This window comes from Rathayibacter sp. AY1H3 (assembly GCF_002932015.1).
In genome coordinates, this window is the sequence record NZ_PSUU01000035.1 from 1 (window position 1) to 42,180 (window position 42,180).

Consider the following 42,180-nt stretch of genomic DNA (forward strand, 5'->3'; position numbering starts at 1 on the left):
CCGCACCGCGAGCTGCGGCTCCTCCTCCAGCTCCGCGACGTGACCTGCCGCTTCCCCGGCTGCACCCGATCCGCCGCGGGCGCCGAGGCCGACCACGTCGTCGAGTGGCGAAACGGCGGCGGCACCGACCCCGCCAACCTCGCCAGCCTCTGCGTCGCCCATCACCACGTGCGGCACGGCGACCGCTGGACCTACGTCCTCCACCCCGACGGCACCGCCGACTGGACCACCCCCACTGGCCGCCGCATCACCACGCGCCCGCCGGGCCTCGAGGCACGGCTCCGTCCAGACCCACCCGCGACCCCGAGGTTCGAGGACCGGCCGCCGCCGTTCTGACACGCTGCCGTTCTGACACGCTGCCGTGCTGCCGTGCTGCCGTGCTGCGGTGCTGCGGTGCTGCGGTGCTGCCGTGCTGCCGTGCTGCGGTGCTGCCGTGCTGCCGTGCTGCCGTGCTTTCGTGCTCCCGTGCTGCCGTGCACCCCTGAGGGAATCGGCTGTCGGGCGGGTTCGGCCCATGGCGCGGGTTCGCACTGGTGATCGGGCCGTGCTGTCGCTCGGAGGCGAGTGCTCAGCGACCTCCCGCCGCGCCACTGACGCTCGGATCTGCGCCTTCGCTCGGGTTCACGCGGCCGCACCGTCGCACCACCGCCGCACCACTGCCGCTGAGGCGCGGACCGTCACCGGGGCCGCACCGTCGCCTGACGCCGTGCCGACACCAGGGCCGTGCCGCCGCCTTGCGCCATGCCGCCGTTCAGCCACCACGATGCAGCTCCTCGGCAGCTCAGCTCCTCGGCAGCTCAGCGCGCGCCTAACCGCCGTCACATGCCGTCGCGACGGCCCGCCGTTCGGTCAGGGCGTCTCGCGACTGCGCTGGCGCCCCGCACGGCCCCACGGCTGATCCGGCGGGGTGCGCAGTCCGGGCGCGCAGTCCGGGCACGCCCGCGCGGTCAGTCGGCGACGCGGAGGAGCACCTCGCCCGTCGTCCCGCCCCGCGGCCGCCCCGCAGCCGCGACGCTACGCCGCCAGGAAGCGGTCCGCCGTCCGCAGCGAGAGCGCCATCGTCGCGAGCGCCGGGTTCGCGATCAGCGCGCTCGGGAACACCGAGTTGTCGCACACCCAGAGGTTCGGCACGTCGAAGCTGCGGCCGTCCGCGTCGATCACGGCGTCGCCCGCGTCGGTGCCCATCCGCACGGTGCCGAGCGTGTGCGCCGTGCGCGCCATCACCCGCGTGCTCGTCGCGCCGGCCGCCTCCACGATCGCGGTCATCGTCCGGATCGCGTGCCGGTCGATCGCCTCCTCGTTGGCGCCCGCCGAGAACGTGATGCGCGCCTTCGGCACCCCGTGCTCGTCCAGCTCGTCGGTCAGCTCCAGGCGGTTGCCGTCGGCGGGCAGGCACTCCGCGTTGATCCCGACGCCCGCCGCGAAGCGGTAGCCGTCGAGCGCGTCCATCAGATTCCTGCCCCAGAGTCCCGCGCCGCGGGCGAGCGTCGTCGCGTAGGTCAGCGGCATCACTCCGAGACTCTGGATCAGGTAGCCGCCCGCGAAGTCCGCGTCGGCCGGGCGGACGGTGTCCTCGGTGATCACCGAGGAGGGGTAGCCGCGGTAGCCGCGCATCTCGTTCTCGAAGGTGCCCCAGACCTGGGTCGCCCCGTGCGCCAGGAAGTTGCGGCCCACCTGGCCGCTGCTGTTCGCGATGCCGGTGTGCAGGAGGAGCCGGGGCGTCTCGACGCCGCCCGCGCAGAGGAACAGGGCGGAGCAGCGCTGCCGGTGCTCCACTCCGCCGCTCGTGTAGACCACGGCGCACACGCGGCCCGCGGCGTCCAGCTCGATCCCGTGCACGAACGAGTCGGCCCGGATCTCGGCGCCGGCGCGCACCGCCTCCGGCAGGTAGGTCACGTCCATGCTCGTCTTCGCGCCGGTCCGGCAGCCCTGATGGCACTGGCCGCAGTTGACGCAGGAGGGGCGGCCGTCGGCCCGCGGGCCGCTGAGCACGGCGGCGGGCGCGTCGGTCGCGCGCATCCCGATCGCCGCGCAGCCGCGCAGCATCATGTCGGCCGAGGCGTTCCGCGCGAGCGGGCCCTGCAGGTAGCGGCGCGACGGGTCCCACGGGTACTCGGCCGGGCCCGCCACTCCGATCGTCGCCTCCACCTTCTCGATGTACGCGGTGAGCTCGGCGTGCTCGATCGGCCAGTCGCGGCCGACGCCGGAGTCGCTCCGGAGCCGCAGGTCGCGCGGGTCGGGGCGGGGCGTGAACGCGCCCCAGTGCAGCGTCGAGCCGCCGACCCCGCGGCCGCTGTTGTTCTGCCCGAAGGCGGTGGGGGTCTCGCCTCCGCTGAGGCGCTCCTCCATCCAGTTGATCTCGACGGCCGCCGTCTCGTCGGCGGTGTGGCCGAGCGGATCTAAGTGCGGCCCGGCCTCGAGGGCGACGACCCGCAGCCCTCGAGCGGCGAGCACCGAGAGCAGGGGCGCTCCGCCGGCCCCGGTGCCGATCACGACGGCGTCGACCGTCTCGTCGAGCGGGAAGCGGCGCATGCCGGTCGTGTTCATCGGTGACTCCTCGTCGTCGGTTCCCAGGTCTCGCGGTCGTCGGCGCCGAGCAGGCGGAAGCCCGTCACGAGCGGCAGCGTGTCGCCGCCGCTGGCGTAGCCGTCGTAGCCGATCCGCGCCATCGACGCGGGGTGCGCCAGCCACTGCTTCACGAGGTCGACGCGGCAGTCCTCGAACCAGGCGGTCAGCTGCTCGGCACCGAGCCCGCCGGCCGAGCCGTCGCCGGGCTCCGCGGAGCCGTCGGCGATCGCGGTGAGGCGCGCGTCCTGCTCGGCGGGGCCGAGGCCGGCGAAGCCCCGGAGGGCGTCGAGCGCCAGACCGTAGGCGATCGGGTCGGCCGGCAGGTCGGCGTTGCGCCAGCCGTCGCCCTCGCCGTTCGCGAGCTGCGTGTCCACCCGTGCGGCCAGGTCGATCCGGCCGCCCTCCTGCGGGACGACCCGGTCGGCGATCGCGCGCAGCTCCGCGAGCTGGGCGACGGTCAGGGCGCGCGGCGCGTACTCCGGGTCGTCGGCGAGCGCGCGCACGGCCAGCAGCCCGCGCACCCGCGTGGAGGTGCGGGCGGAGGCGATGGCTGCGCCGACGTCGGCCGGGACCGACGGCGCCGTGCCGGCCTCCTCCTCCCAGAACCGGCGGATCGCCGCCGCCACCTCGACCGGGCGCTCGAACGGCAGCAGGTGGCCCGCCCCGGCGAGCGTGAGCAGCCGGGCACGGGAGTAGAGGGAGCCGTTGAGGCGGCGCTGCGCGTCGGCGCCGAGGTCGCCGTCCTCACCGCCCGCGATCAGGAGCGCGGGCACGGCTCCGAGGGCGGCCTCTCCGGTGCGGTCCTCGCGGCTGCCGTGCTCGAGCCAGTCGCGCCAGCCCTCGGGGGAGTAGCGGCGCAGCTCGGCCAGCACCTCCGCGTCGGCGTCGGCGGGCAGCGGCGAGCCGACGTTCTGGTCGACGAACTCGCGCGCCTGCGCCTCGTCGAGGTGCCCGTCGTCGACCCAGCCGAGCATGGTCGAGCGGCGCTCCTCCTCCATCGGCTCGGGCGAGAGCGGCGACCCGGCGAGGAGCACGACGCCCGCGAGCCCGAACAGGCCCGAGCGGCCGGTGACCGTGCGGGAGGCCACGAGCGAGGCGATCTTCCCGCCCATGCTGTGCCCGAGGAGCAGCCAGCGGGAGGCGCCGTGCTCGCGGATCCGGCGGATCGTGGCAGCGGTCATCTCCTCGAGCGAGGTCCCGGATCCACCGGGCAGGTCGAGCGCGACGAGGTCCGCGACGTCGGCGAGCTCGCGGCCGAGCGCGTCGAAGGCGCGGCCGTCGAGCCCGAGTCCGGGCAGGGCGAAGAGGGTGGGGCGGGGGCTGGTGGACACGGGCGTCCTGTCGGATCGGCCGCGCCACGGCGGTGGGGAGCGGGAGGAGAGCGGCGGCGGGGGGGCCGGCCCTCCTCATCCGACCACACGGCGTGCGCGCGCCCGGACCCTTGCGCCGACGGGGCTCTCGTGCTGTGCTCTGTGCCACCGTCCGCGGCACGATGCCGGGCGGTCGTGCCGCCCCTCCGTGCCCCCCTCCGTGCCGGGCCTCAGAGCGGGGCGGCGAACACCACCAGGTTGTCCCGGTAGCGGCCGATCGCCGCGTCGTACTCGCCTCCGCAGGTCACGAGGATCAGCTCCTCCTCGAGGGTCGCGCCGAAGACGCGGGCGGTGGGGAACGCGGCCTTGGCGTGGGACTCGACCGCCGTCACCCGGTAGCGGTGGTCGGAGCCGTCCACTCCGCTCACCGCGATCTCATCGCCCGGGGCGAGCTCGCCGAGGCGGAAGAAGACCGCGGGACCGGACCGCGAGTCGACGTGCGCCGCGATCACGGTGCGGCCGCTTCCACCCGGGCGCCCGCCTCCCGAGAACCAGCCGACGTCGTCGTAGTCCACCGGCACCTCCATCGCCCCGTCCGACTGGATGCCCAGCGCGATCAGCGGCTCGTCCAGGCCCATCGCGGGCACGCTCAGCCGGGCGGGCTCGACGCCGACGGTGCGCGCGGGCGCCGCAGCGGCGGGGTCGGGCACGGGGACCGGGGGAGGAGTGACCGGGGGAGCAGAAGCGAGGGCCGGAGGCGCGGGCGCGCTCGCGGGCGTCTCCGCTCCTCCGCTCCCGTCCGCGGCGGCGCACCCCGCGAGGAGCAGCACGGCGCACAGTGCCGCCGCGCCGCTCCTCGACCGGGTGCCCACGATCAGGAGGCGGTGCGCCGGCGGGCGACGACCACTCCGGCCGCGCCGAGGGCGGCGACGGCTCCGAGGCCGGCCATCGCGGCGAGACCGGACGGGCCCGTGGCGTCGCTCCCGGCGGCGGTCGCGCCGCCACCGGTCTGGAGGCCGCCGACCGGCACCTGCGAGAGCTGGCCGCGGACGACGCCAGCCGCATACGAGGCCGTGTGGGAGTCGCCCGCGAAGGCGGCGGGATCGGCCTCGAGGGCCTTCAGCGTGAATCCGGCGCCGGTGTCGGCCCCGTTCGCCTGGATGCCCGTGGTGAAGGGGCCCTGCAGGCAGCCGCTGCTGGTGCGGGGGCCGTCTCCGACCGGGGCCGGGTTCGGGAACGCGATGCGCGGCGGGCCCGCCTTGCCCAGCGCCGCCTGGTGGATGTGCGTCGCGGTCTTCGCGGGGCTCTGGTAGTCGCCGGTCACGCCGGTGAGGGTGATGTCGTAGCAGATGACGTCGAGGTCGCTGTTGACCCGGAAGGTCATCTCGCCCGTGGCGCCGGGCTGGCCGGGGGTCGCGGCGGAATCGGCGTTCACGACCTGGTCGGGCGTCGCCATCACCGTGAAGGCGCTGGTGAACGAGGACGGCTCGGCGACCTCGGTCTCGGCCTGGGCCGGCGCGGCGGCGAAGAAGGAGGCGGCGGCGACGGCGGTGATGCCGCCGAGGGAGAGCAGGCGGCGGCCGGCGCGGTTCCGCGCGGGGGACGTCTTCGTCATGGTGGAGCCTTTCGATCGCGAGCGCCGAGCGGGCCCGATGCAGGGAGTACGGCCGGAAGCGGCGCTGCGTTCACTCCATCTGAGAGGATCTTCACGGAGACGGTCCTCGCCTCCGATGAACGCCGCCGCCGCCGCGGCCGTACCCCCTTCCGACGGACCACCGGTCCCGACGAGGAGGCGGTGTGGCGCGGACGGCGACGGCACGACGAGACGAAGGGCCCGCGATGCCGCGCGAGCACTCGGAGGTCCCGGCTCCCGTGGTGCGCCTCGAGCCCCGGACGGCGGAGTTCGACCCGGCCGCCGCCTTCGACGAGCACGGGTCCGCCCTGCTCGGCTTCGCGCTCAACGCCCTGCGCGACCGCGGCCTCGCTGAGGACTGCGTGCAGGAGACGTTCCTGCGCGCCTGGCGCTCGCGGGCGAGCTACTCCGCCGAGCGCGCCAGCACCCGCACCTGGCTCTTCGCCATCGCCCGCAACGTCGTCATCGACGTGCACCGCTCGCGCCGGCGCCTGCCGCGCCTGGTCGAGGCCGAGATTCTGGAGGAGGTGCCCGCGGAGGACCGCGACCCCCTCGAGCCGCTCGCGATCGCCGAGGCGCTCGCGCGGCTCTCCGCCGAGCACCGGCAGGTCGTCGTCGCCGTCCACCTGAACGGCGAGACCTACGCCGAGCTGTCGGCCGCCACGAGCGTGCCGGTCGCCACCCTGCGCAGCCGCGCCTTCTACGCTCTCCGAGCGCTCCGCGGTCACCTCGCGAGCGCCGGACCCACCGACGAGGAGAGATCGTGATCGACCGAGACCAGCCCGACGGAGACGAGCCCGGCGGCCGCCGCGAGGAGCTCCTCGCCGCGGCCCTCGCCGGCGACCTCTCCGCCGAGGAGACGCGGGAGTTCGAGAGCCTGCGCGCCGCCGACCCCTCGATCGACCCCGAGCTCGCGTCGTTCGGCGCGGTGGTCGACCGGGTCGGCGCGCTGGGCCGCTGGGAGGAGGCGGAGCCGTCGCCGGAGCTGCGGTCGCGCGTCGCGGCGCTCGCCGGGGAGCGGCCCGAGCGCGGGGAGAGTCTGCGTGCCTCGCGCCGCCGTGCCGTCCTGGCCGTCGCCGCGGCGGCCGCGCTCCTCGTCGTGGGCGGCGTCGCCGGAGCGGCCCTGCGGTCCGCCGAGGAGCGCCCCGTCGCGGGACCGCCCGGGACGCTCGGCGCCGTCGAGGCGATCGCCTTCGACGAGCGGACGGAGGGCGTGACGCTCGACGGCTCGCTGGTCGCGCACACCTGGGGCACCGAGACGATCCTCCGCGGGACAGGCTTCGCGCTCGGCGAGAGCTACGACCTCGTGCTGGTCACCGGCTCCGGCGAGCGGCTCCCGTCCGGCTCCTTCCTCGGCAGCTCCGCGGAGCTCGACTGCGAGATGAACGCGGCCGTCCTGCGCGAGTCCGTCGCCGCCGTCGAGATCACCGACGCCGGCGGCGCGCTCGTCGCCTCCGCCGCCCTCCCCGCCGTCACCTGAGAGCCGGCGGCGCGGGCTCGCGGCGCGGCTTCAGCTCGCTGACGAGCGTGCCCGCGACGATGAACCCCGCCCCGAGCAGGGCGAGCGCGGGGAGCCGGTCGCCGGCGAGGCGGCCGATCAGGCCGGCCCAGACGGGCTCGGCGGAGTAGATGATCGTGGCGCGCGACGGCGAGACCGAGCGCTGAGCCCAGTTCATCGTCAGCTGGATCAGGCAGCTGCTCGCCCCGAGCGCGAGCGCGGGGATCAGCCAGGCCCACGAGAACGCCGGGACCGCCTCGCCTGCGACGGGCATCGAGGCGAACCCGAGCGCGCCGGCGACCAGCAGCTGCACCACGGTCACCCGGCCGAGGTCCACGCGTCCGGCGACGAGGCCGATCAGGATGATCTCCGCCGCGATCGGCAGCGTGCTCACGATCGTCGCCACCTCGCCCGCTCCGAGCGCGACGCCCGGCTGCGGGCCCGCGATCAGGAGCAGTCCGACGAACGCCAGCGCGACGCCCACCAGCGTCAGCACGCCCGGACGGCGACGGAACACGACCCACTGGAGCAGCGGCACCAGCGGCACGTACAGCGCGGTGAGGAACGCGGAGGTGCTGCTCGTGATCGTCTGCAGCCCGTAGCTCTGCAGGCCGTAGCCCGCGAAGATCATCACCCCGATCACGACGCCGGCCGCGAGATCGATCCGCCGCATCCCCCGGAGCGACCGGTGGAACACGACCGCGCTGATCAGTCCCGCGATCGCGAACCGCATCCCGACGAAGAACAGCGGACCACTGTGCTCCATCGCGATGTGCACGGCGAGGAAGGTCCCGCCCCAGATCGCGGTGATGCCGATGAGCGCCCACTCCGGACGGGTGAAGCGGAGGCCCCGGAGCGGCGAGATGTGCATCATTCTGCACATCCTAGGAGCATCAGGGGCCTGTCGGTGCAGAATAGTGCGCATGTCGGCTCCCGTCCTCGCCCACCTGGGCGGCAACCTCCGTCTCGCGCGGCGCGGAGCCGGACTGAGCCAGTCCGCGCTGGCGGCGCGCTCGGGCATCAGCCGGCGGACGATCGTCGCGGCCGAGGCCGGCGAGGCCAACATCTCGCTGACCGGAGTCGACCGCCTCGCGACCGCCCTCGGCACCACGTTCACTGCACTCGTCTCGGCCCCGGGATCCGCGCCCGCGGCGATCGACCAGGTCGCCTGGCGGGGAGCGGGCGAGGCGAGCGTCGCCGTCCTGCTCTCCTCCGTCCCCGCGCGCCGGGAGGCCCAGCTCTGGACCTGGACGCTCGGCCCCGGGGACCGCTACGACGCGCAGCCCGACCCCGAGGGGTGGCACGAGATCCTGCTCGTCACCGCCGGCGCGCTCCTCCTGGAGCGGGAGGGCGAGGAGCCCGTGCGGCTGGAGCCCGGACGGCACCTCGCCTTCCCGACCTCGCGGCACTACTCCTACGTGAACGCGGTGGATGCCGTCACGACGCTCGTCCGGATCGTGGTCGACTGACGGGTCGGCGCCTCAGGCCCGCGAGCGCAGGGTCTCGAGCAGCGCCGCGGGGGTCTCGGGGTCGTCGAGGCTGATCGCGAACTCGCGCGAGCGGTCCGTCGTCACCACCAGCCCCGGCCCGGCGTGCAGGATGACCGCCGAGCGGCCAGGCATCACCCGGTACCCCCAGCCGCCCCACTCCGACGGCTGCAGCTGGGCCGTGCCGGCCGAGGCGATGGTGTCGAGCGGGATGCGGCGCAGCGGGATGCCGAGGGCGGTCGTGACGACGCGGAGGCCGCGGCGGTCGGCGGTCACCCTCAGGCGGGAGAAGGAGAGGAGCACCAGCGCGACGACGCCGAGGACGACGGCCGTCGCGATCGCCGGACCGGTGGCGCCCGCCGCGGCGAGCGTCGCGAGGGAGAGGGCCGCGCCCGCCGCCGTGGCGACCGCGGCGACGGCGAACACCGGGCCCGTCAGCGTCTGCGACCAGGCGCCGGTCTCCTCCGCCGCGAGCGGCAGGCGGCCGGCGGCCAGGCGGGAGGCGCGCCGGGTGCCCGGAGCGATCAGCGCGGGCACGACGGCGAAGAGTATCCCTCCGAGCAGCGCGAGCAGCCACCCGCCGAGCTCCGCCCCCTCGGCGCGCCCGGCCGCGAGCGTCGTGCCGACCGAGGTCGCCCAGGCGGAGGCGCCCATCCCGGCGACGAGGCCGAGGGTCGCCAGCAGGAGCCGCGGGGCGCGCCCGACGGCCGCCGCCACGACGCCCGCGACGGCCGGGAGCCCGGAGAGCACGAGGGCGATCGCGAGCAGGGCGCCCGTCGCCGCGGTCGCATCGGCCGCCCCGGTCCCCGACCAGTGCGAGGCGAGCTCCGCGGGCAGAGCGTCGTCCAGGACGAGGCGCGAGACGAGCACTCCGGCGGCGGGGAGCAGGAGGGACGCGGCGGCGAGGAGCTCGCGGCGGCGGTCGGCGGTGGCGGTCATGATCCGGTCCTCTCGATCAGGCGGACGAGCTCCGCCGGGGTGATGCCGCTGCGACGGGCCTCCGTGAGCAGCTCGTCGACCAGGGCGGTGACGCGCACGAGCCCGGGCCCGGCCGACTCCGTGATCCACGCGCCGCGGCCCCGGCGCATCTGGAGGATCCCGTCGTCGCGCAGGGCGGCGTACGCGCGCAGCACGGTGTGCATGTTGATGCCGAGCGAGTCGGCGAGCTCGCGGGCGGGCGGCAGGCGGTCGCCCGCCGAGAGCTCGCCCCGGGCGACGGCCGAGCGCACCTGCGACTCCAGCTGGTCGGCGAGCGAGCCCGCCGCGGAGTGGTCGACCCGGAACAACATGTTCACAATGTTAGTAGAACAAGCAGCGCACCACCAGGCCCTCAGTGCAGCGCGAGCGACACCGCCAGCACCACCATCACGACCGCCACGGCCGCGTCGAGGATCCGCCAGGCCCCGCGGCTCCGGAACAGCGGCCGCAGCGCGCGCGCTCCGAAGCCGAGAGCGGTGAACCACAGCACGCTCCCGGCCGCCGCCCCCGCCCCGAACCACCAGCGCTCGTCGCCGTGCGTGTTCGCCACCGACCCGAGCAGCACGACCGTGTCGAGGTAGACGTGCGGGTTCAGCAGCGTGAGCGCCAGGCACGTGCCGATCGCCGTGCGGAGCGACGTCGAGGCGCCGGCCGGATCGCCGTCGAGGGTCCCCGGCCGCAGTGCGCGCCTCGCCGCCATCACCGCGTAGGCGAGGAGGAAGGCGATGCCGCCCCAGCGGATCACCACCAGCAGCCACGGCGCCGACTCCAGGACCGCTCCGATCCCCGCGATCCCGAGCACGATCAGCGCGGCATCGCAGAGCGCGCAGATCGCGACGACGGCGGGCACGTGCTCGCGGCGGAGGCCCTGGCGGAGCACGAAGGCGTTCTGCGCGCCGATCGCGATGATGAGCGAGAGGCCGAAGCCGAGGCCGGAGAGGGCGGCGAGGAGGGGGGACACGCTCCGACGCTAGGGCGGGGCGCTCCTGTAGACCAGCTCATGCTCCTTCAGTACCGTAAGCACTACTGATGCTGACCGACGACCTCGACCTCTCCCGCCTGCGCGCGCTCGCCGCCTCCGTCCGGTACGGCTCCTTCGACGCCGCCGCCCGGGCCCTGCACATCACCCCCTCCGCCCTCAGCCAGCGGATCAAGGCGCTCGAGACCGCCGCAGGCCGCGTCCTGCTGGTGCGCTCGCGCCCGGTCGTCGCGACCGAGGCCGGTGCGGGGCTCCTCCGCCTCGCCCGCCAGATCGAGCTCCTCGCCGACGACGCCGTCCGCTCGCTCGGCGGCGAGGACGCGGAGGGGGCGGGCCCCGTCGTCCTCCCGCTCGCCGTCAACGCCGACTCCCTGGCCACCTGGGTGCTGCCCGCGCTCGCCTCCGTCCCCGACGTCGTGGTGGAGCTGCATCGCGAGGACCAGGCGCACACCACCGCGTTCCTCCGCGACGGCACCGTGCTGGCGGCCGTCACCGGAGAGTCGGAGGCGGTGCTCGGCTGCACCGTCGCGCCCCTCGGAGTGATGCGGTACCGCGCCATGGCCTCGCCTGCGTTCGCCGAGCGCTGGTTCCCTGACGGCGGCGTGGCCGGCCTCGCGAGCGCTCCGCTGGTCGTCTTCGACGAGAAGGACCGCCTGCAGGACGACTTCCTCCGGGCCGCCGGCGTCGACGGCAGACCGCCGCAGCACCGCGTCCCCGGATCGACCGACTTCGAGCGGGCCGTGCGCCTGGGCATGGGGTGGGGGATGCTGCCCGAGCTGCAGGCCCCGGTCGGCGGCGACGGCCTGGTCGAGCTGGGCGGCGACCCCGTCGACGTCCCCCTCTACTGGCAGCAGTGGGCCCTGCACACGCCCGCCCTCGACGCGGTCGCCGCGGCCGTCTCCGCCGCCGCGCGCGCCGCGCTCCGCTGACCCGCGCGCTGACCTGCGCCGCCGGGGAGGCGCTCAGACCGCGAACACGTCGCGGAGGGTCACCGTCTCGAGCGAGCGCTCGCGGAGGATGTCGACGAGCCGCGCGTAGACCTGCGTCACAGGATCGAAGTTCGCGTGCCCGATCACGATGTGCTGCGGCAGGAACCACTGGTCCGCGAAGCCGACCACCTGCTCCGGCGTGATCCGCCCGGAGTCCGAGAGCGAGCCGTACCAGAGCACCGTCGCCGTGTAGCCGATCGCCGACGCGGCGGCCCGGCTCCGCTCGTCCGTGTAGCCGAACGGCGGCCGGTAGAAGGGCGCCGCCTCCACCCCGTAGGTCGAGCGGATGAAGTCGCCGTTGCGGCCCAGCTCCTCCTGCACGCCGTCGCTCGAGAGGCTCGTCAGGTCGGCGTGCGACCAGGTGTGGTTCGCGAGCTGCACCTGCCCCGAGGCGACGAGCGGAGCCAGCAGCGGCGCGTTCACGGTCCACGAGTCGTACTTCCCGTTGAGGAAGAAGGTCAGCCGGGTGCCGGTGTCGCGGGCGAACTGCGCGTAGGCGGCGACCACGTCGGAGTCCGCGCCGTCGTCGACGGTCCAGGCGAGCGTGCTCCCCTCGCCGGGCAGCTCCGAGATCGTGCCGGAGGGCAGCGGCGCCTTCCGCCGCACCGGAGCCGCCGCGGCGGTCATGGTCGGCACGGGGCGGGGAGGGGTCGGGACGGCCGTCGGCGCGGCGGACGGCAGCACCGCCGCCGGCGCCGTGCTCGGCGGGAGCGCCGCGGGAGCGGGCCGGGCGGGCGTGCACCCCGTCAGCGCGACCGCCGAGGAGGCGATCCCCAGCAGCAGCGCGCGTCGCCTCAACCGGTCCACGGGCCCCCCTCGCGAGCCCCGTCCCCCGGAGCGTCCCCGCGACCGTAGCGGTCGGGGAGGGAGCGGGCAACGCGGCGCGACACCCCTCCCTCCCCGCAGCCTCTACCGGAAGGTGCGCCTGACCGCGTTGTTCGCCGGCGTGGGATCGGCGGCGGCGGTCGACACCCTGGCGTCGATCGTCGTGGCGGCCGGCCGGTCGACGAGCGTCACCGAGTAGGTGGTGCTCCGCCCGGCCGAGACGCTCGGCGCGGTCCAGGTGAGGACCGTCGTGCCCGCGGCCGAGCCCTTCGTCTGCACGGCGCCGGGCGCACTCGCCACCGTTCCGCTGACGACGACCCGGGTGGTCGTCGTCGCCGCGTCCCGGGTGCCGGTGTTCCGGACGGTGATCGTGCCCGAGAGCGGGGCCGTCGCCGCCAGTCCCGGCGCCGGCGCCAGCGTCAGCGTGAGGTCGGCGCGGGTGGAGGACTTCACCTGCAGCGACTGCGTCACCGAGGTCGCGGCGAGCCACGCCGAGTCGCCCGCCTGCGTGGCCCGGACGGTGCAGCTCGCCGCGCCCGTCAGCCGCACCGTCGCCGTGCCCGCGCCGGTGGCGGTCAGCGTGCAGCTGCCGCTCGCGTACAGCTTCACGGGCAGACCGGAGGAGGCGGTGGCCGCGACCGGGTAGGCGATCCCCTTCTCGGGCGAGGACGGCATCGCGGTCGAGAAGGCGACCTTCTGCGCCTTCTTCTTCTGCGGGACGACCGCGGCGACCGCGATCGACTGGGTCGCCCGGGGAGCCGCGTCGTGCGAGGCGTCGCCGGCCTGATCCGCGGTGACGGTGCAGGTGCCGGATCCGCTGAAGGTCACGACGCCGCTCGCGAGCGAGCACGCGCCCGTGGCGCCGATCGTGACCGGCAGACCGGAGGAGCCGCCCGCCGCGGTCGGCGTGTAGCGGCCGCCCGCGGTCGCCGTGCTCGGAGCCGCGGAGGTGAAGGCGACCGTCTGCAGCGCCTTGCCGATCGGGAACGTCCGGACGACCTGCTCCGCGGGCGCGTGAGCGTCGTCGCCGGCCTGGTCCAGCGTCAGCGTGCAGGTGCCGACGGAGTCGTAGGACACCGTGCCGTCCTCTCCCAGCGAGCAGGAGTCGGAGGCGTCGAGCACCGGGTCGGCGCTCGACGGGCCGCGGACGATCGACGGGGTCCAGGAGCCGCCGATCCGGGCGTCCGTCGGAGCGGCGTCGCGGAACGTCACCGCTCCCGCTGCCGCGCCGACCTCCACCGACTGCGAGATCCGCGGAGCCGCCGAGTGGCGCTCGTCCCCGGCCTGGTCCGCGGTCACCGTGCAGGTGCCGGAGCGGGTGAAGGACACGACCCCGCCCGCGATCGTGCAGGACCCGGCCGCGTCGAGCACCACGGGGGCGCTCGACGCGCCGGCCGTCACGACGGGCGTGTAGGAGCCCCCCGCGACCGCCGCGTCGGGGACCGGCGAGGCGAACGCCAGCGTCTGGCCGAGGGCGCCGATCGCGAAGGTGCGGACGGCCTGCGGAGCGGCGCCGTACCGCGAGTCGCCCGCCTGGTCGAGCGTCAGCGTGCAGGTGCCGACGGAGTCGTAGGACACGACTCCCGCGGCCGCCGAGCATGCTCCGGAGGCGGTCAGCACCGGACGCGCCGTGGAGGGCCCGGCGATGATCCGCGGGGTGGTCGTCCCGCCGACCGTCGCGCCGGTCGGCGCGGTGCCGCCGAAGGAGACGGTGCCCGCGAGCAGTCCGACCGCGATCACCTGCGAGGCCCGCTCCGCCGCGTCGTACCGGGCGTCGCCCGTCTGGTCGGCGGTCACCGTGCAGGTGCCCGATCCGGTGAAGGCGACGACCCCGTTGGTGAGCGTGCAGGACCCGGAGGCTCCGAGCACCACGGGCCGCCCGGAGGCTCCTCCGGTCGCGGTCGGACGGTAGGTGCCACCTGCGAGCGCCGAGTCCGGCGCCTGCGAGGTGAAGGCCACGGTCTGCGCGGTCCGGGTGATCTCGAAGCTGCGCACCGCCGTCGGCGCTGCGCTGTGGCGGGAGTCGCCCGCCTGGTCCAGCGTCAGCGTGCAGGTGCCGGCGGAGTCGTAGGAGACCAGTCGGAAGGGCCCGACGGAGCAGGCGCCGGAGGCCGTCAGCACCGGGGGAGCACTGGAGGGGCCGGCGACGACCGCGGCCGTCGAGGAGCCCCCGACCCGGGCCTCGGCCGGAGCATCGCCGCCGAACGCGACGGTGCCCGCGAGCTGCGAGACCGCGACGGTCTGCGAGGCCTGCGCCGCCGCCGCGTAGCGCCCGTCGCCCGCCTGGTCCGCCGTGACGGTGCAGGTGCCGCTGCCGGCGAAGGTGACGACGCCGTCGGCGAGCGTGCAGGCGCCGGTCGCTCCGATCGTCACGGGGAGCCCGGAGGCGCCGCCCGTCGCGGTCGGAGTGAGCGTGTCGCCGGACGTGGCCGTCGACGGCGCGGTCGAGGTGAAGGCGACGGTCTGCGCGATCGCGGTGATCTCGAAGGTCTGGACCGCCCGCGCGGTGCCGTAGGTGGCGTCGCGGTAGTGGATCGCCGTCAGCGTGCAGGTGCCCGCGGAGTCGAACCGGACGGCGCCGTTCTCGCCGTCGGAGCAGGCGCCCGAGACGCTGAGCACCGAGGGGCCGGAGGACGGTCCGCGCGTGAAGGCGGGAGTGAAGGATCCGCCCACCTTCGCGTCGGTCGGGACGGCGGTCGTGAACGCCACGGAGCCGGGCGCGTAGCCGACCTCCACCTCCTGCACGGCGGGCCGGGCACTGTCGTACTGCCGGTTGCCGTTCTGGTAGGCGAAGACGCCGCAGACACCCTTCGTGGTGAAGGTGACCACGCCGTCCTTCGCCGAGCACGACGCGGTGGTGAGGAGGAACGGAGCGATGCCCGAGGCGCCGCCCTCGATCACCGGGCGGTAGGTGTCTCCGAGGACGGCGCCGACCGGAGGCGCGCTCGTGATCCGGACCGTCTGCGGGAGGAAGTAGATCGAGTACTCCTGCTCGGCGTGCCGCGCGGGCCAGTAGCCGTCTCCGGGCTGGTCGAGGGACAGCACGCAGAGCCCGGCCCCGTCGTTCCGCACGGTCACGCCGTCCGGGAGGATCGAGCAGTCGCGGCTCGCGGAGAGCACCGGCACGCCCTTCGACGGGCCGGGCACGATCGTCGGCCGGTACGTCTCGAGCGACATCGCGTGCGGGGGCGCGGTGCTCCCGAAGGAGAGGTTCCCCTCGGGAGTCCCGACCGTGATGACCTGCCGGACCTGCGGAGCGGCGTCGTGCCGATCGTCCGCGGCCTGGTCGATCGTCACCGTGCAGGTGCCGTCGCCGAAGAACGTCACCACGTCGTCCGCGATGGTGCAGTTGCCGTTCTCGATCACCGCGATCACGAGCGGGTTGCCCGAGCCGCCGCCGGTCGCCTCGACCGTGTACCGGTCGTCGGTGAACACCCGGTCGGGCGGAGTCGAGGTGACGACGACGGTCTGGGGGATCCGCGAGATCGGGACGAAGCGCACCAGGCCGTCGGCGGCCGCGTACACGTCGTCGCCCGGCTGGTCGAACTGCACGCCGCAGGTCGAGGGCTCGGTGTAGGTCAGGATCTGCGCACCCGTCGCGTCGGGGGCGACGGTGCAGCCGAAGAAGGTCCTGACGAGCACCGGCAGTCCCGAGCTCGAGGTCGCCGTGGCGACGCCGGTCGACTCCAGGACGCCGGTCCTCGGCACCGCGACCGTCAGCGTCTGCGACGCCTTCGCGACCTCGAGATCGAAGGAGGCGCGCCCCGCGGTGTAGTGGTCGTCGCCGGCCTGGTCCGCGGTCACGGTGCAGGTGCCGCTCCGGGTGAAGGTCACGACGCCGTCGGCGATCGCGCAGGATCCGGTCGCTCCGATCGAGACCGGGCTCCCGGAGCCGCCGCCGGTGGCCGTCGGAGTGAAGGTGCCCAGCGCCGTCGGCGCGGTCGGCCGCGAGGAGGTGAAGGCGACCGTCTGCGAGAACTTCCGGACCGTGATCCGGAACGAGGACGTGCCGGTGTTGCCGGCCTCGTCGTCCGCGGTGCAGTCGACCGTCGTGTCCCCGATCGGGAAGACGCTCCCCGAGGCGGGCGTGCAGGTCGAGCCCACGGCTCCGTCGACCGCGTCCTGCGCGGAGGACGCGAAGGTGACGACGGCGCCGGAGACGTCGGCCGGCTCGGCCGTGACGGCGGCGGGCACGGTCACGACGGGGGCCGAGCGGTCGGCCAGCGCGAAGGTGCCGGGGATCGACCGGAGGGTGTAGTTCGGCCCCGCGTCGCCTCCGTCGCACCGCGTGACGTAGTCGCCGACGGGCGTGCGCGCTCCGATCGTCACCTTCCCGGTGCCGTCCGCCGTGTAGTAGGCGCCGGTCGGCTCGGTGACGAACCGGTCGGTTCCTGCGAAGCCGTCGGCCGTGCAGGTGACCGTCGGGGCGGTCGCGGTGCCGTGCGACTGCGTCCCGGGGCTCGACGCGGTCACCGTGAGGGGCGCCGGCGAGATCGTGAGCGCGCCGTCGATGGTGATCAGCTGTCCCGAGGGGTTCGTCAGGCCGGAGCAGCGCGTGGGGTAGCGGCCGACGGGGGTCGTCGCGGAGAGCGCCAGCGGCGTCCTGAATCCGGTGTCGGACGCCGCGAAGGCGCCGCAGGAGACGGTCCCCGAGGGGGAGCCGGTCACGGAGGCGGTGATCGCGGGGGGAGTGGATCCGTAGGTCGACGAGGGCGAGGAGGCGGTCACCATCGGGACAGCCGCGACGATGCGCAGCGCGCCGTCCTTGTACCCCGCGATCGTGTAGTCGCTGCTGACCTTCGCGCCGCTGCACCGCGTGGTGAAGGTGGTGAAGGTGGAGGTGGGCCAGTTCGGGATCAAGCGGTAGATGACGTCGTCCGCCGTGACGATCGGCCGGTAGACGCCGGCCGTGAGCGGGGCGCCGAAGGTGTCGGAGCCGACGAAGGCGGCCGTGCAGCGCAGGTCGGGGGACGGCGCGCCTCGCGGGTAGTCGACCGTCGGAGCGGTGACCGTGAGCGCCTTCGGCTTCGCCGTGAAGCTCTGCAGGGGCTCGCCCGCCCAGCCCAGAGGAGCGAGCGCGTCGAGCCTCGCCGCGAGCGTGCAGACGCCGGCGTGGAGCACGGTCACCCTCATGCCGCTGACGGAGCAGGTCTCGGCGGTCCTGCTGCTCAGGACGATCGAGCGGCCGGGCACATCGACGGCCTGCGCGTAGGGGCTCGCGTCGAAGGAGTCGCCGTACGCCTTCTGCGGGAGCGTCGACAGGTCGAAGCGCACGCCGCCCACCGCCACGGTGGCCGGCTCGCTGCGGACGCTGCCCCCGCAGGTGGTCAGGGTCGCCCGGTAGCGGTAGGAGCCGGTGGGATCGGGGCCGGCCTCGAGGAACGCGGTCCCGTCCTCCCGGGCGCCCGCCCGGCCGAGGGCGGGCTTCCACGTGGCGCCGCCGTCGGTGGACCTCTCCCACGACACGGCGGGGATGCCGCCGTAGACGGCCGAGACGCTCACGCCCATCGTCAGCGTGTAGATCTGGTTGGTGACGCCCGCGATGTCCGAGGGCTGCCGGGTGATGACGGGTGCCGCGGCGCACGCGCGCACCTCGTGGCGCAGAGCGGGGAGCGCCGACCAGCTCCCTCGTCCCGCCTCGGCGGGGGTGATGGTGTCGGGGTAGTGCGCGCGGATCTCGTTCCAGCCCTGCGGGATGTCCCTCGTGGTCAGAACGCCGACGCCGTCCGCGTCGAGGGTCACCCTGCTGGTGCCTGCACCGGTGAGGATCTCGACGGTGCCGCCGGCGGCCACCGGCCGGCCCAGGCTCGGGATGGTCACCTTCGCGGTGACGGTGACCTCCTGCCCGAGCATCGAGAAGTCGGGGGTGCGCGTCACGGTCACGGCGGTGTCGTACACCGGAGCGACCACGGGGTCGGCCGCCGTCGGGCCGGCCGTCTGCGAGATCCTCGTCACGCTCGGGTGCACGTAGCTCGAGCCGCCGCCGCCGGCGCCGGGGTCGTTCATGACGCCGAGGGTGTCGTTCATGCTGCCGAACACGTAGGGCGATCCGCCGCCGCCGCCGTACCACCAGCCGGCCCCGCCGCCGCCGCCGCTGTGGCCGGGGAACGAGCAGTTGCCGCCGCCGCCGCGGGAGGCGCCGGCGTCGGCGCCCTTGCCGTCGTTGAGGAACACGCCCCACTGGCCGTTGTTGCCGTCGGCGCACTCGCCGAACGTGCTGTAGCCGCGGGCGCCGGGCGAGCCGCCCGAGCTCTGCCCGGCCGCGCCGCCGCCGCCGCCGTCGGCCGCGTTGTTCCTGCCGCCGTTCCCGCCGCCCCTCGCGCCGCTGCCGGCGTCGGCGTCGCCGCCGACCGAGGACCGCCCGCCGCCGCCTCCGCCGCCCGCCGCCACGGCGAGGGCGTGCTGACAGCCGTCCGAGCCGGCCGTGCTGAGGTACTGGGCGTCGCCGCCCGCGCCGCCGGAGTCGCCCGCGTAGACGCCGCCGTTCACGTAGCGCGCGGCGCCTGCCGCTCCGGCCGGGGCGCCGGCGAGGCGCCCGATCTCCAGCACCTGCCCGGGCGTGACGGGCACCTCGACGACGAGGCTGGAGCCGCGTCCGCCGGCGTTGCCCGTTCCGAGGCCGCTCGCACCCTTCCCACCGTTCTGTCCGCTGAGGACGGCGCGGACCGTCGAGACCCCGGTCGCGGGAACGGTGTACTGCGACACCGTCGAGACCTTCGGGGAGGTGAAGCACGCGGTGCTGAAGACCGGCGCCGCCGACGCGGTCGGCGCGGCCACGACGCTGAGGCCGGCACCCGCCACGAGCACGGCCGCGGCGACGAGGGAACGGAGGAAGGACTGGCGCATGTGCTGCTACTCCCGGCTGCTGCCGGGAGCGGGCGCCCGCGGTCGGCTCAGAGTAGGGCGGTCGTCGACCCGCGAGGAAGGCGCAAGATACACGAACGCCCTGCTCGGGGGGTACGGGAGGCCACTTCTGCCGGAACCTCCCAGGAAGTCCCCGTGCACGTCCGGGCAGTGTCTCCACCCTGTCGGGGGAGTGTCCCCACCCTGTTGCGGCCGCCGCCCGGGTCGCGTAGCCTAGCGAGGTTGCGTGCATCTGCACGCGCTTGCGTGCTGCCCACCGGGCAGGAGCTCCGGCTCCGGCCGGACAGGCGGGCGGTGCGCCGACAAGTGACCTTGGGTGGGTCGGGCGGGGCTTCGTGCCGCGCGTGATCCACGGTAACCACACATGGAGGAAACCATGGCAGCAGTCTGCCAGGTGACCGGAGCCGTCCCCGGCTTCGGGCACGCCATCTCGCACTCGCACCGGCGCACCAAGCGCCGCTTCGACCCGAACGTGCAGAAGAAGACGTACTACGTGCCGTCGCTTCGCCGTAACGTCACCCTGACCCTCTCGGCCAAGGGCATCAAGGTCATCGACGCCCGTGGCATCGAGTCCGTCGTCAAGGATGTTCTCGCTCGCGGGGTGAAGATCTAATGGCCAAGCAGCAGGACGTCCGTCCGATCATCAAGCTCCGTTCGACGGCCGGCACCGGTTACACCTACGTGACCAAGAAGAACCGCCGCAACGACCCCGACCGTCTCGTGCTCAAGAAGTACGACCCCGTAGTGCGCAAGCACGTCGACTTCCGCGAGGAGCGCTAAGTATGGCCAAGAAGAGCAAGATCGCCCGCAACGAGCAGCGCAAGGTGATCGTCGACCGCTACGCCGCCAAGCGCCTCGAGCTGAAGAAGGCCCTGGTCGACCCGGCCGGGACCGACGAGACCCGTGAGGCCGCCCGCGTCGGCCTCCAGAAGCTCCCCCGCAACGCCTCGCCCGTCCGCGTCCGCTCGCGCGACGCCGTCGACGGCCGCCCCCGCGGCAACCTCACGAAGTTCGGCATCTCGCGTGTCCGCTTCCGTGACATGGCGCACCGCGGCGAGCTGCCCGGCATCACCAAGTCCAGCTGGTGACCGAGCGCCGCTAGCGGCGTGAACGATCGAAGGCCCGTGATCCATCGGATCGCGGGCCTTCGTCGTCCCGCCGACGGACGTAAAATATGCGGATGACCGACTCCAGCCTGCCCACCGTCGCCGAGATCGCGGCGCTCATCGACCACGCGATCCTGAAGCCCGAGCTCACCCGCGCCGACGTCGACGCCCAGCTCGACGAGGCGCGAGCGTCCGGCGTGTTCAGCGTCTGCGTCCGCCCCTCCGACATCGCCCACTCGGTCGCTCGGCTCGAGGGCTCCGGCGTCCTGGTCGGCACGGTCATCGGCTTCCCCCACGGCACCACCTCGACCGCGGCGAAGGTCGCGGAGTCGCGTCAGGCGCTCGCCGACGGCGCGTCCGAGCTCGACATGGTCGTCAACATCGGCCGCCTCCGGAGCGGCCTGCTCCAGGACGTCGAGGACGACGTCCGCGCCGTGGTCGAGGCCGCCGAGGGCCACGTCGTCAAGGTCATCCTCGAGACGAGCCTCCTCGACGACGAGCAGGTCGTCGAGGGCAGCCGGGCCGCCGAGCGCGCCGGCGCGGACTTCGTGAAGACCGCCACCGGCTTCGCGGGCGGAGGCGCGAACGAGCACGACCTCCGCCTCATGCGCGGCGCCGTCTCGGAGGCTGTCCAGGTGAAGGCGTCCGGCGGCGTCCGCGACCTCGACACGCTCCTCGCCTACCGCGGCCTCGGCGTCACCCGCTTCGGCACCAGCGGCTCCGCGACCATCCTCGGCGACCTCGCCGCGCGGCACTCGGGCGACTCCTCCGCGGCACGTGTCGACTCCGCCTCCTACTGACGGAGCGGCCGACGAGGGCCGCACCGCACCCGCCGACCGGATGACGCCCGTGCGCCTGCGCCCGGGCCGCGCCGGCCGGTGGGCGGAGCGGACCCGCCGCCCCCTCGACGAGATCGCCCGCGCCCTCAAGGAGCGCGTCTACGCGACCTTCACGGGCCTGGCCGTGGTGATGATCTACCTCGTCGGCGACCACCCCGACGCGGTCCACGCCCTCCAGAGCCTCGTGATCTCGATCATCGGGATCTCGGCCGCGGGCTTCGTCGCCGAGGTGATCGCGCACCAGGTCGTGCACGCGGCGACGCCCTCGCGAGCGGAGTCGGGCACGATGCTGCGGATCGCGGGCGGGGCGCTCGCCTCGGCGTCGCTCCCGGTCCTCGCGCTCGGTGCCGCGGCGCTGGGCTGGATCGACGCGACGGTCGCGCTGCGGATCGGCGCGGGCGTCTACGTCGCCACGCTCGCGGGGATCGCCCTCATCGCCGTCGTTCGCGCGGGCCTCTCCTGGAAGGAGAGCCTCGTCTCGCTGCTCGGGATCGTGGGCCTCGGCGTTCTGGTCGTCGGCGTGCTCGCGCTCGCGCACTGATCCGGAGGCGCCGCCGCGCGTAGGCTCGGACGGATGACGTCACGCACCAGGGTCGAGCTCGGCCGCCGGGAGGACCTCGGCGCCGACTGCGCGAACTGCTTCGGCCTGTGCTGCGTCGCCCTCGCCTTCGCCCGCTCCGCCGACTTCCCGTTCGACAAGCGCGCCGGGGACCCGTGCGTCAACCTCGACGGCGAGGACGCGTGCACGATCCACCGCCGGCTCCGGCCGCAGGGCTTCGTCGGCTGCACCGTCTTCGACTGCTTCGGCGCCGGTCAGAAGGTCTCGCAGCAGACGTTCGGCGGCGTCTCCTGGCGGTCCGACCCGGCCGTGCGCGAGCGGATGTTCGCGGTGTTCCCGCTGATGCGCCGCCTGCACGAGCTGCTCTGGTACCTCGACTCCGCTCTGGCGCTGCCCGGCGTCGGCGCGCCGCTCCTCGATGAGCTGCGCGAGCGGTTCGACGCGGTGCACGCGCACACCCTCGGCGAGCCGGAGCAGGTGGTCGCGGTCGACGTCGACGCGGAGTACGGAGCGTCCCGGCCGCTCCTGATCGCGGCGAGCGCGGCCGCTCGCGCAGGAGCGGCGCCGGCTGCCCGCCGGTCGAGGGGCCGTCGGCTCGCTCCGGGTGCCGATCTGGCGGGTGCATCGCTCCGGAACGCGGACCTGCGGGGGGCGGATCTGCGGGGCGCGCTCCTCCTCGCCGCGGATCTGCGGGGTGCGGATCTGCAGCGGTGCGACCTGCTCGGGGTGGACCTTCGCGATGCGGACGTGTCCGGTGCGCGGCTCGCCGAGGCGGTCTACCTCACCCAGGCGCAGGTGAACAGCGCCCGAGGGGATGCGGCGACCACGCTGCCGTCGCACTTCGAGCGCCCGTCGCACTGGGGCGGCTAGGCCGCCGGGTCAGAGGCTGCGGGGGCCGCCCAGCGACTCGTCGCCGCCCTCGTCGTCGAAGCCGAGGGCCTCGACGACCTCGCGGCCGAGGAGGTGCGCGCCGCTCCAGCCCTCGATGACGCACCGGGGGAACGCCTCGCGGTCCGGGGAGCCGAGCCATGCGGCCGCGGCCTCGCGGGCCCACGCCTCGGAGGCGTACACGCCGATGATCTCGGTGCGGTCGTCCCACGGCGTCGCGGTCGAGAGGACGAAGTGGTCACCGTTCACGATCGGATCTCCTCCGGCTCTCGGGGTTCAGCGACCCCGTGGGAGTGCGGGACCGGACCGGACGCTACCCGCGGGCGGGGGAGCGCGTCTCCGGGGTCGACACGAGCGCGGATGAAGGCTACGGGAACGTCGAGCGCGGCGCGATCACCCGATGGTCCCACGCAGGCGGGCGTTCAGCCCACCCAGAGCCGTCGCGATCTCGTTCTCGTCGCTTCCGGGGAGGAGGGCGCCGCCCTGCTCGAGGCCGTGGCGCAGGGCCTCGACCTCCTCAGCGGGGAGGCCGCCGCTGTCGAGGAGGGCCTGGAGGGCGGCGAGGATGCCGACGAGGGCGACGGCGTCGTCCAGGTCGAGGGGGCGGACGCAGGACTTGTCCATGTCATCGCTCCTGTTCGGGTCAGACGACGCGCGGGTCGGTCTCCTGGGTGTCGTCCTCGGGGATGTGGACGTCCTGGACGGTCACGTTGATCTCGGCGACCTCCATGCCGGCGATGTGCTGGATGGCGTCGGCGACGGCGGAGCGCACGTCCTCGGCGACCTTCTGCAGCGGCGCGGGGTACTCGGCGACGATGGTGATGTCGGCGGCGACCTGGCGTTCGCCGACCTCGACCTTGACGCCCTGGCCGCGGTCGTCGTTGCCGATCGCACTGCGGATGGCGCCGATCGCTCGGGCCGCTCCTCCGCCGAGGGCGTGGACGCCCGGGACCTCGCGCGCGGCGATGCCGGCGACCTTGGCGATGACGCCGTCCTCGATCACGGTGCGTCCGGATCCGGTGCTGGTCTGACGGGTGGTGGTCGCGGTGGTCTCGGCCATGGTCTCCTCTTTCGCTCGGGGCCCGATCGCTCGATCAGGCGGGGTATGCAGGTAGGACGCTCCGTCGACGCCGAACGTCACGGTCGGATCCGGCCCGCCCAGGCAACTGCCAGAGAGGCGGGCCGGGCCGGGCCGGTCCTCTCAGGAACGCGGTCGACGCCCGTCGATTCGCCCTCGGCCCGGTGCTGTGGTGGCATGGAGCCGTGACCGACGCGACCGCCCCGCAGGCGCCCCTCCCCGATCGGACGGCCGCGCGCATGCGCCCGCGCGCCCTGCTCGTCCTGGCCCTGATCGGCGCGGTCGGCGGGACCCTGTCGGGCGCGTTCGGCGTCGGCGGCGGGATCGTGATGGTGCCGATGCTGATCGCGTGGGCCGGGATGGACCAGCGCCGCGCCTCCGCCACCTCGCTGCTCGCGATCGCTCCGACCTCGGTCGCCGGAGCGTTCGGCTACGCCCTCGCCGGTCAGGTCGCCTGGGTCCCGGCGGCGGTGATCGCGGCTGCGGCGATGCTCGGGGCGGTGGCCGGATCCTGGCTGCTCGCGCGGCTGCCTCTGGGGGTGCTGCGCTGGATGTTCGTGGCGCTGCTCGTGGCCGCGGCGGTGCGGATGGCCGTGTTCGGCTCGAACGACACCGGCGACGTCGCCGAGGGCTGGGGCGTGTGGCCCGGATTCGCGGGGCTCGGCATCGGGATGGGCGTCGCTTCCGGCCTCTTCGGCATCGGCGGCGGAGCGATCGCCGTGCCGGTCCTGGTCGGCGCCTTCGGGCTCGCGGACCTCCTGGCCAAGGGCACCTCACTCGCCGCGATGATCCCCACGGCGGTCACCGGCTCGATCGCGAACGCCCGGCGCGGCCTGCTCGACGTGCGCGCAGGCCTCGTGGTCGGGCTCACCGCCACGGCGTTCTCCTTCGCCGGAGTCGCGCTCTCCTTCCTCCTGCCGGCGCGCGTGTCCGGGATCCTCTTCGCGGTCCTCCTCCTGCTCGCCGCGGTGCAGCTCGCCCTCCGCGGGCGGCGCCGCTGAGCCCTGCACGACGCGGACCCCCGCCGTCAACGCCCTGTCCGATCCGTCGCAGACGCTCGTAGCGTCGTCGCGATCGGGCGCGGGCCCGGAGGGGCGGGAGCACGATGGAGCAGCAGCAGCGCGAGCAGCAGCAGCAACGCGAGCAGCAGGGCCGGCAGCAGCGGCGAGGGGGCGGCGCGAGCCTGCACCGGGACGTCGCACCCGGGGTGCACCGGCTCGAGCACGCCTGGACGAACCTCTACCTGATCGAGGAGGCCGGCCGGCTGACCGTCGTCGACGCCGGTCTCCCGAGGACGTGGCCGCACCTGGTCCGCGCGCTGGAGGTGCTCGGCCGCTCGTTCGGCGACATCGACGCCCTCGTGCTGACCCACGCGCACTTCGACCACCTCGGCGTCGCCCGCAGCCTCGTCCGGCGGGGCGTCCCCGTGCACCTGCACGCGGCCGACCAGCCGCTCGCCGCGCAGCCCTACTCCTACCGCCGCCAGCGCACGCCGTTCGTGTACCCGCTGCTGCACCCCTCCGCGATCCCGGTGCTCGGAGCGATGGCCCGTGCGGGCGTGCTCGCGGTGCCGCCCGTGCACGGGACCCTGCCGCTGACCGCCGGAGCGGTGCTCGACGTGCCAGGATCGCCCCGCGTGCTCGCGACTCCGGGGCACACCGACGGGCACGTCTCGCTGCACCTGCCCGAGCGCGACGCGGTGATCGGCGGAGACGCCCTGGTCACGCTCGACCCCTACTCCGCGCGCACCGGCCCGCACCTGGTCGCGCGCGCCGCGACCGCCGACACGGCGCAGTCCCTCGACTCGCTGCGGGTCCTCGCCGGGACCGGGGCGCGGACACTCCTGCCCGGCCACGGCGCGCCCTGGCGCCTGGGCGTCGCGGCGGCGGCCGAGCTCGCGGCGCGGACGCCGATCGCCTAGGGCGCGCCGCCGCAGGCCGCTCAGAGGCCGGTGGCCTGCCTCCCCGGCCGACCCGGTTCCGCAGCCGTGGCACCATCGGAGGTGATGTCGATCCCCGGTCCCGCATGAGCGCGGTCAGCTACCAGGCCGCGTCGATCCCCCTCCGCCTGGCCAGCGCCGGCATGGTCGTCGCCCTCCCCGTCCTCGCCGTCGAGCGTCTCGGCGACGTCGCGCTCGGCGGCGCCCTGACCGGAGCGGCGCTCTTCCCCGCCGTGATCGCCGCACCGCTCGTCGGCACGGTGCTCGACCGGATCCGCCGCCCCCGCCGGCTCCTGGTCGGCGCCGCGCTCACGACCGCCGTCGCCTTCGCGGTCGCCGCCTTCCTCGGCGAGGTGCCCACGCCGCTCATCGTGGTGCTGCTGCTCCTCGCGGGGCTCGCGACGCCCGTCTACATGGGCGGCATGTCGAGCTTCGTCACGAGCGCCATCCCGGAGCCGCGCCGCGCCTACGCGCAGGACTCGCTCTCGTACACGGTCGCCTCGATCAGCGGGCCGGCCATCGTGGGCCTCGCGGTCGGAGTCGGGGGAGCGCGGACCGCGATGCTCGCCATGGCGGTCCTCGCCCTCATCGGCGTTGTCGGGTCGCTCGGCCTCGCCATGGAGGCCCGTCCGGCGCCGACCGTCGGCGTGCTGCGGACGATCGTCGCGGGCGTCACCCACCTCGTGCGGCACCGTCCGATCGCGGTGGTCACCTCGGCGGGCACCCTCAGCCAGGTCGCGGGCGGAGCGGCGGGAGTCGCGGCGATCAGCCTCTCGGTGGAGCGGCTGGGCAGCACCGACGCCGCCGCGTGGATCCTGACCGCCTTCGCCGTGGGCGGCCTGCTGGGCGCCCTCGCCGTGGCGGCCCGCCGCTGGACCCGCCGTCCGCCGGCGTGGACCATGGGCGCCGCCTACATCGCGACCGGCGCCGTCCTCCTGGTCGCCGTCCCCGACCTGGGCGTCGTCGTGGCGATCGCCGCCTTCGCGGTCGCGGGCGTCTTCACGGCCCCCTCGAACGCGGCGATGCTGCTGCTGCGCGACGAGGAGAGCCCCGCCGCCGTCCGCTCGCAGGTGTTCACGATCGGCGCGGGGCTGCGCTCCGCCGCCGCGGCCGTCGGCGCCGTGCTGGCGGGAGCGGCGTCCGGCCTCGGAGCCTCCTGGCTCGTCTCGGGGATCGCCGTGGTCTGGATCGGCTCCGGCCTGCTCCTGCGCCTGTTCCCCGCGCGCGACCGCGACTGACCCGGGCCGCGCGCGGAGCGCTCGGCGGGACCGGCACCACCGCGCGCGGGGATCGCGATCAGGCCGCGACGCCCGCCAGCGTGCCCGTGCTCGGCCCGTTCGGGTCGGTGATCATGCAGTTGATCGTGCGGTCGCCCGTGCCCCAGCTCTCGGCGGTCGGGTAGTAGTAGCTGAAGTCGTACGCCGAGTCCTGGTAGCCGATCCCGGTGAACGACTCGAACGCCGTGACGCAGTCGGTCTCGGCCTGCTCCGTCGCGACGGACTCGCCCGGGTACTCGTCGGCGTCGGCCATCGTCAGGTTCTGGAACACCTCGTAGACGTGCGGGTCGGTGCAGGGCACGGTCGGCACGTCGGTGACCTCGGTCGCCTCCTCGCTGAGCTCGCCGTTCAGGCAGTCGCCCACGCGCAGCTGGAAGACGTCGGTCGTCCCGCCCTCGGTGATCTCCCCGGTCTCGTCGTCGCGGGTCTCGCCTCCCATCAGGCCGTTCAGGCCCGAGCAGCCGGTCAGGCCGAGGGTGAGGGCCGCGCCGGCGGCCAGGGCGAGGGCGGTTCTGCGGCGGTTCATGGCGACTCCCGGGATCAGCGGTACGGAGGTGTTCCTGTGACGACTCCCAGGCTAGAGGTGCAGGGCATCCGTCCCGAGGGGGATGCACTCGATCCGGATCTCCACTTTCCGGAGTAGCGGACGCTCAGCCCCGTCCGGTCGAATGGGGTCATGGCTCAGAAGACGGTCGCAGACCAGCTCATCGCTCAGCTCATCGACGCCGGCGTCTCCCGCATCTACGGGATCGTCGGCGACTCGCTGAATCCGATCGTCGACGCGGTGCGCCGCAGCGGCGGCTCCGAGAAGGGAGGCATCGACTGGATCCACGTGCGCAACGAGGAGGCGGCCGCCTTCGCCGCCGGCGCGGAGGCGCAGCTCACCGGGCGCCTCGCCGTCTGCGCCGGCAGCTGCGGCCCCGGCAACCTGCACCTGATCAACGGCCTCTACGACGCGCACCGCTCCTCCGCCCCGGTGCTCGCCATCGCGAGCCACATCCCCAGCAACGAGATCGGCTCGTCCTACTTCCAGGAGACGCACCCGGACAGGCTCTTCGTCGAGTGCTCGAACTACCGCGAGCTGATCTCGACCGCCGCCCAGGCCCCGCGGGTCGTCAACGCCGCGATGCGCAGCGCGGTGGCGCTCCGCGGAGTCGCCGTGGTCACCCTCCCCGGCGACATCGCCGAGCTGGAAGCGGTGGACGGCTTCCCCGCGTTCGTGCTGCCGTCGACACCCGTCCTGGTCCCCGCCGACGCCGACGTCCGCGCCCTCGCGGCCGCGATCGACCAGGCGCGGACCGTCGCGATCTTCGCGGGCGCCGGAGTGCAGAACGCGCACGACGAGGTCGTCGCCTTCGCCGAGCTGGTGGGCGCGCCCGTCGGGCACAGCCTGCGCGGCAAGGAGTGGATCCAGTACGACAACCCCTACGACGTCGGCATGACGGGCCTCCTCGGCTACGGAGCGGCGCACGCCGGCATGCACGACGCCGATCTGCTCCTCCTCCTCGGCACCGACTTCCCCTACGAGCAGTTCCTTCCCGACGCCTCGAAGGTGGTGATCGCTCAGGTCGACAGCGACGCCTCGAAGCTCGGTCGCCGCGTCAGCGTCGCGCACCCCGTCCACGGCGACGTGGCGGCGACCCTCACCGCGCTGACCCCGCTCGTGCAGCGGAAGGACCACCGCTTCCTCGACAAGACGCTGAAGAAGCACGAGAAGCTGGTCACCGGAGTCGTCGGGAAGTACACCGAGGTCGGCACGCGCAGCCCGATCCACCCCGAGCTCGTCGCCTCCACGCTCGACGGCCTGCTCTCCGAGGACGCGATCGTCACCGCCGACACCGGCATGGGCAACGTCTGGCAGGCCCGCTACATCACCCCCAACGGGAAGCGGCGCCTGCTCGGCTCGTACATGCACGGGTCGATGGCGAACGCGCTGCCGCAGGCGGTCGGCGCGCAGCTCTCGCACCCCGGTCGCCAGGTCGTCTCGCTGAGCGGCGACGGCGGGCTCTCCATGCTGATGGGCGAGCTGGTCACGGTCGCCGCCTACCGGCTGCCCGTGACGATCGTCGTGTTCAACAACTCCACGCTCGGGCTGGTCAAGGTCGAGATGCTGGTCGACGGCTTCCCGGACTTCGCCGTCGACGTGCCGATGGTCGACTACGCGAAGGTGGCGGAGGCGATCGGCATCCGCGGCATCCGCGTCGAGGACCCGCGCGACGTGGAGGAGGCCCTCCGCTCGGCGCTCGCCGACAGCGGCCCGGTCCTCGTCGACGTGGTGACGGATCCGCTCGCCCTCTCGCTCCCACCCACGATCACGGGCGCGCAGGTGAAGGGCTTCGCGCTGGCGGTCTCGAAGATCGTGATGAACGGAGGAGCGGGCGAGGCCGTCGCGCTGGCCCGCACCAACATCAAGCACGCTCTCCGATGATCGACGCCCGGGCGCTCGCGAGCGGCACCTGGTTCGTCCGGGGCTCCTCGCTGCCGCTCTGGCGCTCGCGGTCGGGGGTGGCGATCACGTACGCGCCGCTCCCGACCGGCGGGATCGGCGACGTCGTCAGCTGGCGCGGCCGCACGCGCTCGCACTACGTGGTCGGGATCGACACCCCCGACCCGCACGATCCGTCCGGCTTCCGCTGGCGCGGCGTCGAGCCGCTGACCGTCCTCGCCCGCAGCCGCTGGTCGTTCGTGGCCGCCGACGAGGAGGCTGGCTGGGCCCTCACCCGTTTCGCCCGGACGCCGTTCACGCCCGCCGGCGTCGACGTGTACGTCCGCGAGCCGCACCCGGCCCGCGGCGTCCTCGCGGCGGCGCTCGCCGCCTGCGCCGCCGACCCGCGCACGTCCGCGCTGCGCCCGCGCCTCTTCGAGGTCGCGCCCTGATTCCTGAGCGCGCGCCCTCCCGTGAGGGGTCACGAACGGTCGTCATCCCGCTCGGATGACGACCGTTCGCGACCCCTCGGCGGTCGTCGATGCGGGGACCGTTCGGCGAGTGCTCGTCGCAGGCGCTCGACGGAGCGCTCGGGGTGCGGGACGAACTCGGCGCCGACGATGCGGACGACGCGGACGCCGATCGAGGCGAGGTCGTCGTAGCGGCCGAGGTCGCGCGCGAAGCGCCGGTTGCTGGTGCGGTGATCGTCGCCCTCGTACTCCCACGCGACCCGCTCCGCGGGGTACCAGCCGTCCGGCCGCCCGACGAAGACCCCGTCGGAGTCGAGCAGCGGCTCCTGCAGCACCGGCTCCGGGAGCCCTGCCCGGAGCGAGGCGAGCCGGAACCGCGACTCCTGCCGCGAGTCCGCCCCGTCGCGCACCAGAGCGAGTGCGGCGCGGAGTCGCACCGAGCCCCGACCGCGGAAGGCCGACACGCGCTCCCGCAGGTCGGGCAGAGGCACCTAGGGCCGTCGATCGGCCGGATCGCCGACGACCGGCGTGCGCACCAGCGCGTCGCCCACCGCGACGAGGTCGTCCGGCTCGAGGAGCGCGGAGAGATGGCAGAAGAGCGAGGCCGGATCGGTGAGGGGCAGTCCGCGGCGCAGGACGCGGCGGACGCCGGGATCGGCGAGGGCGTGGCCGACGACGTTCCGGTGCCGGGGAGCGCGTCCCGGCCGGCGGACGCTGACGTGCACCGGCTCGTCCGCAGCGGCGGGCGGGAGGTCGAGCGGCCAGAGCCGCGCCGCCGTCACGTGGCTCAGGAGAGCCTGCGGACCGACCAGTGCGAGGAGCGCCTGCGCGCGCAGGCGCAGGTCGGGGTCGGGGTCGGCGGTGCGGACCCCGTGGAAGGGCCGGTGGAGGTCGGAGCTGCGGAGCCGCCCGCGGCTCAGTCCGCTCGCGCGAGCGTCAGCGACGGTGAAGGCGCGGCCGCGGAGTCCGATCGGAAGCGGCGAGGGATCGTGCATCCGGCCACTGTCCCGCCTCCCGATCCTCGTGAACCGGTTCTCCACAGGTCGGATCCTGCGCCCCTCCCGCTCGACCGCGTCCAGGCGTCACGAACGGCCGTCATCCCGCTCGGATGACGACCGTTCGTGACGCCTCGGCGGGCCCCTGAAGCCCGCCGGGCGCGTCACTCGCCGAGCGTGATCGCCTGCGCCTCGACGAGCTCGGGCTCGGGTTCGTGGGCGTCGGCGCGGGCCAGGGTGCGGCGTCCGAGCAGCACGATCAGCGCGGCGACGGCGACGGCTCCGGCCGCGGCGTACATCGGGAAGGCCGGCGAGATCGCGGCGGCCAGGGCAGAGGCGGCGGGCGGGGCGATCGCGCCGCCGAGGAAGCGGACGCCGGAGTAGGCCGACGAGGCGACCGAGCGGGGCAGGTCGGTCGCCTCCATCACGCACTCGGTGAGCACCGTGTTGACGACTCCGAGCAGCAGGCCGCCGACGATGATGCAGACGATCAGGCCGACGCGCGACGAGATCACGAGGCCGCCGGCGATCAGGTCGAGCGCGAGCAGCAGCAGCACCGAGCGCAGCACGACGGTGCGCGGGAGGCGCCGGGTGAGCAGCGGAGCGACGAACACGGAGGTGATCGCCACGCCCAGGCCCCAGCCGAAGAACGTGAAGCCGAGGCCCATCTCGTCCAGCCCGAGCGGGTAGGGCGTGTAGGCGAGCAGCACGAAGAAGCCGATGTTGTAGAACAGGGCAGCGCCCGCCAGCGTGCGGATGGCCGGGACCTTGAGGGCCGCGAAGGGCGCCGAGATCGGAGTCGGAGCGGGCTTCGGGCCGTCCTCGCGCAGGAGCGTCGCGATGGCGATGAAGCCGACGGCCATCAGCACGGCGGTCCCGAAGAACGGGCCGCGCCACGAGACGCTGCCGAGGAGCCCGCCGAGCAGCGGGCCGATGGCGATGCCGATGCCCAGCGCGGCCTCGTAGAGCACGATCGCCGCGGAGGAGCCTCCGCTCGCCGCGCCGACGATGGTCGACAGCGCGGTCGAGATGAACAGCGCGTTGCCGAAGCCCCAGCCCGCGCGGAAGCCGATGACGCCCTCGACGCTGCCCGCCGTGCCGGCGAGCGCGGCGAACACCACGATCAGCACCAGGCCGATCATGAGGGTCTTCTTGGCGCCGATGCGGCTGGAGAGCCAGCTGGTGAAGAACATCACGACGCCGGTGATGACGAGGTAGCTCGTGAAGAGCAGCGAGGTCTCGGTCGGAGTCGCCTGCAGGCTCTCGGCGATGGCCGGGAGGATCGGGTCGACCAGGCCGATCCCCATGAAGGCGATCACCGCGGCGAAGGCGACGGCCCAGACGGCCAGCGGCTGCTTCAGGATCGAGCCCTGGGCGGGCGAGTGGGGGGAGGTGGTCACGGCGTGGAGCCTTTCTCGGGGGAGGAGGGGACGGGGGTGCCGGCGATGCGGGCGACGCGGGCCTCGACGAGGGTCGCGGCGCGCTCGAGGGCGAGGCGGTCGTCCTCGTCGAGGTCCTCGAACAGCGGGGCGAGGGCGGCCTCGAGGCGGAGCCGGTGCTCGGCGAGGGCGTCGAAGCCGGCGGGAGTGCCCTCGATCAGCCAAGCGCGGCCGTCGCCGGCGTCGTGGACGCGGCGGATCCAGCCGGCCTCGTCGAGCCGGGCGATGATGCCGGTCATCGTCGGCTGGGTGACGCGGACCCGCTCGGCGAGCTCGCCGAGGCGGGAGGGGGAGGCGGTGCGCAGCTCGGCGAGCGTCGACCAGACGGCTCCGGACTGCGCGCCGAGCCCGGTCGCGCCGCTCGCCCGGCCCGCGAACCGCGTGAGGGCGGTGGCGGCGGAGGCGAGACGCACGGGGGCACTGGGATCGGGCACGAGAAACAATATAGCACGCCTATGTAGTTCGGTGGAGGGCGCTCCGAGTCCACCCTCCATCGGGCGCACTCACTGACGTTCTCCTCCGCTTCTGTGACAGGATCATCCGTATTCGCGCGTCCACGCCCGCGATCACCGACGGAAAGAGAAGTCATGTCCCCCAGCGAGCACGACGTCGTCGTGATCGGAGCCGGTGCCACCGGACTCACCGCGGCGCTCCGGCTGCAGCAGCACGGCCTCGACGTCGTCGTCGTCGAGGCGCGCGAGCGCGTGGGCGGGCGGCTCGAGACCCGCGTGGTCGACGGGCAGCTCCTCGAGCTCGGCGGCCAGTGGGTCTCGCCGGACCAGACGGCGCTCCTCGAGACCCTCGACGAGCTCGGCCTCGGCACCTACTCCCGCTACCGCGAGGGCGAGAGCGTCTACATCGGCGCCGACGGCTCCGCTCGCCGCTTCACCGGCGACATCTTCCCGGGGAGCGAGCGCACCGAGTCCGAGATCTCCCGCCTGATCGAGGTGCTCGACCGCCTCGTCGCCGAGACGGATCCGGCGGCGCCGTGGACGCATCCGCTCGCCCGCGACTACGACCGCGTCACCTTCGCCGCCTGGCTGGAGCAGCAGAGCGACGACGTGGAGGCGCGGGCCAACATCGCCCTCTTCCTCGCCGACGCCATGCTCACCAAGCCGGCGCACGCCTTCTCCCTCCTCCAGGCGCTCCTCATGGCCGCGAGCGCGGGGAGCTTCAGCAACCTGGTCGACGCCGACTTCATCCTCGACAAGCGCGTGATCGGCGGCCTCCAGCAGGTCCCGGGGCGGCTCGCCGAGCGCCTCGGCGCCGAGCGCGTCCTGCTCGGGCACCCGGTCCGCTCCGTCCGCCACGGTGACGACGGGGTCGAGGTGCGCGCCGACGGCGCCGTCCTCCGCGCCCGCCGCGCGATCGTCGCCGTGCCGCCGAACCTCGTCGGCCGCATCTCGTTCGACCCGCCGCTCCCGCGCCTGCGGCAGCAGGCCCTGCAGCACCAGTCGCTCGGCCTCGTGATCAAGGTGCACGCCACCTACGCCACGCCCTTCTGGCGCGCCGACGGCCTCTCCGGCACCGCGTTCAGCCCGCACTCGCTCGTGCACGAGGCCTACGACAACTCGAACCACGGGGAGGAGCGCGGCACCCTGGTCGGCTTCGTCTCGGACGAGAAGGCCGACCGCGTGCTCGCGCTCGACGAGGCGGTGCGGAAGGCCGCGATCCTCGACTCGCTCGCCGCCTACTTCGGCCCGGCCGCGCTCGATCCGGTCGTCTACTACGAGAGCGACTGGGCGTCCGAGGAGTGGACGCAGGGCGCGTACGCCGCGAGCTTCGACCTGGGCGGGCTGACCCGGTACGGCGCGCTGCAGCTGGAGCCGGTGGGTCCGCTCCGCTTCGGCACGAGCGACCTCGCCGCCGAGGGCTACCAGCACGTCGACGGTGCCATCCGCGTCGGCAGGCGCCTGGCACAGGAGATCATCGACGAGGACGGCGCGACCGCACCGGCCCCCCAGCGCGAAGGAGCACAGCCCGCATGAGCACCCACTACGCCGTGATCGACCCGGCCACGGGGGAGACCCTCCGCGAGTACCCGACCCTCGGCGACGCCGAGCTGACCGCGGCGATCGGCTCGGCGCAGGACGCGTACTCCTCGTGGTCGCGGACCGTGCCCGTCGCGACCCGCGCGGCGCTGATCGCCCGCGTGGCACAGCTGCACGTCGAGCGCGCCGACGAGCTCGCGGCGATCATCGTCCGCGAGATGGGCAAGCCGCTCGACCAGGCGCAGGGCGAGGTCGGCTTCGCCGCCGACATCTACCGCTACTACGCCGAGAACGGCGAGGCCTTCCTCGCCGACGAGCCGATCGAGCTCGCCGAGGGCACCGGCTCCGCGCTGATCCGCCGCGCCGGGCTGGGCGTGCTCCTGGGCATCATGCCGTGGAACTTCCCCTACTACCAGGTGGCCCGCTTCGCCGGCCCGAACGTGGTCGCGGGCAACACGATCCTGCTCAAGCACGCGCCGCAGTGCCCGGAGTCGGCCGCCGCCATCGCCGACATGTTCCGCACCGCGGCCGAGGAGCTGGGCGCGCCCGCCGGCGTCTACGTGAACCTCTACGCCACGAACGAGCAGGCCGCGACCGTCATCGCCGACCCCCGGGTCCAGGGCGTCTCCGTCACCGGCTCCGAGCGGGCCGGCGCGGCCGTCGCGGAGCTCGCGGGCCGACACCTGAAGAAGGTCGTGCTCGAGCTCGGCGGCTCCGACCCGTTCGTGCTCCTGTCGACCGACGACCTCGACAAGGCGGTCGAGGACGCGGTCGCCGCGCGCCTGGACAACAACGGCCAGTCCTGCAACGCCGCGAAGCGCTTCATCGTGATCGACGAGCTGTACGACGCGTTCGCCGAGAAGTTCACGGAGGCGTTCACCCGCGCCCAGCCGGCCGATCCGTTCGCGGAGGGCACCCTCCTCGGCCCGCTCTCCTCCTCCGCCGCGACGGAGCGCCTCGAGGCGCAGCTGGCGGCCGCGCGCGAGCAGGGGGCCACCGTCCGCGCCAGCGGCGAGGTGACCGGCAACTTCTTCCCGCCCGCCGTGCTCGAGGGCGTCACGCCCGAGATGGACGCCTACCGCGAGGAGTTCTTCGGCCCCGTCGCCGCGCTCTACCGCGTCCGCGACGAGGACGAGGCGATCGCCCTCGCGAACGACACCCCCTACGGCCTCGGCTCCTACCTCTACACGACCGACCAGGAGCAGGCCCTGCGCCTGGCGGATCGGATCGACGCGGGCATGGTCTGGATCAACCTCGTCCTCGGCGACGCGGCCGAGCTGCCCTTCGGCGGTGTGAAGCGCTCGGGCACCGGCCGCGAGATGGGCCGCCCCGCCCTCGAGGAGTTCGTGAACAAGAAGCTCATCCGCATCGCGTGAGACGGGCGCGGGCCGGGCCCCGGAGTCGATCCGGAGCCCGGCCCGCAGCCGCTCGGCGTGCGCCCGCTCACTTCTTCGTCAGCGACGACTCCTTGTGCGCGGCCTTCGCGTCGGTCTTGTCGCTCTGCACGATCCAGTAGGGCTCGTCGTCCGAGGCGTTGAACTTCTGCCCCTCGAACTGGAACTCCTTCGTCTTCTTCTCGACCAGCTCGCCGTGGGTCTCGCCCTGCGAGGTGTTCCAGCTGATCTTGTCGCCCTTCTTCACGAGGCGGCTCCTCTCTCTCGGTCGCGCCGGAGCGCGGTGGTCCCCTCGCGCGGGAGCGCGATGGTGGTGGTGACGTCGACGATCGCCGGAGCGGCGGGCGCCGACGAGAAGCCGAACCGCACGGGCGGCGAGAGCGGGCGCAACGGGCCGAGGTCCTCCTCCGCCAGCACTGCGTGGACGCCCTCGACGCGGCGGATCGCCCGCGCGCCGTAGTACTCGCGGCGTCCGTGCCCGGCCGACCCGGCCGTACTGACCCCGCGGACGAGCAGGGAGGCGACCGGCGAGATCGCGGTCAGCCATGCCGGGTGCTCGGCGAGCGGTCGCGGAACGATCCGCAGCAGCCGGCCGAGCGCAGTGAGACCGCCGAGCTCCAGTCGCACCGCGAGCGGTCCGGCCGAGACGGACAGGCCGCCCGCGATCCTCCGCCACGACACCGGCGCGATCCGCACCTCGTCGAACGCGTACGTCGACCCGATGAAGTCCGCGACCTCGCGGGTCGGTGCGATCAGGAGGCGGTGGCCGTCGCCGTCCTCGACCATCGCGTCGGCGAACGGGCCGAAGGGGGTGTCCTCCCAGAGGCCCAGCACGATCCTCGTGCCCGAGGACGTGCCGAACCCCGCGATGCGCCCGCCGAAGCGGAGGAGCCGCGGGGTCCGGCCGGTCATCAGGAGGCCGAGCGCAGCAGCGTGAACGAGCCGTCGCGCACGATCAGCGTGGTGACCTCGCCCTCGACGACCTGCTCCGGGTCGCTCGAGGCGGCCAGCGTCCACTCGGCGCCGGGCGCCTCGGGAACGGTGAACTCGACGCCGTTCTCCGCCGCGTTCAGCAGCAGGGCGAAGCTCGCGCTGCCCTCGTGCTCGAACACGAAGGTGATCGAGCGGGCGTCGGGGTTGTCCCAGTCCTCGTCGGCGAAGCCCTGCGCGTCGGAGCGGAGGATGTCGACCGTGTCGGGGCCGCCGTCGCCGGGGGCGCGGCGGAACCACTTCGGGCGCAGCGCCGGCTCCGCGGCGCGGAGGGCGATCAGCTCGCGGGTGAAGGCGAGCAGCTCGCGGTCCGCGTTCTCCCAGTCGAACCACGAGATCTCGTCGTCCTGGCAGTAGGCGTTGTTGTTGCCGCCCTGCGTGCGGGCGATCTCGTCGCCGCCCAGGATCATCGGCACGCCGGCCGAGAGCAGCAGCGTCGCGAGGAAGTTGCGGCGCATGCGGTCGCGGCGCTCGTTGACCGCCTCGTTCTCGGTCGGACCCTCGGCGCCGTTGTTGGAGGAGCGGTTGTCGCTCTCGCCGTCGTTGTTGTCCTCACCGTTGGCCGCGTTGTGCTTGCGCGAGTAGGCGGTGAGGTCGGCGAGGGTGAAGCCGTCGTGCGCGGTGACGAAGTTGATGCTGGAGACCGGCGAGCGGCGGTCGGCCTCGTACACGTCGGGGGAGCCGAGGACGCGCTGCGCGGTCGTGCCGAGCACCGAGTCGGCGCCGTTCCAGAAGTCGCGCACGTCGTCGCGGAACTTCCCGTTCCACTCCGACCAGTCCGCGGGGAAGCCGCCGACCTGGTAGCCGGCGGTGTCCCACGGCTCGGCGATCATCTTGACGGGCGCGAGCACCGGGTCCTGCGCGATCAGGTCGAGGAAGGCGCTGTGCACCTCGGCCTCACCGGTCTGGCGGGTGAGGGTGGTGGCGAGGTCGAAGCGGAAGCCGTCGATGTGCATCTCGGTCACCCAGTAGCGCAGCGAGTCCATGATCAGGCCGAGCGCGGCCGGGTGCGCGACGTTGAGGCTGTTGCCGGTGCCGGTGGTGTCGAAGTAGTTCGCGCGGTCCTCCTCCACCAGGCGGTAGTAGGAGCCGTTGTCGATGCCCTTGAACGAGAGGGTGGGGCCCTTGTCGTTGCCCTCGGCGGTGTGGTTGTAGACCACGTCGAGGATGACCTCGAGGCCGGCCTCGTGGAACGCCTTGACCATGGCCTTGAACTCGTCGACCTGCGAGCCGTCGTCGCCGGCGTGCGAGTACTCGTTGTGCGGCGCGAAGAAGCCGAGGGAGTTGTAGCCCCAGTAGTTGCGCAGGCCCTTCTCCTCGAGGTGCGAGTCCTGCACGAACTGGTGCACGGGGAGCAGCTCGACCGAGGTCACGCCCAGGTCGGTGAAGTGCTTGATCGCGGCGGGGTGCGCGAGGCCGCGGTAGGTGCCGCGGATGTCCTCGGGCACGTCGGGGTGCAGCTTCGTGAAGCCCTTCACGTGCACCTCGTAGACGACGGTCTCCTCGAGCGGGATGCGCGGCGCGGTGTCGCCGCTCCAGTCGAAGGAGTCGGGGTCGGTGACGACGCAGCGGGGGACCGCGTGCGCGGAGTCGGCGTCGTTGCGGGTGTCGGCGTCCTCGTAGAACTGGCCGAAGACGTCCTCGGACCAGGTGTACGAGCCCTCGATCGCGGTGGCGTGCGGGTCGAGGAGGAGCTTGGCGGCGTTGTGGCGGAGGCCGTTGGCGGGGTCCCAGGGGCCGTCGACGCGCAGTCCGTAGCGGGTGCCGATGCCCATCTCGGGGACGAGGCCGTGGAAGACGTGGCCGGTCCGCTCGGTGAGGGCGACGCGGGTCTCTGCTCCGGACTCGTCGAAGAGGCAGACCTCGACGCTGTCCGCGGTCTCGGAGTAGACGGCGACGTCGGCGCCGGCGTCGCCGCGGAGGGAGACGCCGAGGGGATACGGGAAGGAACGGGGGGATGCGGGCATGCGTCCATCCTGACCGGGCGGCTCCGGGAGCTTCGCGCCCTTGTCGCCGCGCCCGCCTCCCGCTAATCTCCCAGGCCCTCCCTTCGACACGGCGCCCTCCGCGGGCATATAGTCAGCTGGCTTACTAAATCGTCGGAGGAGAGCGTCGTGCGCAACCGCAAGTGGATCGGGCTGGTCGTCATCAGCCTCGGAGTGGCGACGATCATCGTCGACTCGACCATCGTCAACGTCGCCATCCCGTCGATCGTCGCCGATCTCGGGATCACCTCGACCCAGGTGCAGTGGGTGCAGGAGTCGTACACGCTCGTGTTCGCCGCGCTCCTGCTGGTCTTCGGCACCCTCGCCGACCGCTGGGGCCGGCGCCGCATGCTGATCGTCGGCGTCTCGCTCTTCGCGCTCTCCTCCGTCGCGGCGGCCCTCGCTCCGACCGGCGACCTGCTGATCCTCTCCAGGGTCGTGCAGGGCGTCGGAGGAGCGATGGTGCTGCCGACGACCCTCTCGCTGATCAACGCCACCTTCCGCGGGCGCGAGCGCGCCATCGCCTTCGCCGTCTGGGGCTCGACCATCGGCGGCATGACCGCGGTCGGCCCGCTGCTCGGCGGCTGGCTCACCACCGACTTCTCCTGGCGCTGGGCGTTCGGCATCAACATCCCGCTCGGCGTGATCATCGTGGTCGGAGCGCTGCTGTTCGTCGACGAGTCGCGGCAGCCCGACGGGCGGCGGGTCGACCTCGTCGGCGCCGCGCTCTCGATCATCGCCTCCGCCTCCCTGGTGTTCGCCCTGATCGAGGGGCGCACCCTCGGCTGGTGGGGCGTCGACGAGCGCCTGAGCGTCGGCGGCTGGAGCTGGCCGCTCGGTCTCTCGCCGGTCCCGATCGCGTTCGCCGTCGCGGTGCTCGCCGGGGTCGCCTTCGTCCTCTGGGCGCGGGCCCGCGAGCGCGCCGGGCGCTCGGCGATGCTTGCGATCGGGCTCTTCCGCCTCGCCTCGTTCCGCAACGGCAACCTCGCCGCGATGATCGTCTCCCTCGGCGAGTTCGGGATCATCCTGGCGCTGCCGATCTGGCTCCAGAGCGTCCTCGGCTACACGGCCGTGCAGACCGGCCTGGTGCTCCTCGCGCTCGCGCTCGGCTCCTTCGTCGCCTCGGGCTTCGCCGGCGCCTTCGGAAACAGGGTCGCGCCGGTGCTGATCGTGCGGGTGGGCCTCGCGGCCGAGATCGTCGGCGTCGCGGGCATCGGCCTGGTCGTCTCCGACTCCACCCCGTGGTGGGCCCTCGTCCCGTTCCTCGCCGTCTACGGCTTCGGCGTCGGCCTCGCGACGGCGCAGCTGACCGGGGTCGTGCTCCGGGACGTTCCCGTCGAGCTCAGCGGGCAGGGCTCGGGCACGCAGTCGACCGCACGGCAGATCGGCTCCGCCCTCGGCATCGCCGTGCTCGGGACGATCCTCTACACCTCGACCGCGGGGGTCCTCACGACCTCGCTCGAGCAGCAGGGCCTCCCCGCGGAGCAGGTGGCGACCACCGTCGACGCGGTGGTCGACTCCTCCGGTGCGGCGATCGCCGGGCTGGCCGCCTCACCGGCCACCGCCGACGCGGCCCGGGCGGCGGGCGAGGCGTTCTCGGACGGCACCCGCTACGCCGCCTTCGCGGCCGCCGGGTTCCTCGCCGTCGGCTTCCTGGCCACGCTCTCGCTCGGCCGACCGGCCGAGGAGGAGGAGACGGTGGTCAGCTCAGCGGAGCCGAGTCGTCGGCGGTGAAGACGATCTTGCCGATCGTGCGGTCGGCGCCGGTCGCTCGGCGCGACAGCACGTCGACGACGTCGCCCAGAGGATGCACGGCGCCCGGCCGTGGCCGCAGCTCACCGGAGGCGGCGAGCGAGACCGCGCGCCCGATCCGCTCCGCCGTCGCCACCACGATCATGTTGCGCACCCGTGGGCGGTCGCGGCGGACGAGGCCCGTCGCCTGCGAGACCAGCGCCGGACCGCTCGGCACCAGCGTCGCGATGCGCCCGCCCTCGGCCAGGAGGATCGCCGCGTCGTCGACCGGCAGGTGGCCGGAGACGTCGACGACCACGTCGAAGCGGCCGCCCAGCACCCCGAGGTCGAGCGCGCGGTAGTCGTGCGGCTCGGCGCCGAGCGAGCGGAGCAGGTCGGCGGAGGCGGCCGAGCCTGTGGCCGCGACCGTGCAGCCCGCCCGCACCAGCAGCTGGATCGTCGGATCGCCGATGGCTCCCGAGCCGCCGCTGACGAGGACGCGCTCGCCGGCGCGCACGTGCAGTGCGTCCACCAGGCCCACCGCGGTGCCGCCCGACATCGCGAGCGTGACGGCCTCGACGAAGCCGAGGGAGTCGGGCATCGGGACGAGCGAGCGGCTGCGCGCGATGGACGCGTCGGCGAAGGCGTCGCCGTCGCGGGTCATCCCCACCACTCGGTCGCCGATCGCGACCGAGTGCGACCCCGGGCCGAGCGCCTCGACGGTGCCGGCGATGTCGAGCCCGAACCCGTAGGGACGGGAGCGGCCGACGGCCATGATCCGCGCGGAGCCGGACAGGATCTTCTCGTCGGTCGCGTTGATGCTCGCCGCGCGTGTGCGCACCAGGACCTCGCCGCGACCCGGCATCGGCACCGGCGCTTCCCGCCACGAGAGCAGATCGGGCCCGCCGAACCTGTCGTACCCGAGTCGTCGCATGTCGCTCCCGTCGTCCGTGCCAGCCCCCCGAGCCTAAGGCGTGGCCGCTGAGCGGAGGCGTCGCGGGCGCCCGGCGGAACCCCCTCCGGTGCCCGCGGGCCCGGTGCTACCGTGGCGGCCATGAGCGCAGACGACAGCCCCGAGTTCGCAGGCTTCGAGGCCACCCCCTCCACCGATGCGGAGAAGGCCGACGACGTCCGTCCCGCCGACGCCGAGGTCGAGGAGAACACGACGGCCGACGAGAGCCGCGACCCGGACCACGGCTACGACCCGATGAGCGAGAGCGGCTCCGAGAACGCCCCCGAGGACGAGGTCGGCCCCCGCGAGGACGAGGAGGGCCTGCTTCCCCCCGGCAGCACCGCCGAGGGAGCCGGCACCGCGCTCGGCGCCGACGCCGTCGAGGGCGGCGAGCCCCTGGGAGAGAACGCGAGCGCCGGCACCCCCGGCCAGCTCGCCGACGAGCGCTGGCGCACCAACGGCATCAACCCGCTGGGTTGAGCCGTCTTCCGCGGCGGTCCCCGCCCGCCGCGGCGCAGTCGGCTACCCGGGATGGCCGGGCGGGTGGAGCGTCCTGCGTCCAGCTACGACGGAACGCTGACACGCGTTCCGCCGGTTCGCCTCGCGGACACAGCGGCGGTGGACGCGCGGCCGCGCGGGCCATCGACTCCTCCATCCACGGCCACGGCGGCGCGCCGTGAGGCGAACCGTCGAAACGCGTTCCAGCGTTTCGGCGTAGCCGGTCGCGACCCGCTCCACCTGCCCGGCCTTTCCTGGGAGCCGACCGCGCCGCGGCGGGCGGGGACCGCCGCGGGAGTGAACACCGCCGGAGGCGAACCGTCGAAACGCGTTCCAGCGTTTCGGCGTAGCCGGTCGCGACACGCTCCACTTGCCGGGCCTTTCCTGGGAGCCGACCGCGCCGCGGCGGGCGGGGACCGCCGCGGGAGTGAACACCGCCGGAGGCGAACCGTCGAAACGCGTTCCAGCGTTTCGGCGTAGCCGGTCGCGACTC

At 74.1% G+C, this 42,180-nt stretch carries 42 protein-coding genes; 20 read left to right on the forward strand and 22 right to left on the reverse strand.

What is annotated here, in order from left to right:
- Positions 1 to 336, forward strand: a 336-nt coding sequence (locus C5C33_RS13365) for an HNH endonuclease signature motif containing protein (RefSeq protein ID WP_146085785.1), incomplete at its 5' end; no start/stop codon positions are given.
- Between the two features lie 678 nt (positions 337 to 1,014).
- Here the strand turns inward: C5C33_RS13365 and C5C33_RS13370 are convergent.
- From C5C33_RS13370 to C5C33_RS13385, 4 genes are all read right to left on the reverse strand, one after another.
- Entirely contained in the window at positions 1,015 to 2,547 is a 1,533-nt protein-coding gene (locus tag C5C33_RS13370; RefSeq protein WP_104261333.1) for a GMC family oxidoreductase, read from the reverse strand.
- Positions 2,544 to 3,899 carry an alpha/beta hydrolase gene (locus C5C33_RS13375; protein WP_104261334.1) on the reverse strand — a complete coding sequence of 452 codons (1,356 nt, stop codon included), beginning with the start codon at positions 3,897 to 3,899 and terminating at the stop codon, positions 2,544 to 2,546. Before C5C33_RS13375 ends, C5C33_RS13370 begins: the two co-directional genes overlap by 4 nt.
- Before the next feature lie 209 nt (positions 3,900 to 4,108).
- Positions 4,109 to 4,588 (reverse strand): class F sortase, encoded by a 480-nt coding sequence (locus C5C33_RS18815; protein ID WP_258069243.1) that lies wholly within the window; start codon positions 4,586 to 4,588, stop codon positions 4,109 to 4,111.
- A gap of 164 nt (positions 4,589 to 4,752) precedes the next feature.
- Positions 4,753 to 5,493 (reverse strand): CHRD domain-containing protein, encoded by a 741-nt coding sequence (locus C5C33_RS13385; protein WP_104227340.1) that lies wholly within the window; start codon positions 5,491 to 5,493, stop codon positions 4,753 to 4,755.
- A 224-nt stretch (positions 5,494 to 5,717) separates the two neighbouring features.
- On the opposite strand from C5C33_RS13385, the gene C5C33_RS13390 reads away from it, so the two are divergent.
- On the forward strand, positions 5,718 to 6,278 hold the full coding sequence (locus C5C33_RS13390; RefSeq protein WP_104261336.1) for a sigma-70 family RNA polymerase sigma factor: 561 nt from the start codon (positions 5,718 to 5,720) through the stop codon (positions 6,276 to 6,278).
- Positions 6,275 to 6,991, forward strand: a complete 717-nt coding sequence (locus C5C33_RS13395) for a hypothetical protein (RefSeq protein ID WP_104261337.1) — start codon at positions 6,275 to 6,277, stop codon at positions 6,989 to 6,991. Before C5C33_RS13390 ends, C5C33_RS13395 begins: the two co-directional genes overlap by 4 nt.
- On the opposite strand, the gene C5C33_RS13400 is transcribed toward C5C33_RS13395, so the two are convergent.
- Positions 6,984 to 7,883 carry a DMT family transporter gene (locus C5C33_RS13400; RefSeq protein WP_258063200.1) on the reverse strand — a complete coding sequence of 300 codons (900 nt, stop codon included), beginning with the start codon at positions 7,881 to 7,883 and terminating at the stop codon, positions 6,984 to 6,986. The two genes, C5C33_RS13395 and C5C33_RS13400, sit on opposite strands and share 8 nt — an antisense overlap.
- A 49-nt stretch (positions 7,884 to 7,932) precedes the next feature.
- On the opposite strand from C5C33_RS13400, the gene C5C33_RS13405 reads away from it, so the two are divergent.
- Positions 7,933 to 8,478, forward strand: a complete 546-nt coding sequence (locus C5C33_RS13405; RefSeq protein ID WP_104227343.1) for a helix-turn-helix domain-containing protein — start codon at positions 7,933 to 7,935, stop codon at positions 8,476 to 8,478.
- 12 nt (positions 8,479 to 8,490) lie between these two features.
- Here C5C33_RS13405 and C5C33_RS13410 read toward each other — a convergent pair whose 3' ends face one another.
- Genes C5C33_RS13410 through C5C33_RS13420 form a run of 3 tightly spaced genes read right to left on the reverse strand, consistent with a single transcriptional unit; the run spans position 8,491 to position 10,435 of the window.
- Positions 8,491 to 9,435 carry a hypothetical protein gene (locus C5C33_RS13410; RefSeq protein ID WP_104261338.1) on the reverse strand — a complete coding sequence of 315 codons (945 nt, stop codon included), beginning with the start codon at positions 9,433 to 9,435 and terminating at the stop codon, positions 8,491 to 8,493.
- Entirely contained in the window at positions 9,432 to 9,785 is a 354-nt protein-coding gene (locus tag C5C33_RS13415) for a GntR family transcriptional regulator (protein WP_104261359.1), read from the reverse strand. The genes C5C33_RS13410 and C5C33_RS13415 overlap by 4 nt, the downstream gene beginning before the upstream one ends.
- 41 nt (positions 9,786 to 9,826) lie before the next feature.
- Complete coding sequence (locus C5C33_RS13420) at positions 9,827 to 10,435, reverse strand: LysE/ArgO family amino acid transporter (protein WP_104227345.1); 609 nt, start codon at positions 10,433 to 10,435, stop codon at positions 9,827 to 9,829.
- Between the two features lie 68 nt (positions 10,436 to 10,503).
- Between C5C33_RS13420 and C5C33_RS13425 the strand changes: the two genes are divergently transcribed.
- Positions 10,504 to 11,382 (forward strand): LysR family transcriptional regulator ArgP, encoded by an 879-nt coding sequence (locus tag C5C33_RS13425; RefSeq protein ID WP_104261339.1) that lies wholly within the window; start codon positions 10,504 to 10,506, stop codon positions 11,380 to 11,382.
- 33 nt (positions 11,383 to 11,415) lie between these two features.
- On the opposite strand, the gene C5C33_RS13430 is transcribed toward C5C33_RS13425, so the two are convergent.
- Positions 11,416 to 12,249: a polysaccharide deacetylase family protein gene (locus C5C33_RS13430; protein ID WP_219814950.1), complete on the reverse strand. Its 834-nt coding sequence runs from the start codon at positions 12,247 to 12,249 to the stop codon at positions 11,416 to 11,418.
- 102 nt (positions 12,250 to 12,351) lie between these two features.
- Complete coding sequence (locus C5C33_RS18595; protein WP_181136250.1) at positions 12,352 to 19,113, reverse strand: HYR domain-containing protein; 6,762 nt, start codon at positions 19,111 to 19,113, stop codon at positions 12,352 to 12,354.
- A gap of 394 nt (positions 19,114 to 19,507) precedes the next feature.
- Between C5C33_RS18595 and rpmB the strand changes: the two genes are divergently transcribed.
- The 6 genes from rpmB to C5C33_RS13465 all read left to right on the forward strand — a co-directional run bounded on the left by rpmB (position 19,508) and on the right by C5C33_RS13465 (position 22,505).
- Complete coding sequence (gene rpmB / locus C5C33_RS13440) at positions 19,508 to 19,744, forward strand: 50S ribosomal protein L28 (protein WP_056038148.1); 237 nt, start codon at positions 19,508 to 19,510, stop codon at positions 19,742 to 19,744.
- On the forward strand, positions 19,744 to 19,911 hold the full coding sequence (rpmG, locus tag C5C33_RS13445) for a 50S ribosomal protein L33 (RefSeq protein ID WP_027692168.1): 168 nt from the start codon (positions 19,744 to 19,746) through the stop codon (positions 19,909 to 19,911). The genes rpmB and rpmG overlap by 1 nt, the downstream gene beginning before the upstream one ends.
- Before the next feature lie 2 nt (positions 19,912 to 19,913).
- On the forward strand, positions 19,914 to 20,219 hold the full coding sequence (gene rpsN, locus C5C33_RS13450) for a 30S ribosomal protein S14 (RefSeq protein ID WP_104225107.1): 306 nt from the start codon (positions 19,914 to 19,916) through the stop codon (positions 20,217 to 20,219).
- Between the two features lie 92 nt (positions 20,220 to 20,311).
- Positions 20,312 to 21,037 carry a deoxyribose-phosphate aldolase gene (gene deoC, locus C5C33_RS13455; RefSeq protein ID WP_181136251.1) on the forward strand — a complete coding sequence of 242 codons (726 nt, stop codon included), beginning with the start codon at positions 20,312 to 20,314 and terminating at the stop codon, positions 21,035 to 21,037.
- Positions 21,015 to 21,617 (forward strand): hypothetical protein, encoded by a 603-nt coding sequence (locus tag C5C33_RS13460; RefSeq protein ID WP_146076980.1) that lies wholly within the window; start codon positions 21,015 to 21,017, stop codon positions 21,615 to 21,617. Before deoC ends, C5C33_RS13460 begins: the two co-directional genes overlap by 23 nt.
- 33 nt (positions 21,618 to 21,650) lie before the next feature.
- A complete protein-coding gene (locus C5C33_RS13465) occupies positions 21,651 to 22,505 on the forward strand; it encodes a pentapeptide repeat-containing protein (protein ID WP_104227349.1) in 855 nt (284 codons plus the stop codon).
- A gap of 9 nt (positions 22,506 to 22,514) precedes the next feature.
- Here C5C33_RS13465 and C5C33_RS13470 read toward each other — a convergent pair whose 3' ends face one another.
- From C5C33_RS13470 to C5C33_RS13480, 3 genes are all read right to left on the reverse strand, one after another.
- Positions 22,515 to 22,772, reverse strand: coding sequence for a hypothetical protein (locus C5C33_RS13470; RefSeq protein WP_104238985.1), 258 nt, complete (start codon positions 22,770 to 22,772; stop codon positions 22,515 to 22,517).
- A gap of 144 nt (positions 22,773 to 22,916) precedes the next feature.
- On the reverse strand, positions 22,917 to 23,147 hold the full coding sequence (locus C5C33_RS13475) for a hypothetical protein (protein ID WP_104261342.1): 231 nt from the start codon (positions 23,145 to 23,147) through the stop codon (positions 22,917 to 22,919).
- Between the two features lie 19 nt (positions 23,148 to 23,166).
- Positions 23,167 to 23,583, reverse strand: a complete 417-nt coding sequence (locus C5C33_RS13480) for an Asp23/Gls24 family envelope stress response protein (RefSeq protein WP_104261343.1) — start codon at positions 23,581 to 23,583, stop codon at positions 23,167 to 23,169.
- A gap of 203 nt (positions 23,584 to 23,786) precedes the next feature.
- On the opposite strand from C5C33_RS13480, the gene C5C33_RS13485 reads away from it, so the two are divergent.
- From C5C33_RS13485 to C5C33_RS13495, 3 genes are all read left to right on the forward strand, one after another.
- Positions 23,787 to 24,602: a sulfite exporter TauE/SafE family protein gene (locus C5C33_RS13485; RefSeq protein ID WP_104233037.1), complete on the forward strand. Its 816-nt coding sequence runs from the start codon at positions 23,787 to 23,789 to the stop codon at positions 24,600 to 24,602.
- A 104-nt stretch (positions 24,603 to 24,706) separates the two neighbouring features.
- Complete coding sequence (locus C5C33_RS13490; protein ID WP_104261344.1) at positions 24,707 to 25,522, forward strand: MBL fold metallo-hydrolase; 816 nt, start codon at positions 24,707 to 24,709, stop codon at positions 25,520 to 25,522.
- Between the two features lie 104 nt (positions 25,523 to 25,626).
- Complete coding sequence (locus C5C33_RS13495) at positions 25,627 to 26,778, forward strand: MFS transporter (RefSeq protein WP_104261345.1); 1,152 nt, start codon at positions 25,627 to 25,629, stop codon at positions 26,776 to 26,778.
- A gap of 58 nt (positions 26,779 to 26,836) precedes the next feature.
- Here C5C33_RS13495 and C5C33_RS13500 read toward each other — a convergent pair whose 3' ends face one another.
- Complete coding sequence (locus C5C33_RS13500; protein WP_104261346.1) at positions 26,837 to 27,343, reverse strand: septum formation family protein; 507 nt, start codon at positions 27,341 to 27,343, stop codon at positions 26,837 to 26,839.
- A 150-nt stretch (positions 27,344 to 27,493) separates the two neighbouring features.
- On the opposite strand from C5C33_RS13500, the gene C5C33_RS13505 reads away from it, so the two are divergent.
- Together C5C33_RS13505 and C5C33_RS13510 are read left to right on the forward strand one after the other, a co-directional pair.
- Complete coding sequence (locus C5C33_RS13505; RefSeq protein ID WP_104261347.1) at positions 27,494 to 29,245, forward strand: pyruvate dehydrogenase; 1,752 nt, start codon at positions 27,494 to 27,496, stop codon at positions 29,243 to 29,245.
- Positions 29,242 to 29,694, forward strand: a complete 453-nt coding sequence (locus C5C33_RS13510; protein WP_104261348.1) for a hypothetical protein — start codon at positions 29,242 to 29,244, stop codon at positions 29,692 to 29,694. Before C5C33_RS13505 ends, C5C33_RS13510 begins: the two co-directional genes overlap by 4 nt.
- A gap of 29 nt (positions 29,695 to 29,723) precedes the next feature.
- On the opposite strand, the gene C5C33_RS13515 is transcribed toward C5C33_RS13510, so the two are convergent.
- The 4 genes from C5C33_RS13515 to C5C33_RS13530 form a co-directional block, all read right to left on the reverse strand.
- On the reverse strand, positions 29,724 to 30,203 hold the full coding sequence (locus tag C5C33_RS13515) for a hypothetical protein (RefSeq protein WP_104261349.1): 480 nt from the start codon (positions 30,201 to 30,203) through the stop codon (positions 29,724 to 29,726).
- Complete coding sequence (locus C5C33_RS13520; protein WP_104261350.1) at positions 30,204 to 30,707, reverse strand: hypothetical protein; 504 nt, start codon at positions 30,705 to 30,707, stop codon at positions 30,204 to 30,206.
- Positions 30,708 to 30,871: 164 nt separating this feature from the next.
- A complete protein-coding gene (locus C5C33_RS13525; protein WP_104261351.1) occupies positions 30,872 to 32,107 on the reverse strand; it encodes an MFS transporter in 1,236 nt (411 codons plus the stop codon).
- Positions 32,104 to 32,580, reverse strand: a complete 477-nt coding sequence (locus C5C33_RS13530) for a MarR family winged helix-turn-helix transcriptional regulator (protein ID WP_146084654.1) — start codon at positions 32,578 to 32,580, stop codon at positions 32,104 to 32,106. Before C5C33_RS13530 ends, C5C33_RS13525 begins: the two co-directional genes overlap by 4 nt.
- A 153-nt stretch (positions 32,581 to 32,733) precedes the next feature.
- Between C5C33_RS13530 and C5C33_RS13535 the strand changes: the two genes are divergently transcribed.
- Both C5C33_RS13535 and C5C33_RS13540 read left to right on the forward strand, forming a co-directional pair.
- On the forward strand, positions 32,734 to 34,134 hold the full coding sequence (locus C5C33_RS13535) for an NAD(P)/FAD-dependent oxidoreductase (RefSeq protein ID WP_104261353.1): 1,401 nt from the start codon (positions 32,734 to 32,736) through the stop codon (positions 34,132 to 34,134).
- A complete protein-coding gene (locus C5C33_RS13540) occupies positions 34,131 to 35,513 on the forward strand; it encodes an NAD-dependent succinate-semialdehyde dehydrogenase (protein WP_104261354.1) in 1,383 nt (460 codons plus the stop codon). The genes C5C33_RS13535 and C5C33_RS13540 overlap by 4 nt, the downstream gene beginning before the upstream one ends.
- A gap of 67 nt (positions 35,514 to 35,580) precedes the next feature.
- Here C5C33_RS13540 and C5C33_RS13545 read toward each other — a convergent pair whose 3' ends face one another.
- Genes C5C33_RS13545 through glgX form a run of 3 tightly spaced genes read right to left on the reverse strand, consistent with a single transcriptional unit; the run spans position 35,581 to position 38,488 of the window.
- Positions 35,581 to 35,778 carry a DUF2945 domain-containing protein gene (locus tag C5C33_RS13545; RefSeq protein ID WP_056866275.1) on the reverse strand — a complete coding sequence of 66 codons (198 nt, stop codon included), beginning with the start codon at positions 35,776 to 35,778 and terminating at the stop codon, positions 35,581 to 35,583.
- Positions 35,775 to 36,443: a hypothetical protein gene (locus C5C33_RS13550; RefSeq protein WP_104261355.1), complete on the reverse strand. Its 669-nt coding sequence runs from the start codon at positions 36,441 to 36,443 to the stop codon at positions 35,775 to 35,777. The genes C5C33_RS13545 and C5C33_RS13550 overlap by 4 nt, the downstream gene beginning before the upstream one ends.
- Positions 36,443 to 38,488, reverse strand: a complete 2,046-nt coding sequence (glgX, locus tag C5C33_RS13555; RefSeq protein ID WP_104246955.1) for a glycogen debranching protein GlgX — start codon at positions 38,486 to 38,488, stop codon at positions 36,443 to 36,445. Before glgX ends, C5C33_RS13550 begins: the two co-directional genes overlap by 1 nt.
- Before the next feature lie 147 nt (positions 38,489 to 38,635).
- Here glgX and C5C33_RS13560 point away from each other — a divergent pair, with 147 nt between their 5' ends.
- Positions 38,636 to 40,240 (forward strand): DHA2 family efflux MFS transporter permease subunit, encoded by a 1,605-nt coding sequence (locus tag C5C33_RS13560; RefSeq protein ID WP_104261356.1) that lies wholly within the window; start codon positions 38,636 to 38,638, stop codon positions 40,238 to 40,240.
- Here C5C33_RS13560 and C5C33_RS13565 read toward each other — a convergent pair.
- On the reverse strand, positions 40,209 to 41,171 hold the full coding sequence (locus tag C5C33_RS13565) for an NADP-dependent oxidoreductase (RefSeq protein WP_104226099.1): 963 nt from the start codon (positions 41,169 to 41,171) through the stop codon (positions 40,209 to 40,211). The two genes, C5C33_RS13560 and C5C33_RS13565, sit on opposite strands and share 32 nt — an antisense overlap.
- A gap of 120 nt (positions 41,172 to 41,291) precedes the next feature.
- Here C5C33_RS13565 and C5C33_RS13570 point away from each other — a divergent pair, with 120 nt between their 5' ends.
- A complete protein-coding gene (locus C5C33_RS13570) occupies positions 41,292 to 41,669 on the forward strand; it encodes a hypothetical protein (protein ID WP_104314845.1) in 378 nt (125 codons plus the stop codon).
- Positions 41,670 to 42,180: the final 511 nt, after the last annotated feature.

Coding starts and splice junctions, on each gene's coding strand:
- deoC (WP_181136251.1), top strand. CDS start 20,312: ATGACCGACTCCAGCCTGCCCACCGTCGCCGAGATCGCGGCGCTCATC.
- C5C33_RS18595 (WP_181136250.1), bottom strand. CDS start 19,113: ATGCGCCAGTCCTTCCTCCGTTCCCTCGTCGCCGCGGCCGTGCTCGTG.
- C5C33_RS13390 (WP_104261336.1), top strand. CDS start 5,718: ATGCCGCGCGAGCACTCGGAGGTCCCGGCTCCCGTGGTGCGCCTCGAG.
- C5C33_RS13410 (WP_104261338.1), bottom strand. CDS start 9,435: ATGACCGCCACCGCCGACCGCCGCCGCGAGCTCCTCGCCGCCGCGTCC.
- C5C33_RS13475 (WP_104261342.1), bottom strand. CDS start 23,147: ATGGACAAGTCCTGCGTCCGCCCCCTCGACCTGGACGACGCCGTCGCC.
- C5C33_RS13425 (WP_104261339.1), top strand. CDS start 10,504: ATGCTGACCGACGACCTCGACCTCTCCCGCCTGCGCGCGCTCGCCGCC.
- glgX (WP_104246955.1), bottom strand. CDS start 38,488: ATGCCCGCATCCCCCCGTTCCTTCCCGTATCCCCTCGGCGTCTCCCTC.
- rpsN (WP_104225107.1), top strand. CDS start 19,914: ATGGCCAAGAAGAGCAAGATCGCCCGCAACGAGCAGCGCAAGGTGATC.
- C5C33_RS13415 (WP_104261359.1), bottom strand. CDS start 9,785: ATGTTGTTCCGGGTCGACCACTCCGCGGCGGGCTCGCTCGCCGACCAG.
- C5C33_RS13465 (WP_104227349.1), top strand. CDS start 21,651: ATGACGTCACGCACCAGGGTCGAGCTCGGCCGCCGGGAGGACCTCGGC.
- C5C33_RS13495 (WP_104261345.1), top strand. CDS start 25,627: ATGAGCGCGGTCAGCTACCAGGCCGCGTCGATCCCCCTCCGCCTGGCC.
- C5C33_RS13500 (WP_104261346.1), bottom strand. CDS start 27,343: ATGAACCGCCGCAGAACCGCCCTCGCCCTGGCCGCCGGCGCGGCCCTC.
- C5C33_RS13570 (WP_104314845.1), top strand. CDS start 41,292: ATGAGCGCAGACGACAGCCCCGAGTTCGCAGGCTTCGAGGCCACCCCC.
- C5C33_RS13480 (WP_104261343.1), bottom strand. CDS start 23,583: ATGGCCGAGACCACCGCGACCACCACCCGTCAGACCAGCACCGGATCC.
- C5C33_RS13540 (WP_104261354.1), top strand. CDS start 34,131: ATGAGCACCCACTACGCCGTGATCGACCCGGCCACGGGGGAGACCCTC.
- C5C33_RS13505 (WP_104261347.1), top strand. CDS start 27,494: ATGGCTCAGAAGACGGTCGCAGACCAGCTCATCGCTCAGCTCATCGAC.
- C5C33_RS13520 (WP_104261350.1), bottom strand. CDS start 30,707: ATGCACGATCCCTCGCCGCTTCCGATCGGACTCCGCGGCCGCGCCTTC.
- C5C33_RS13370 (WP_104261333.1), bottom strand. CDS start 2,547: ATGAACACGACCGGCATGCGCCGCTTCCCGCTCGACGAGACGGTCGAC.
- rpmB (WP_056038148.1), top strand. CDS start 19,508: ATGGCAGCAGTCTGCCAGGTGACCGGAGCCGTCCCCGGCTTCGGGCAC.
- rpmG (WP_027692168.1), top strand. CDS start 19,744: ATGGCCAAGCAGCAGGACGTCCGTCCGATCATCAAGCTCCGTTCGACG.
- C5C33_RS13400 (WP_258063200.1), bottom strand. CDS start 7,883: ATGATGCACATCTCGCCGCTCCGGGGCCTCCGCTTCACCCGTCCGGAG.
- C5C33_RS13405 (WP_104227343.1), top strand. CDS start 7,933: ATGTCGGCTCCCGTCCTCGCCCACCTGGGCGGCAACCTCCGTCTCGCG.
- C5C33_RS13535 (WP_104261353.1), top strand. CDS start 32,734: ATGTCCCCCAGCGAGCACGACGTCGTCGTGATCGGAGCCGGTGCCACC.
- C5C33_RS13510 (WP_104261348.1), top strand. CDS start 29,242: ATGATCGACGCCCGGGCGCTCGCGAGCGGCACCTGGTTCGTCCGGGGC.
- C5C33_RS13550 (WP_104261355.1), bottom strand. CDS start 36,443: ATGACCGGCCGGACCCCGCGGCTCCTCCGCTTCGGCGGGCGCATCGCG.
- C5C33_RS13565 (WP_104226099.1), bottom strand. CDS start 41,171: ATGCGACGACTCGGGTACGACAGGTTCGGCGGGCCCGATCTGCTCTCG.
- C5C33_RS13385 (WP_104227340.1), bottom strand. CDS start 5,493: ATGACGAAGACGTCCCCCGCGCGGAACCGCGCCGGCCGCCGCCTGCTC.
- C5C33_RS13490 (WP_104261344.1), top strand. CDS start 24,707: ATGGAGCAGCAGCAGCGCGAGCAGCAGCAGCAACGCGAGCAGCAGGGC.